45 protein-coding genes (1 of these 45 running past the window's edge) are annotated in these 57671 nt (G+C 66.0%); 27 read left to right on the top strand and 18 right to left on the bottom strand.

The features are described from left to right. Nucleotides 1-679 carry the 5' portion of an NAD(P)/FAD-dependent oxidoreductase gene (locus tag ABIC21_RS16190; protein ID WP_354351470.1) on the bottom strand. It extends 566 nt beyond the left edge of the window, so only the first 679 of its 1245 coding nucleotides appear in the window; the start codon lies at nt 677-679; its stop codon lies off the left edge, out of view. 224 nt (nt 680-903) lie between these two features. Between ABIC21_RS16190 and mnmA the strand changes: the two genes are divergently transcribed. The 7 genes from mnmA to ABIC21_RS16155 all read left to right on the top strand — a co-directional run bounded on the left by mnmA (nt 904) and on the right by ABIC21_RS16155 (nt 9682). Beyond that, on the top strand, nt 904-2031 hold the full coding sequence (gene mnmA, locus ABIC21_RS16185; protein ID WP_502936016.1) for a tRNA 2-thiouridine(34) synthase MnmA: 1128 nt from the start codon (nt 904-906) through the stop codon (nt 2029-2031). Nucleotides 2032-2394: 363 nt separating this feature from the next. Continuing rightward, complete coding sequence (locus tag ABIC21_RS16180; protein ID WP_354351398.1) at nt 2395-4029, top strand: ABC transporter substrate-binding protein; 1635 nt, start codon at nt 2395-2397, stop codon at nt 4027-4029. Between the two features lie 130 nt (nt 4030-4159). Beyond that, entirely contained in the window at nt 4160-5251 is a 1092-nt protein-coding gene (locus tag ABIC21_RS16175) for an ABC transporter permease (RefSeq protein ID WP_354351397.1), read from the top strand. A 1-nt stretch (nt 5252) separates the two neighbouring features. Next, nucleotides 5253-6278, top strand: a complete 1026-nt coding sequence (locus tag ABIC21_RS16170) for an ABC transporter permease (protein ID WP_354351396.1) — start codon at nt 5253-5255, stop codon at nt 6276-6278. Then, entirely contained in the window at nt 6275-7978 is a 1704-nt protein-coding gene (locus ABIC21_RS16165; protein ID WP_354351395.1) for an ABC transporter ATP-binding protein, read from the top strand. Before ABIC21_RS16170 ends, ABIC21_RS16165 begins: the two co-directional genes overlap by 4 nt. A 190-nt stretch (nt 7979-8168) precedes the next feature. After that, nucleotides 8169-8636 carry a chorismate mutase gene (locus ABIC21_RS16160; RefSeq protein WP_354351394.1) on the top strand — a complete coding sequence of 156 codons (468 nt, stop codon included), beginning with the start codon at nt 8169-8171 and terminating at the stop codon, nt 8634-8636. Between the two features lie 2 nt (nt 8637-8638). Beyond that, a complete protein-coding gene (locus tag ABIC21_RS16155) occupies nt 8639-9682 on the top strand; it encodes a uroporphyrinogen decarboxylase/cobalamine-independent methonine synthase family protein (protein WP_354351393.1) in 1044 nt (347 codons plus the stop codon). A 31-nt stretch (nt 9683-9713) separates the two neighbouring features. Here the strand turns inward: ABIC21_RS16155 and ABIC21_RS16150 are convergent, their stop codons facing one another. Then, nucleotides 9714-10427 carry a DUF4166 domain-containing protein gene (locus ABIC21_RS16150; protein WP_354351392.1) on the bottom strand — a complete coding sequence of 238 codons (714 nt, stop codon included), beginning with the start codon at nt 10425-10427 and terminating at the stop codon, nt 9714-9716. Between the two features lie 185 nt (nt 10428-10612). On the opposite strand from ABIC21_RS16150, the gene mtrA reads away from it, so the two are divergent. From mtrA to secA, 7 genes are all read left to right on the top strand, one after another. Continuing rightward, entirely contained in the window at nt 10613-11287 is a 675-nt protein-coding gene (gene mtrA / locus ABIC21_RS16145; protein WP_354351391.1) for an MtrAB system response regulator MtrA, read from the top strand. Between the two features lie 292 nt (nt 11288-11579). Then, a complete protein-coding gene (gene mtrB / locus ABIC21_RS16140; protein ID WP_502936018.1) occupies nt 11580-13376 on the top strand; it encodes an MtrAB system histidine kinase MtrB in 1797 nt (598 codons plus the stop codon). Beyond that, entirely contained in the window at nt 13373-15094 is a 1722-nt protein-coding gene (locus ABIC21_RS16135) for an LpqB family beta-propeller domain-containing protein (RefSeq protein WP_354351390.1), read from the top strand. Before mtrB ends, ABIC21_RS16135 begins: the two co-directional genes overlap by 4 nt. A 93-nt stretch (nt 15095-15187) precedes the next feature. Beyond that, nucleotides 15188-16216, top strand: a complete 1029-nt coding sequence (locus tag ABIC21_RS16130; RefSeq protein ID WP_354351389.1) for a ComF family protein — start codon at nt 15188-15190, stop codon at nt 16214-16216. A gap of 162 nt (nt 16217-16378) precedes the next feature. After that, nucleotides 16379-17104 (top strand): ribosome hibernation-promoting factor, HPF/YfiA family, encoded by a 726-nt coding sequence (gene hpf / locus ABIC21_RS16125; protein WP_354351388.1) that lies wholly within the window; start codon nt 16379-16381, stop codon nt 17102-17104. Nucleotides 17105-17136: 32 nt separating this feature from the next. After that, nucleotides 17137-18405 carry a winged helix-turn-helix domain-containing protein gene (locus ABIC21_RS16120; protein ID WP_354351387.1) on the top strand — a complete coding sequence of 423 codons (1269 nt, stop codon included), beginning with the start codon at nt 17137-17139 and terminating at the stop codon, nt 18403-18405. Between the two features lie 70 nt (nt 18406-18475). Beyond that, entirely contained in the window at nt 18476-21214 is a 2739-nt protein-coding gene (secA, locus tag ABIC21_RS16115) for a preprotein translocase subunit SecA (protein WP_354351386.1), read from the top strand. A 154-nt stretch (nt 21215-21368) separates the two neighbouring features. Here secA and ABIC21_RS16110 read toward each other — a convergent pair whose 3' ends face one another. After that, nucleotides 21369-21863, bottom strand: coding sequence for an Rv3235 family protein (locus tag ABIC21_RS16110; RefSeq protein ID WP_354351385.1), 495 nt, complete (start codon nt 21861-21863; stop codon nt 21369-21371). Between the two features lie 115 nt (nt 21864-21978). Beyond that, nucleotides 21979-22797 (bottom strand): LysM peptidoglycan-binding domain-containing protein, encoded by an 819-nt coding sequence (locus ABIC21_RS16105; protein WP_354351384.1) that lies wholly within the window; start codon nt 22795-22797, stop codon nt 21979-21981. Between the two features lie 131 nt (nt 22798-22928). Here ABIC21_RS16105 and ABIC21_RS16100 point away from each other — a divergent pair, with 131 nt between their 5' ends. Further along, entirely contained in the window at nt 22929-23537 is a 609-nt protein-coding gene (locus ABIC21_RS16100) for a hypothetical protein (RefSeq protein ID WP_354351467.1), read from the top strand. A gap of 36 nt (nt 23538-23573) precedes the next feature. Here the strand turns inward: ABIC21_RS16100 and ABIC21_RS16095 are convergent, their stop codons facing one another. Continuing rightward, a complete protein-coding gene (locus ABIC21_RS16095) occupies nt 23574-23789 on the bottom strand; it encodes a helix-turn-helix domain-containing protein (protein ID WP_056425852.1) in 216 nt (71 codons plus the stop codon). A 149-nt stretch (nt 23790-23938) separates the two neighbouring features. Between ABIC21_RS16095 and ABIC21_RS16090 the strand changes: the two genes are divergently transcribed. Genes ABIC21_RS16090 through ABIC21_RS16075 form a run of 4 tightly spaced genes read left to right on the top strand, consistent with a single transcriptional unit; the run spans nt 23939 to nt 32335 of the window. Next, nucleotides 23939-24583: a CpaB family protein gene (locus ABIC21_RS16090; protein ID WP_354351383.1), complete on the top strand. Its 645-nt coding sequence runs from the start codon at nt 23939-23941 to the stop codon at nt 24581-24583. Continuing rightward, nucleotides 24580-25896, top strand: coding sequence for a CpaE/TadZ family protein (locus tag ABIC21_RS16085; protein WP_354351382.1), 1317 nt, complete (start codon nt 24580-24582; stop codon nt 25894-25896). The genes ABIC21_RS16090 and ABIC21_RS16085 overlap by 4 nt, the downstream gene beginning before the upstream one ends. Nucleotides 25897-25955: 59 nt before the next feature. After that, the gene (locus tag ABIC21_RS16080) at nt 25956-30830 is read left to right on the top strand and encodes an NAD-glutamate dehydrogenase (RefSeq protein ID WP_354351466.1); all 4875 of its coding nucleotides are present in this window, start codon (nt 25956-25958) and stop codon (nt 30828-30830) included. A 35-nt stretch (nt 30831-30865) separates the two neighbouring features. Continuing rightward, nucleotides 30866-32335, top strand: a complete 1470-nt coding sequence (locus tag ABIC21_RS16075; RefSeq protein WP_354351381.1) for a sensor histidine kinase — start codon at nt 30866-30868, stop codon at nt 32333-32335. A gap of 155 nt (nt 32336-32490) precedes the next feature. Here ABIC21_RS16075 and ABIC21_RS16070 read toward each other — a convergent pair whose 3' ends face one another. After that, on the bottom strand, nt 32491-32739 hold the full coding sequence (locus ABIC21_RS16070) for a WhiB family transcriptional regulator (protein ID WP_003804966.1): 249 nt from the start codon (nt 32737-32739) through the stop codon (nt 32491-32493). A gap of 240 nt (nt 32740-32979) precedes the next feature. Here ABIC21_RS16070 and ABIC21_RS16065 point away from each other — a divergent pair, with 240 nt between their 5' ends. Beyond that, on the top strand, nt 32980-33471 hold the full coding sequence (locus tag ABIC21_RS16065) for a hypothetical protein (protein WP_502936015.1): 492 nt from the start codon (nt 32980-32982) through the stop codon (nt 33469-33471). A 7-nt stretch (nt 33472-33478) separates the two neighbouring features. Here the strand turns inward: ABIC21_RS16065 and ABIC21_RS16060 are convergent, their stop codons facing one another. Further along, nucleotides 33479-37453, bottom strand: a complete 3975-nt coding sequence (locus ABIC21_RS16060) for an FtsK/SpoIIIE domain-containing protein (protein WP_354351380.1) — start codon at nt 37451-37453, stop codon at nt 33479-33481. 243 nt (nt 37454-37696) lie between these two features. Here ABIC21_RS16060 and glf point away from each other — a divergent pair, with 243 nt between their 5' ends. Genes glf through ABIC21_RS16040 form a run of 4 tightly spaced genes read left to right on the top strand, consistent with a single transcriptional unit; the run spans nt 37697 to nt 42505 of the window. Further along, nucleotides 37697-38884, top strand: a complete 1188-nt coding sequence (gene glf, locus ABIC21_RS16055) for a UDP-galactopyranose mutase (protein WP_354351379.1) — start codon at nt 37697-37699, stop codon at nt 38882-38884. Next, nucleotides 38881-40872 (top strand): glycosyltransferase, encoded by a 1992-nt coding sequence (locus ABIC21_RS16050; RefSeq protein WP_354351378.1) that lies wholly within the window; start codon nt 38881-38883, stop codon nt 40870-40872. The genes glf and ABIC21_RS16050 overlap by 4 nt, the downstream gene beginning before the upstream one ends. After that, a complete protein-coding gene (locus tag ABIC21_RS16045; protein ID WP_354351377.1) occupies nt 40873-41742 on the top strand; it encodes an ABC transporter permease in 870 nt (289 codons plus the stop codon). A 1-nt stretch (nt 41743) separates the two neighbouring features. Further along, the gene (locus tag ABIC21_RS16040; protein ID WP_354351376.1) at nt 41744-42505 is read left to right on the top strand and encodes an ABC transporter ATP-binding protein; all 762 of its coding nucleotides are present in this window, start codon (nt 41744-41746) and stop codon (nt 42503-42505) included. A gap of 121 nt (nt 42506-42626) precedes the next feature. Here the strand turns inward: ABIC21_RS16040 and ABIC21_RS16035 are convergent, their stop codons facing one another. Further along, nucleotides 42627-44252, bottom strand: a complete 1626-nt coding sequence (locus ABIC21_RS16035; protein WP_354351375.1) for a DUF2142 domain-containing protein — start codon at nt 44250-44252, stop codon at nt 42627-42629. 72 nt (nt 44253-44324) lie between these two features. Then, entirely contained in the window at nt 44325-45377 is a 1053-nt protein-coding gene (locus tag ABIC21_RS16030; protein WP_354351374.1) for a substrate-binding domain-containing protein, read from the bottom strand. Between the two features lie 283 nt (nt 45378-45660). On the opposite strand from ABIC21_RS16030, the gene ABIC21_RS16025 reads away from it, so the two are divergent. Continuing rightward, the gene (locus tag ABIC21_RS16025) at nt 45661-47631 is read left to right on the top strand and encodes a DUF6541 family protein (protein ID WP_354351373.1); all 1971 of its coding nucleotides are present in this window, start codon (nt 45661-45663) and stop codon (nt 47629-47631) included. Here the strand turns inward: ABIC21_RS16025 and ABIC21_RS16020 are convergent. Genes ABIC21_RS16020 through ABIC21_RS16005 form a run of 4 tightly spaced genes read right to left on the bottom strand, consistent with a single transcriptional unit; the run spans nt 47628 to nt 51747 of the window. Continuing rightward, nucleotides 47628-48902: a lipopolysaccharide biosynthesis protein gene (locus ABIC21_RS16020; RefSeq protein ID WP_354351372.1), complete on the bottom strand. Its 1275-nt coding sequence runs from the start codon at nt 48900-48902 to the stop codon at nt 47628-47630. The genes ABIC21_RS16025 and ABIC21_RS16020 overlap by 4 nt on opposite strands. Before the next feature lie 39 nt (nt 48903-48941). After that, the gene (locus tag ABIC21_RS16015; protein ID WP_354351371.1) at nt 48942-49991 is read right to left on the bottom strand and encodes a hypothetical protein; all 1050 of its coding nucleotides are present in this window, start codon (nt 49989-49991) and stop codon (nt 48942-48944) included. 42 nt (nt 49992-50033) lie between these two features. Beyond that, nucleotides 50034-50951 (bottom strand): glycosyltransferase, encoded by a 918-nt coding sequence (locus ABIC21_RS16010; RefSeq protein ID WP_354351370.1) that lies wholly within the window; start codon nt 50949-50951, stop codon nt 50034-50036. A gap of 40 nt (nt 50952-50991) precedes the next feature. Next, the gene (locus ABIC21_RS16005) at nt 50992-51747 is read right to left on the bottom strand and encodes a glycosyltransferase (RefSeq protein WP_354351369.1); all 756 of its coding nucleotides are present in this window, start codon (nt 51745-51747) and stop codon (nt 50992-50994) included. Nucleotides 51748-51967: 220 nt separating this feature from the next. Between ABIC21_RS16005 and ABIC21_RS16000 the strand changes: the two genes are divergently transcribed. Then, nucleotides 51968-52849 carry a glycosyltransferase family 2 protein gene (locus ABIC21_RS16000; RefSeq protein ID WP_354351368.1) on the top strand — a complete coding sequence of 294 codons (882 nt, stop codon included), beginning with the start codon at nt 51968-51970 and terminating at the stop codon, nt 52847-52849. Nucleotides 52850-52922: 73 nt separating this feature from the next. Here the strand turns inward: ABIC21_RS16000 and ABIC21_RS15995 are convergent, their stop codons facing one another. From ABIC21_RS15995 to rfbB, 4 genes are read right to left on the bottom strand one after another with little or no spacing between them, the layout of a single operon-like run. Then, nucleotides 52923-53318: a DUF2304 family protein gene (locus tag ABIC21_RS15995; protein ID WP_354351367.1), complete on the bottom strand. Its 396-nt coding sequence runs from the start codon at nt 53316-53318 to the stop codon at nt 52923-52925. 11 nt (nt 53319-53329) lie between these two features. Continuing rightward, nucleotides 53330-54076, bottom strand: a complete 747-nt coding sequence (locus ABIC21_RS15990) for a glycosyltransferase family 2 protein (protein WP_354351366.1) — start codon at nt 54074-54076, stop codon at nt 53330-53332. After that, nucleotides 54073-55494 carry a sugar nucleotide-binding protein gene (locus ABIC21_RS15985; RefSeq protein WP_354351365.1) on the bottom strand — a complete coding sequence of 474 codons (1422 nt, stop codon included), beginning with the start codon at nt 55492-55494 and terminating at the stop codon, nt 54073-54075. The genes ABIC21_RS15990 and ABIC21_RS15985 overlap by 4 nt, the downstream gene beginning before the upstream one ends. Before the next feature lie 3 nt (nt 55495-55497). Beyond that, nucleotides 55498-56496: a dTDP-glucose 4,6-dehydratase gene (gene rfbB / locus ABIC21_RS15980; protein ID WP_354351364.1), complete on the bottom strand. Its 999-nt coding sequence runs from the start codon at nt 56494-56496 to the stop codon at nt 55498-55500. 55 nt (nt 56497-56551) lie between these two features. Here rfbB and rfbA point away from each other — a divergent pair, with 55 nt between their 5' ends. Then, nucleotides 56552-57421 carry a glucose-1-phosphate thymidylyltransferase RfbA gene (gene rfbA / locus ABIC21_RS15975; RefSeq protein ID WP_354351363.1) on the top strand — a complete coding sequence of 290 codons (870 nt, stop codon included), beginning with the start codon at nt 56552-56554 and terminating at the stop codon, nt 57419-57421. 119 nt (nt 57422-57540) lie between these two features. Here the strand turns inward: rfbA and ABIC21_RS15970 are convergent. Further along, nucleotides 57541-57671: hypothetical protein (locus ABIC21_RS15970; protein WP_354351464.1), on the bottom strand; the 131-nt coding region annotated here is incomplete at its 5' end.

Below are 57671 nucleotides of genomic sequence, written 5' to 3'. Positions count from 1 at the left end.
CCGTGACCACGCCGGTGACCCGGCCCGACTGCCCCCTGATCCCGGCGGCCGAGGCGGGGAGCCGGAACCGGACGCCGTTCGCCTCGTGCAGCGAACGGAAAAATCCGCCCAGCTCGGGCCCGATTGCCGCGCCCAGCGGCACCTCCTCCAGCCCCAGGAGGGTGACGGAGTTTCCATAGGCGCTCGCAGCCGCGGCCACCTCCATCCCGATCCACCCCGAACCGATCATCACCACGTTCCGGCCGCCGCCGGCCAGGCCCGCGCGCAGACGACGGCTGTCGTCCACAGTGCGGAAGGTGCTGACCCCCTCCAAATCGGCGCCCGGCAGCGGAATGCGCCGGGGACGTGCCCCGGTGGCCAGCAGCAGGGCGGCGTAGCCCAGCCTCTGTCCGTCCCGGAGGCTCATGCTGCGGGCGGCCTGATCAATCCCCGTGACGGTGGCGCCCAGCCGCAGATCGACCCCGTTCTCCGCGTACCAGCTGGCCGGAACCACGGGCAGGGCGTCGTCTTCGGCCTTGGCCAGCAGGTATTCCTTGGACAGCGGCGGGCGCAGATAGGGATGGTGCCGCTCCTCCGCCAGCAGGATCACCGGCCCGCCATGGCCTTCCGCGCGGAGGGTCCTGGCGGCGGTGGCGCCGGCGAGGCCGCCGCCCACGATCACGAAGTTCCCGGAGGCCATGATGTGCTCGATTCCTGCGGCCGCCCGCACAACCGGGGCCGCATGTCGCGGGAAATACATCTAAAACCGTTATTTTTGACTTTAGAAGCGCGGCGTCGGGCCGTCAAGGCCTTTTTGGGCTGGGATTCGGCGTGGCGATAGACTGGAGCGTCAGGCATTGTGCTAGTTCTGCGTCCAGCAGCCGCCGGTGCCGGCACCTACCCCGAACCCCAAAGAAAGTCAGTATGCGAGTTCTTGCAGCCATGAGCGGCGGCGTCGATTCCGCCGTTGCCGCAGCCCGCGCCGTCGAGGCGGGACACGACGTCGTCGGCGTCCACCTCGCGCTGTCCCGGATGCCCGGCACCCTGCGCACCGGCAGCCGCGGCTGCTGCACCATCGAGGACTCCCGCGACGCCTGGCGGGCCTGCGACGTGCTGGGAATTCCCTACTACGTCTGGGACTTCTCGGAGCGCTTCAAAGAGGACGTGGTCCAGGACTTCATCGACGAATATGCCGCGGGACGCACCCCCAACCCCTGCATGCGCTGCAACGAACGGATCAAGTTCGCCGCGCTGCTGGAGAAGGCGATCGCCCTGGGGTTCGACGCCGTCTGCACCGGCCACTACGCCAAGGTGATCAACGATGCCGAGGGCAATCCCGAACTGCACCGCGCCGCGGACTGGGCCAAAGACCAGAGCTACGTTCTCGGCGTGCTCACGCATGAACAGCTCAAGCACTCCATGTTCCCGCTCGCGGACACACCGTCCAAGGCCGAGGTCCGCGCCGAAGCGGAACGCCGCGGGCTTTCGGTGGCCAACAAGCCGGACAGCCATGACATCTGCTTCATCCCGGACGGCGACACCGCAGGCTGGCTGGCCGAGAAAATCGAGATGACCACCGGCGACATCGTGGACGAGTCCGGTGCGAAGGTCGGCGAGCACCCCGGCGCCAACGCGTTCACGGTCGGCCAGCGCCGCGGGCTGAAGCTCGGCACCCCGGCCGCCGACGGCAAGCCCCGCTTCGTCCTGGAAATCCGGCCGAAGGAGAACAAGGTTGTTGTCGGTCCGGGGGCGCTCCTGGCTATCGACGAGATCCGCGGCATCAAGGTCTCCTGGGCCGGGCTGCCGATCGCCGAAGTGGCCACCGGCGAGGAATTCGACTGCTACGCCCAGGTCCGCGCCCACGGCGACCCCGTGCCCGCCACGGCGCGGATGGAACGCCGGCCCGCGGAGGGCGGGAGCCTCGTGGTCACCCTCATGGAGCCGCTGCGGGGCGTGGCCCCGGGCCAGACCGTGGTGCTGTACCAGGGCAGCCGTGTGCTGGGCCAGGCCACCATCGACGCGGCGCGTTCGCTGCAGCGGGCCGCGCTCTAGGCCACCGAGGGTATCGGACGACCCCGCCGGGGGCCGTCCCGGCGCCGCCGTAAAGCCGCACACCGCGCCGGTGTGCGGCTTTTTTGCGCCCGGTTTTTCGGGTCCGGCTTCCGCTCCGGCCCGCACCCGGCAACAGCAGCCTGCACCGCACCCTGCACCTGCCGAAGCTCACCGGGAATTCCTGAAGATAATGATGAGATCAGCCCGTTCGTGTAAATTTTGTGTCTCATCTCACAAGATGTAACGATTCACCTGTTGATCGTCTGGTTGAATCAGTGCATCAGGACAGTGTTTTGCCCCCGAGTCGTGACCAACATCCATTCCGGGCAACGCACTAGTACTCATCGAACAGAAAGTTCACAGATGGCAATGAACAAAAAGGCCCTGCAGAGCGCCATCGCGCTCGCCGGGGTATCCGCCTTCGCACTGACTGCCTGCACCGGCCCCTCCGGTGGCGGAACGGCGACCGGCAGCGCGGCCGGCGGAGGCACCATTACGTACGGCACGACCGACAAGGTCGTTACCCTCGACCCGGCCGGCTCCTACGACGCCGGCTCCTTTATGGTGATGAACCAGATTTACCCGTTCCTGCTCAACTCGAAGCCCGGCACCGCAGACTCCACTCCCGACATTGCCGAGTCCGCCTCCTTCACCAGCCCCACCGAGTACACCGTCAAGCTTAAGCCCGGCCTGAAGTTCGCCAACGGCCACGCGCTGACGTCCTCCGACGTGAAGTTCTCCATCGACCGCGTCGTCAGCATCGCGGATGAAAACGGTCCGGCCTCCCTCCTCGGCAACCTCGATTCGGTCACGGTCAAGGACGACACCACCGTGGTCTTCACGCTCAAGGCCGGCAACGACCAGGTCTTCCCGGGCGTCCTCGCCGCCAACTCGGGCCCGATCATCGACGAAGAGGTTTTCCCGGCGGACAAGCTGATGTCCGACGACGAAATCGTCAAGGGCAAACCGTTCGCCGGCCCCTACACGATCGAGAGCTACAAGAAGAACGAACTCGTCGGCCTCAAGGTCAACCCGGACTACCAGGGCCTGCTCGGCAAGCCGGCCAACGGCGGCGCCACGATCAAGTACTACGCCGACTCCAACAACCTCAAGCTGGATGTCCAGCAGGGCAACATCGACGTCGCGGGCCGCAGCCTGACGGCGACCGACGCCGCTGACCTGGAGAAGGATTCCAAGGTCAAGGTCTACAAGGGCCCGGGTGGCGAGCTGCGCTACATCGTCTTCAACTTCGACACCATGCCGTTCGGCGCCAAGGCAGCCGACGCCGATCCCGCGAAGGCGCTTGCCGTCCGCCAGGCCATGGCCAACGTCGTCGACCGCGACGCGATCGCCAGCCAGGTCTACAAGGGCACCTACCTGCCGGCCTACTCCGTCGTTCCCGACGGCTTCGTCGGCGCCATCCAGCCGCTGAAGGAAATGTACGGCGACGGCAGCGGCAAGCCGAGCCTCGACAAGGCTAAGAAGGCCTTCGAAGACGCCGGTGTCACCGCCCCGGTCACTATCAAGCTCCAGTACAACCCGGACCACTACGGCAAGTCCTCGGGCGACGAATACGCCATGATCAAGGAACAGCTCGAGAAGTCCGGCCTGTTCACGGTTGAACTGCAGTCCACCGAGTGGGTCACCTACTCCAAGGACCGCACGGCGGATGCCTACCCCGTCTACCAGCTCGGCTGGTTCCCGGACTACTCAGATGCCGACAACTACCTCACGCCGTTCTTCGTCCCGGGCAACTTCCTGGGTAACCACTACGAGAACCCCACCGTCACGGAGCTGATCGGCAAGCAGCTGACCACGGTTGACAAGGCGGAGCGCGAAAAGGTCATCGGCGAGGCCCAGACGGCCGTCGCCAAGGACCTGTCCACGCTGCCGCTGCTGCAGGGCGCCCAGCTTATGGTCGCCGGCAAGGACGTCAAGGGTGTCGACCAGACCCTGGACGCTTCCTTCAAGACCCGTCTTGGTGTTATCTCCAAGTAGGTCACATTCCCCATCCGGTTCTGACCAGCCAACGAGGCGGGGCGCCCACACGGTGCCCCGCCTTTGGTGCTGATACAGGACAACAGATTCGGCAGCCCACGAGGCTCCCGGAACACACATTTAGGTACCAATGACAACACTTATCGAGGCACCGCCGACCGACGGCGAAGGCCTTCTGCCGATAAAGAAAAAAACGTCCGGCGGGGGACTGGGCCGCTACATCCTGATCAGGTTCTTCCTGATCTTCCCGACGATCCTGATCCTCGTCACCATGGTGTTTTTCCTGATGCGGACAACCGGTGACCCCATTACCGCAGCCCTGGGCGGCCGGCTTCCGCCGGAACAGCTCCAGGAGCGGATCGCCGCAGCCGGCTACGACCGGCCCATCTTTGTGCAGTACTTCGAGTACCTGGCCCAGCTCATCACCGGCAACTTCGGCACCACCCTGTCCGACAACCGCCCGGTCGCGGAGATGCTCGCCACCTACGGCGCAGCCACCCTGGAGCTGACCATCAACGCCCTGCTCGTGGCCCTGGTCGTGGGCATCCCGCTGGGCCTGATCTCCGCGCACCGGCGAGACAAGGGCCCGGACGCCGGACTGCGCATCTTCGCGATCCTCTGCTACGCCACACCGGTCTTCTTTTCCGGGCTGCTCTTCAAGCTGACGTTCTCCGTCTGGCTGGGCTGGCTCCCGGTCGCCGGACGGGCGACGCCCGCCAATGAGCTGGCACTGACCGCGCTCGAGTCGCCGACCGGCATTTACTGGCTCGACGCCATCCGCAGCGGCAATATGACCGCACTCGCCGACGTTATCGCGCACGCCATCCTGCCCGCCTTGGCCCTTGGCCTGCTGACCGCCGGCATCTTCCTGCGCCTGGTCCGGACCAACGTGATCGGCACCCTCGGCAAGGACTATGTCGAAGCCGGCCGCTCACGCGGTGTCAGCGAATACCGCCTCGTCACCAAGCACGCCTACAAGCCGGCCCTCATTCCCATCATCACCGTGATGGGTCTGCAGATCGCCGTGCTGCTGGGCGGCGCGGTCCTGACCGAAACCACGTTCGAATGGAAGGGCCTCGGCTTCCAGCTCGCGACCTACCTGACGGCCCGCGACTTCGTGGCTGTCCAGGGCATCGTGGTCCTCCTCGCAGTGATCGTGGCCGTGACCAACTTCTTCGTGGACATTCTCGCCGCGCTGATCGACCCCCGCGTGAGGTACTGATATGAGCACCACTGCCGTTATTGAACCCATCAAAGACCCGCGGGGACCGTGGTTCCGGCGCCTGCCGGTCATCTCGCACTTCAACAAGAGCGTCGGCCTGCAGCGGGGCATGCTCGTGGCGGGACTCGTCCTCACCACGGTCTTCCTGCTGACGGCGATTTTCGCGCCGCTGATCGCGCCCTTCGGCTTCTCCCAGATTTCCGACGCCGACGGCAACTTCCCGGCGCAGCAGGCACCCGGCGGAAAGCACCTCTGGGGCACCACCGTCGGCAGCTACGATGTCTTCTCCCGCGTTGTCTGGGGGGCGCAGACCGCCGTCCTGGTGATTATTGTGGCCGTGGTCATGTCGATCTTCATCGGCGTGATCCTGGGCCTGGTCAGCGGCTACATTGGCGGCTGGCTCGACCGGACCCTCGTCGTCATTGCCGACGCCATCTACGCCTTCCCGCCGCTGCTTGTGGCCATCGTCATGGCGATCGCCATCAGCGGCGGCAGGTCCAGCCTCTGGGGCGGCATCCTCGCGGCGGCGATTTCGATCACTGTCGTCTTCATCCCGCAGTACTTCCGCGTCATCCGGGCCGAGACCATCCGGCTCAAGGCGGAACCCTTCGTGGAATCCGCCAAGGTGGTGGGCGCCTCCAACCTCCGGATCATGCGCCTCCACGTTTTCAAGAACGCCACCCGCACGCTGCCGCTGATTTTCACGCTCAACGCCTCCGAGGCCATCCTGACCCTCGCCGGCCTGGGCTTCCTGGGCTTCGGCATCGAGCCGACGTCGGCCGCGGAGTGGGGCTTCGACCTCAACAAGGCCCTGGCGGACACCACGTCCGGCATCTGGTGGACAGGCGTGTTCCCGGGCCTCGCGATGGTGCTCACCGTCCTGGGCCTGACGCTGGTCGGCGAGAGCATCAACGACCTCAACGACCCCCGCCTGCGGGGCCGCAAGAAGGCTGCCTCCGGCAAGGGCGGACCGGATTCCACCACCGGCGGCCAGGCTGCACTCGAAGCAGAAGTGAGAAGTTCATGACCATCAACATCGACAAGCCCGGCACGGGCGCCGGCCCGGTCCTCGACATCGACCACCTCAAGGTCACCTTCGCCACCGACGCCGGCGATGTGTACGCCGTCAAGGACGTCAGCCTCCAGGTCAACCCTGGCGAGGTCGTGGCGATCGTGGGCGAATCGGGCTCCGGCAAGACCGTCACCGCGAAGACCATCCTGGGCCTGCTCCCGGAGACCGCCATCAGCTCCGGAGCGGTGCTGATCAACGGCAACAACGTCATCAGCGTCAGCCCGGCGAAGCTGCGCGAGATCCGGGGCCGCGACGTGGCCATGGTCTTCCAGGAACCGTCCACCGCCCTCAACCCCGTCTTTACGGTCGGCTGGCAGATTGCCGAAGGCATCCGCTCCCATGCCGGCCACGGGGGAGGTGCACGGGTCAGCGCCAAGGAAGCCAAAACGCGCGCCATTGAAGCGCTCCGCAAGGTGGGCATCCCGGACCCGGAAACCCGGGTCAACTACTACCCGCACCAGTTCTCCGGCGGACAGAAACAGCGCGTGGTCATCGCCGCCGCGCTGGCCCTGAACCCCGGGCTCATCGTCGCCGACGAGCCCACCACCGCGCTGGACGTCACCGTGCAGGCGGAAATCCTCGAGCTCCTGCGGGACCTCCGGGACCAGTACGGCACCTCGATCGTGCTCATCACCCACAACATGGGGGTGGTGGCTGACCTCGCCGACCGCGTCGTGGTGATGTACCAGGGCGACGTCGTCGAGGAGGCGCCCTCGCGGGTGCTCTTCGCCGAGCCGAAGCAGGACTACACCAGAAAGCTCCTGGCCGCGGTCCCGCACCTGGGCAGGAACTCCGCCTCCGAAGGCATGACCCAGCGGGCGCACCAGGGCGGCAAGGTGCTCGTCGAGGCCAAGAACCTGACCATCGAGTACCCCGGCCGGCTGGGAACCCCCGCCTTCAAGGCGGTGGACGGGGTCAACTTCACCCTGTCCGAGGGCGAGGTCTTCGGCCTGGTGGGGGAGTCCGGGTCCGGCAAGACAACGATCGGGCGGGCCATCGCGGGCCTGAACCGCACCACCGGCGGCAGCCTGAACGTGCTGGGCTACGAAATGCTGAACCTGAAGGAGCGCACCTTCAAACCCCTGCGCAAGGAGATCGGGTTCGTGTTCCAGGATCCGGCCGCATCCTTCAATCCGCAGCTGACCATCGGGGACTGCATCGCCGAACCCCTGATCATCCACACCAAACCGACGCCGGCCCAGGCCAGGCAACGGACCCGGGAGCTGCTGGAAGCCGTGCAGCTGCCGGCCGCCTACGCCGACCGGTTCCCGCATGAGCTCTCCGGCGGCCAGCGGCAGCGTGCCTCCCTGGCCCGGGCGCTGATCCTGAACCCGAAGCTGCTCATCGCCGACGAGCCGACCTCGGCCCTGGACGTGTCGGTGCAGGCCGTGGTGCTGGAACTGTTCAAGGACATCCAGGCCGAATTCGGCTTTGCCGCCCTGTTCATCAGCCACGACCTCGCCGTGGTGGACATCCTGTCCCACTGGGTGGGCGTGCTCTACAAGGGAAAGATGGTGGAGCAGGGGCTGGGGAACCAGGTCATGGGCAATCCGCAGCACGCGTACACAAAGAAGCTGATCGCGTCCCTTCCGGTTCCGGATCCGGACGAGCAGGCCCGGCGCCGGGCGGAATTCCGCGCCGTGCTTCACGGCTAAGCCGCGCCGGCAGCAGCACCATGGGACATGCCCGCCGTTCGCAGTGAACGGCGGGCATGTCCCTTGTGCTTCAACGGCCGGGGCACCCACGGCAGAGGCACCCGACGGCGTACGGGACGCTCGTGCGGCAGGCCCTCCGCCGGCGCTTAACAGCAGAAGTGATTAGCGCCGGTGCCCCTAGACTGGGTCAATGACCGAGCAGAACCAGACTCATCCCGACGCCGAATCCTATGACCCCGGAGCCAGCTCGCTGGCCGGTCAGGTGGATCCTGCGGTGATGGCGGAGCTGTTGTCGATCCGCTCCAGCATCGACAACATCGATGCCACCCTCGTCTACCTTCTGGCCGAGCGTTTCAAGGCCACGCAGAAGGTCGGATTCCTGAAGGCAACCCACAAGCTGCCCGCCGGGGACCCCGGCCGGGAGACGGCGCAGATCGCGCGGCTGCGGCGGCTCGCTGCGGAAGCCCACCTGGATCCGGCGTTCGCCGAAAAGTTCCTGAACTTCATCATCGGCGAGGTCATCCGGCACCACGAGGCCATTGCCGAGGACCACGAGGCTTCGCTGGCCGCCGATGGCCAGGCTGCGGAGGCGGCGCGCTCCGGGTCCGCCCGCCACGTCCCCGGGGCGGCCGGCCCGGCCGTTTCCGCCTCCGCCTAGCCGTGGCCGCAGCATTGTCCGCGGAGCCGGACCAGGTCACCGCCACCGCCCTGGGCACCTGGCCCGGCGAAGACCCGGCCGAGGCCGCGCGGATCATCCGCGGCGAGCTCGGCAGCCCGCACCTGCCCTTCCTGGCCGAGCTTCCTGACCGGGGCGTCGGCTCCGACGCGCTGGGCCGGACAGCCTCCCTGCTGGTGGACCTGTCCGTGGACGTCCAGCCTTACGGCTGGCGGATCGTCGACCGGCCCGGCAAGGACTTCCGGCGGGCGCGGTCCGCCCTGTCCACCGACATCAACATCCTCGCCGACGTGATCGGCGCCGAGGACACCCCGGCGCAGGACATCAAGGTCCAGCTCCGCGGCCCGCTCAGCCTCGCCGCGGGCCTGCACCTGCACAACGGGGAACGGGCTCTTATTGACCACGGGGCCCGGCGGGACCTTGCGGCCTCGCTGGCGGCCGGCGCCGGCGGCTACCTCAGCCGGGTGGCTGCGGCTGCCCCCGGCGCCCGGATCGTCGTCCAGATCGACGAGCCGGAAATCGCGTCGGTGCTGGCCGGGACCATTCCCACCTCCAGCGGCTACCGGACCCTGCGATCCGTGCCGGGCAGGGAAGCGACCGACGCCTGGCAGCTGGTCATCGATGCACTGCGGGCGGCCGGCGCCGCCGAGGTTGTTGTCTGCGTCCCGGAAGTCGAGGCGCCCTTTGACCGGATCCTGGCGGCCGGGGCTGACGGGATTGCCGTGCCGCTGCGGTCCCTGACGTCCCGCCAGTGGGAGCAGCTCGCCGGCGCCGTGGAGGCGGGCAAACGGCTGTGGGCCGGCGCCCTGGACGTCGCCAACCCCGCCGCGGCGCTGCCGCGCGTGGCCGACGTCGTGGAAACCGTCTGGCGGCCGTGGCGCCAGCTGGGCCTGCCGGCGTCGACCCTGGGCAGCCTGCGGGTGACGCCCTCGGACGGGCTGGCCCGGTATTCGCCGTCGTCCGCGACGGCGGTGCTGACGCGGCTGACGCAGGTGGCCGACGGACTCAACCAGCTCGCGCTCGGCTAGCGCCGGGACGCAGGGCCGGCGCGCGGCACCGTCAGCTGCGGCCCTCCCAGCGGTCCGGCCTGGCGTGGTCCGGAAGGTAGCCCGGGGCCGCCACGCCGCCGGGATACGGTTCCAGCCGGTAGTCGAAATGCCCGGCGTAGACCAGGACCAGCCCGAGCTGCGGCTGGATCACCTTCACCTGGATCCGGTGCTTCCCGGCCGGGCCCTCCTCCGGGGCCCACCACTGCTCGGCGTAGGCTTTGGCATCGAGGGCGCCGGGGAGGGGGATCCGCAGCGGTCCGAGGAACAGCCGTGACGCCTCCGAAACCCCGCGCAGCCGGCCTCCGGCGGTGACCCCCAGGTTAAGGTCCGTGACGAGCCGCCGGTACCGCCCGACGTAGTCCACCAGCCCGTGCCGGCTGCCTGAATCATCGAAGCTCGTCGTGTCGTGGAACAGTCGGGTGATGCCGGGGAAAAAGATCTCCCGCCGGGCCGTGAGGCTGGAACGGCCGAACGGGTCCAGATGGGCATGGTTCTCGATCCGGAACCGGATGCCTTCCCCATATTCCGGGAAGAAGGACTCCTCCCCGCTGGCAAGGCGCAGCAGGGGACGGAGCCACCTCTGCCGGCAGCCGACCACCTCGAACACACCCTCGCCGACGCCGTAGTGGCCCGAACCGGGCGCGAGCGAGAAGTACTCCTGCAGCTCCGGCTGCAGCCGGGCAAAGTCAGTACCGAGGGCGCGCTGGTAGATCGGGGTGCTCACAGAATCCTCCTGGGGTTCCTGGCCGGTTGATGTGTTCCTGTCCACAGCATGCGGGACGGACGGGGGTTTGTCACAGCCGGCAAGCCGCTGTGCTGCAGCGTGGATGGGCGGCCCGGGTGCCTGCGGCGCCATGCCGGGGCGCCGCCGAATACGACAAAGCCATTTCAATAGGGGAATATATACATATGAAGGCACGCATTCTGGTAGTGGACGATGACGAGGCGCTGGCCGAGATGATCGGTATTGTGCTGCGCAATGACGGGTTTGAGCCCGTCTTCTGCGCTGACGGCGGGCAGGCGCTGGAAGTTTTCCGCGCCGCCAAACCGGACCTCGTGCTGCTCGACCTCATGCTCCCGGGCATTGACGGGATTGAAGTCTGCCGCCAGATCCGGGCCGAGTCCGACGTGCCGATCGTCATGCTCACCGCCAAGGCGGACACCTCGGACGTGGTCCGCGGACTGGAGTCCGGGGCCGACGACTACGTCCCCAAGCCCTTCAAGCCGGCCGAACTCGTCGCCCGCGTCCGGGCCCGGCTCCGGCCCGGTGACCAGAAGGCGCCCGAAACGCTGCGCATCGCCGACGTCACGATCGACGTCGCGGGGCACCTCGTCAGCCGCGGTACCGAACGCATCTCTCTGACGCCGCTGGAATTCGACCTGCTGGTCGCCCTGGCACGCAAGCCCTGGCAGGTCTTCACCCGGGAACTCCTCCTGGAACAGGTCTGGGGCTACCGTCACGCCGCCGACACGCGGCTGGTCAATGTCCACGTCCAGCGGCTGAGGTCCAAGATTGAACGCGACCCGGAAGCCCCCGAAGTTGTATTGACGGTCCGCGGTGTCGGCTACAAAGCAGGTTCCTGAACCGCAGGACGGCCGCCCCGGAGCCGGTCCGGAGGACGTCGCCCGCACCTCAGTTGACCTCCACGAACCGGGCTTCACGGTGACCTCTTCCGGTGCCACGGACGGCGGTAAGCCCGGAGCCCTTGCATCCGGGCCCGCCGGCGTCGAAAGCGGCGCCGCTGCCATTGGCACAACCGAAACCGGCAGCGCCGGACGCGCCACGGCGCCGGCCGTCCGCCGTCCCGACGGTCTCGCTGCCCGCTGGCACTCTGTGCGCTTCCGCACCAGGCTCTGGGTGAAGCGTGCCCGGATTGTGGGCGTTCGGGTGGCGCGGCTGGTCAGTATCGGCGCTTCGCGCCTGCTTCCGGGCATCCGCTACCTGCTGCGCTCGCTGCACCGCAAGTGGCGGCGGTCGCTGCAGTTCCGGACCGTCCTGACGACCCTCATGCTTGCGATCGCGTCCTTCGCCGTTGTCGGGGCGTACCTGTCCAACCAGATCGCCAACCACCTCTTCCAGGAGCGGCTCGTCCAGGCCGAGTCGGAGACGCGCTACAACGTCAAGCAGGTCCAGGACACGTTCGACGGCGCCCAGGTCACCGACCAGTCCAGCGTCATCACGCTCGTCTATGACACCCTGAACGCCGTCGAGGGCCGCGGCTCCGTGATCCAGCGGCGGTACGTCTTCGAGGCGATGCCCGAACAAACCAAACCCCGCAACCGCTGGGTCGAATCGCGGGCGTCGGACCAGCTCACGATCAGCGTCATTCCGACCGAACTGCGCAAGGCCGTGCAGGATTCAGGCAAGGAGCAGTTCTGGGCCTCCACGGAGTTCCCCGTGGGCACCGAGGACCGCCCCGGAATCGCCGTCGGCAACAAGGTCACCTTCAACGGCACGGTCTACGAGCTGTACCTGATTTACGACCTCAACACGGCCCAAAAGACTCTCGCCGAAATCCAGAACGTCCTCCTGGCCGGCGGCGCGGTGCTCGCGCTCCTCATCGGCGCCGTGGCCTGGTACGTGACCCGCAACGTCGTCAGCCCCGTCAGCCATGCCGCGCTCGTCTCCGAGAAGCTCGCCGCAGGGCAGCTGCAGGAACGCATGGTGGTCAAGGGGGAGGACGAGGTGGCCCGGCTCGGAGCATCCTTCAACCACATGGCCGCCAGCCTCCAGGAGCAGATCACCCAGCTGGCCACGCTGTCCCAGATGCAGCAGCGGTTCGTCTCCGACGTTTCGCACGAACTGCGCACCCCGCTCACAACCGTGCGGATGGCCGCCGAAGTTCTCTACGACGCGCGCGAGGACTTCGACCCCATCAACAAGCGCTCCGCGGAGCTGCTCTACAACCAGGTGGAGCGCTTCCAGTCCCTGCTGGCCGACCTGCTGGAGATCTCCCGATTCGACGCCGGCGTGGCCACGCTCGACGCCGAACCGGGCGACATCGTCCAGCTCGTTTCGCATGTCATGGAGGGCGTGGCCCCCGTGGCGGCCGAGTACGGCTCCGAGGTCACCCTCAACGCTCCCGAAGGCAGCATCATCGTGGAGATGGACGACCGCCGGATCGACCGGATCCTGCGCAACCTGGTCCTGAACGCCCTTGAGCACGGCGAGGGCCGTCCGGTGAACATCTCCGTGGCCGCCAGCGACGACGCTGTGGCCGTCGCTGTCCGGGACCATGGCATCGGCATGACCCCCGCGGAAGCGGCCCGCGTCTTCGACCGGTTCTGGCGTGCCGATCCGGCCAGGGCGCGCACGACGGGGGGCAGCGGGCTCGGGCTGTCCATCGCCGCCGAGGACACGAAACTTCACAACGGCTGGCTCCAGGCATGGGGGCGGAAAGGCGGCGGAGCCAACTTCCGCCTCACGCTCGCGCTGCGCCGGGGCGAGACCATCACCAAGTCGCCTCTGCAGCTGGAGCCGGTCGACGTCGGACTCCAGGGTGCAGGCAGCGAACGGACCATGTTGCTGTTGGACCATTCGCCGGTGCCGCGCGCCGGCAGCGGGAACCAGGCCGCCGGGGGCGGGGCTGGCATCCGGACGCGCGACGGCGCGGCCGGTTCCGGGGCCGCCGTCCCCGGAATTGCCGAAACGGGCAGGACGGACGGATCATGAACGGTTCCCCGCGGAAGGCCACCCGCGCGGCGGCCGCGCTGCTGGCAGTGCTGCTGTTCGTGCTGACGTCGTGCGCCCAGATCCCCCGCTCGGGTCCGGTGGGCAAGAGCACTGACGAGAGCGCCGGAAACCCCAAGAATGCCCCGGTGTTCTTCCCGTCCGCGCCCCGCGGGGGGGCCGGGCCGGAAGCCGTGATCGAGGACTTCTACCTCGCCGGCAGCGGCTACGAGGACGACTACGCGGTGGCACGCCAGTACCTGACCCAGGCCTCGTCGGTGACCTGGAGGCCGGACCAACGGGTCCTCGTCTTCCGCGCAGCGCGGGTTGTGCCGACCGGCGTCGAAAACGTCTTCAACTATGAACTGGACGTGTCCTACGCCGTGGACGCGGACGGGGTGGCGACCCAGCTGCCGGAAGGCACCAAGGAGAACATCCCCGCCACCCTGACCCAGGTGGACGGTGAATGGCGGATTGCGGAACTCCCGGACGGTACCGCGATCCCGGAGGAGACATTTAAGGTCATCTACGGCGCCTACCCGATCTATTTCTATGACCCGACGTTCACATACGCGGTGCCCGATGTCCGGTGGTTCATCAAGAAGAAGACCGTCAAGGCCATGACCAGCGCCCTGCTGGGCGGTCCGGCCCCGTATCTCAAGGGCGCCGTTGTCAGCGCCTTCCCCTCAGGCATCAAGCTGGCCCGCGAGTCGGTGCCGGTTGTTTCCGGCGCCGCCCAGGTGGACCTTACGGCGAAGGACCTCGTGGAGGCGTCCAATGAGGACCGGCTGCGGATGCAGACCCAGCTTGCCCTGACTTTCCGCAGCCAGCCCGACGTCATCAACGTGGAGCTCCGGGCCAACCAGGACTTGGTGCGCGTGGAGGACAACGGTTCGGTCCTCCCGCCGATCCGCGACAAGAACGTCCCGGCCCGTCAGATCGCCGTGAGCAACAACGATCTGGTCCGGTATGAGAACAACCGGATCTCGCCGCTTCCGGACATCCAGCCTGTCTCGGCCCTGGCCCCCCGGGCCCCGGCGGAGTCTCCCGTCTCGCAGTCCGCGGCCTTTCTCAACGCCGGCCGCGGCACGCTGTACTCCATCGTGCCCGGCCAGCCCGCCAGGGCGCTGAGCACCCGCGCCACCCTGACCCGCCCGTCCTTCGACCGGTACGACTGGGTCTGGACGGCGGGGCCAGGGGCCAACGGTGCCACGGAAATGATCGCGCACCGCCCCGTCGGTGTGGCGGAGGGCTCTGCCGTGCCCGCAGTGACGCTCTCTCCGGCCTGGCTCGCGGGACGGTCCGTCAAGGAGTTCCGGGTCTCCCGGGAGGGCACCCGTGCCCTCATCCTCACGGAGCAGAACGGCAAGACCAAAGTCCAGGTCGCGGGCATTGTCCGTGCCGCGGATGGCACGCCCAAAGACCTCACCGTGCCGATGACCCTGCTGGCGACGAACGACCCGGACCAGGGTGTCTGGGTGAATGACACGACAGTGGCCGTGATGAACAGCTCCGCGAGCGAATCCGTTACTCCCGAGCTGCTGTCCCTCACGTCGTCCCAGCCGCAGCAGCTCGCCCCGTGGCCGGGACTGACCGCGCTCAGCGCCGGAAACGGCGGCGAGGAGATCTACGCCCAGTCCGCGGAAGGGATCTTCCAGCGGCTCGGCAACGGCTGGTCGCCGCAACTCAAGGGACCGATCGATCCGTCCTATCCCGGCTAGGAATCCAGGGCCTCCGGGATCAGGCGGGAGACTTTTGCACATGGCGTGCCACGGCCCTGTCGCTACCTGCCGGGCGGGCGGAACCTAGGCTCTGTGAAGACCTCCACAGCAGCTCGTGACCGCGACGGCCAGCCGGGCGCCGTTCCCGCCGCCGCTGCCGGCACCGGAGCGGCGCGTCGAACCCGCTCGGCGGTGGACCCTGATCTGGCTCCGGCGGCAACGGCCGTGGCGAGACACCGCGGTGACTACCGCCAGCCACTGGCGCGGCTGGCGAACGGGGTGGCAGATGCAGCGGCCGAAGTGCTGGCACTCGCGGCGCCGGTGGACTGCGTCTGCTGCGGCGCCGAGGACCTGGCGCTCTGCGGTAGCTGCGAACTGAAGGTCCGGCGGTTGATGCGCAGGCCGTTCCGGGCAGAAGCCCAGGCACCGGCCCTGATGGACGTGGACGGCTCCGTGCTCCTGCCGGTCGTGGCTACCGGCGCGTACCGGGAGGAGTTGGCGCTGGCGGTCCTGTCCTTCAAGAGACACGGCCAGGGACAGCTGGCCGGGGTGCTGTCGAACGGCCTGGCGCGGGCTATCCGGGCCGCTGCCGGAGACGAGCCGGGGCTGCTGCTCGTCCCCGTGCCAACCAGCAGCAGAGCCTATCTGAGACGGGGCTTCAGCCCGGTCCACGTGCTGCTGGGCAGGATACGGCGGACCCGGGCCCTGCGAGGCGAACCGTTCACCGTGTTCATCACGGTGAATGCCCTCCGGAGGACCGGGCTGCCGGGCAAGGTCTCCCGGCTGGGGGCCGCAGCCGCGAACCGCCTCCAGGGACTCCCGGGTGCACCCGGCGGACAAAAGGGCCTGGGCCGCGGGGACCGCGCACAGCGGGTGAAGGGGTCCATGCGGATCCGCCGCGGGCTGTTCGCCCCGGCGGTGACCGGGCGGCCGTGCATCATCGTTGACGACGTGCTCACCACCGGGGCCACCGTGGCCGAGGCGGCCCGGGCCCTGCGTGCGGCCGGTGGCGTGGTGAGGGGCGCCGTCGTCGTAGCTGCGACACGCCCGCCCGGCACCCCCGACTTCGGCGCCGCGGACCCCGCGGCGGCAGGGGAACGGCCGGGTCAAGGAAAAAAATAAACCAAAAAAGGATGAATAAGAGGGGGCTATGAACTAACGTCGAAGATGGGTACCAAGAATAGATGTACCTGTCGATAGCGGCTCGGAAAGGGGCTCGACTGTCAGTCAGATCAGCCCCGGGAAGTGCCGCCGTCGTGTCACCGAAGTCATTTGGAGGGCACCATGGAGTTCATGATCAGCGGACGTAATTTGACGGTCTCCGACCGGTTCCGCGAGTACGCCGACGAGAAGATCTCGAAGATCGCGTCGCTGGGAGACAAGGTCCAGAGGGTGGACGCGAAGGTTTCCAAGGAGACCAAGGCCCGGCAGACCGACGAGATGCTCACGGTTGAGCTGACCGTCCTGGGGCGGGGGCCCGTGATTCGTGCCGAAGCCAGCGCCGCGGACAAGTTTGCCGCGTTCGACCTCGCCTATAACAAGCTTCTTGAACGCCTGCGCCGGGCGAAGGACCGCAAGAAGGTCCACCACGGCAGGCACACCCCCAAGTCCGTCACCGAGGCGACGGCGGCCCTCGCGCCTGCGAGCACCAGCGAGCCCATTTACGTGGAGGCGAACCACTGGCTGGAGCCCAAAGAAGCCCCCGCCGAGAAGTCGCCTTATGAGGTCGAGAACGATATCCCGGCCGGAGACTCGCCCGTGCTGATCCGCCGGAAGGTTTTCCCCGCAGCATCCATCACGCTCGACGATGCGGTCGACAACATGGAACTCGTGGGTCACGACTTCTACCTGTTCGTCGACAAGGAAACCAAGGCGCCCTCGGTCGTATACCGCCGCGATGGGTGGACGTACGGCGTGATCTCCCTCGACCAGACCTGCGAGCCGGGTGAGGCCGCGCTGGAGGAGAAGATCCTCGCGTACCGTTCCGAGGATGAGCCGGCCAGCGCATAAGCTGGTGCTGACCATCCAACGAAGGGACTGACGTGCAGGAATTGCTGAGCCTCCAGCAGGCCCGGCGGATCGCACTGGCAGCCCAGGGATTGGACAAGGTACGGCCCGCCGGACCCGTGACTGCACGGGCGGTGGGCCGTACGTTTGCCCGGCTCCAGCTGGTCCAGATCGACTCCGTCAATGTACTGTCCCGGAGCCATTACCTGCCGTTCTTTTCCCGTCTGGGGAACTACGACCGCGCCATCCTGGATCGGATGGCGGGGCACCACCCGCGCCGCATGATGGAGTACTGGGCCCACGAGGCCAGCTTCATCCGTCCCGACCATTTCCAGGACCTGCGCCTGTGGCAAAGCCGCAAATGGGTGGGAGCGCACTCCATGGATCCCGAGCTGCGGAGCGGTGTCGCCGCCCGGGTGCTTGAGGCGCTCGCCGCCGGCCGGCCGATGACCGCTGCCGAACTCACCGCACGCCTGGGCCACGTGGAGGACCGGCAACAGGACAACTGGGGCTGGAACTGGAACGTCGTGAAGCGGGTACTGGAGCACCTCTTCGAAGCGGGCCTCATCTCGGCCGCCTCCCGCACCGACTCCTTTGAACGGCGCTACACGCTCACCGCCAAGGTCCTGCCGGGCCGGCCGGACCTGGATCCCGACGCCGCAGCAGCCCCGGCCGCCGGGCCGGACCAGGAGGCTGCGCTGGTCCGCCTGATCGATGCCGCCGCCCGGGCCCACGGGATCGGCACGCTGCGGTGCTTTGCTGATTACTTCCGGACGCCCCTGCGTGCGTCCGCCGTCGCCGTCGAACACCTCGCCGGGGCCGGCAGGCTGCTGCCCGTCACAGTGTCCGGTTGGAACAAGCCCGCCTACCGGCACGTCGAGGCGAAACTCCCGCGCACGGCCACCGGGCGGGCGCTGCTGAGCCCTTTCGACTCGCTGGTCTTCGAGCGGCGGCGCCTTGAGGCCCTGTTCGGTTTCCACTACCGCATCGAGATCTACACCCCGGAGCCGAAGCGCCGCTTCGGCTACTACGTGCTGCCGTTCCTGCTGCGCGACGGGATCGTGGCCCGCGTCGACCTCAAAGCCGACCGGGCCAACGGCCTCCTGCTGGCCAGGGCTGCCCACGCGGAGCCCGGCGCTCCCGCCGACACCGCCGTCGAACTCGCCGCGGAACTGCAGCTCATGGCAGAGTGGTTGGAACTGGACAGGGTTGTCGTCTCCCCCCAAGGGGACCTGGCGCCGGCGCTTGCGGACGCTGTGTCCGTGGCAGGAGGCGGTGTATCCGCTCAGAGGGAACAGGCGTAACCGGCCCTGCGTCTCTCCCGTAGACTAAACACGCCAGAATTCGGCAGCTTGAGACTGGGAGCAACTTCACGTGGCATCACTTATCGAAAAACTTCTCCGCACGGGTGACAAAAAAACCCTGAGGCAACTGCGGAACTATGCCGATTCCATTAATGCCCTTGAAAGCTCCTTCCAGACCTTCACCGACGCCGAACTGCGCGAGGAGACCGACCGTCTCCGCGCACGCCACGTCGACGGTGAGAAGCTCGATGACCTCCTGCCGGAGGCGTTCGCCGCCGTGCGCGAAGCTTCCTCCCGCACCCTGGGTATGCGGCACTTCGACGTGCAGCTGATGGGCGGCGCCGCCCTGCACCTGGGCAACATCGCCGAAATGAAGACCGGTGAAGGCAAGACCCTCGTCGCGACCGCCCCGGCCTACCTCAACGCCCTCGCCGGCAACGGTGTGCACGTCATCACCGTGAACGACTACCTGGCCGAATACCAGTCCGACCTCATGGGCCGCGTGTACCGGTTCCTGGGCCTGACCAGCGGCTGCATCCTGTCCAACCAGGACCCCGCTGTGCGCCGCGAGCAATACGCCGCGGATATCACCTACGGCACCAACAACGAATTCGGCTTCGACTACCTGCGCGACAACATGGCGTGGGACAAGTCCGAGCTCGTCCAGCGCGGCCACCACTTCGCCATCGTCGATGAGGTGGACTCCATCCTCATTGACGAGGCACGGACCCCGCTCATCATCTCCGGCCCCGCACAGGGCGACACGAACCGCTGGTACAGCGAGTTCGCCAAGGTCGTCACCCGGCTTAAGCCGGAAGAGGACTATGAGGTGGACGAAAAGAAGCGCACCGTCGGTGTGCTGGAGGGCGGCATCGAAAAGGTCGAGGACTACCTCGGCATCCACAATCTGTACGAGTCCGCCAACACCCCCCTGATCGGTTTCCTTAACAACGCCATCAAGGCCAAGGAACTCTTCAAGCGGGACAAAGACTACGTCATCCTCGACGGCGAGGTGCTGATCGTTGACGAGCACACCGGCCGTATCCTCGCCGGCCGGCGCTATAACGAAGGCATGCACCAGGCGATCGAGGCCAAGGAAGGCGTCGAGATCAAGGCCGAGAACCAGACGCTCGCCACGGTCACGCTGCAGAACTACTTCCGCATGTACGACAAGCTCGCTGGCATGACCGGTACCGCCGAGACAGAAGCCGCCGAGTTTATGAGCACCTACAAGCTCGGCGTCGTCGCGATCCCCACCAACCGGGACATGACGCGCATCGACCAGGCCGACCTCGTGTACAAAAACGAGGCCGTGAAGTTCGACGCCGTCGTCAAGGACATCGTCGAACGGCACGCCAAGGGCCAGCCGGTCCTCGTGGGCACCACCAGCGTCGAAAAGAGCGAATACCTCTCCAGGCTGCTGGCCAAGGAAGGCGTCCGGCACGAGGTCCTCAACGCGAAGAACCACGCCCGTGAAGCCGCCATTGTGGCCCAGGCCGGCCGCAAGGGCGCCGTGACCGTGGCGACCAACATGGCCGGCCGCGGTACCGACATCATGCTCGGCGGGAACGCCGAGTTCACCGCCGTCGCCGAACTCGCCAAGCGCGGCCTGGACCCGGAGGAAAACTCCGAAGAGTACGAAGCCGCCTGGCCTGCAGCCTTCGAGGCGGCCAAGCAGTCGGTCAAGGAGGAGCACGAGGACGTCCTCAGCCTCGGCGGACTCTATGTGCTGGGCACCGAACGGCACGAATCACGCCGCATCGACAACCAGCTCCGCGGCCGTTCCGGACGCCAGGGCGACCCCGGTGAGTCCCGGTTCTACCTGTCACTCACCGACGACCTGATGCGCCTGTTCAACTCCGGCGCGGCGGAACGGCTGATGAACAGCTCGGTGCCCGACGACGTCGCGCTCGAATCCAAGCTCGTCTCGCGCGCCATCGCCTCGGCCCAGGGCCAGGTCGAAGGCCGCAACGCCGAACAGCGGAAGAACGTCCTGAAGTACGACGACGTCCTGAACCGCCAGCGCGAGGCCATCTACGGCGACCGCCGCCGCATCCTCGAGGGCGATGACCTCCACGAAAAGGTCCAGTTCTTCCTGGAAGACACGATCAACTCGTTCATCGAGGCAGCCACCGCGGAGGGTACCGGCGACGACTGGGACTTCAACCTGCTGTGGTCCAACCTCAAGACCCTCTATCCCGTGAGCGTCACCCCGCGCGACCTCATCGACGAGGCCGGCGGAAAGTCGCGGATCACCGTGGACTTCCTCCGGGAGGAGATCCTCTCCGATGCGCGCCTGGTCTACCAGGCACGCGAGGAAGCCATCGGCCATGAGAGCATGCGCGAGCTCGAACGCCGCGTCGTCCTGTCGGTGATCGGCCGCAAATGGCAGGAACACCTTTACGAGATGGACTACCTGAAAGAAGGCATCGGCCTGCGCGCGATGGCCCAGCGCGATCCCCTGGTGGAATACCAGCGCGAGGGCTTCATCATGTTCCAGGCCATGATGGAGGCCATCCGGGAGGAGAGCGTCGGCTTCCTGTTCAACCTTGAGGTCGAGGTGACCCCCGCCGAGGACGTCGTCGTGGCGGACGCCGCGGGCCAGCACACCGAACACCACGAGCCGCAGATCCGGGCTGCCGGGCTGGAAGCTCCCGAAAAGCCGGCCCAGCTGCAGTACACGGCACCCGGCGAGGACGGTTCGGCCCAGACGCGCGTCGAGGCCAAAGCCTCCGGGCGCTCCGGCAACCCGGCCAAGGCCGCGGCGCAGGAGTCACCGCGCCGCGCGAACAAGAAGAAGCGGCGCTAACCCGGTACCAGGCTGACCCGCAGGAGCCGCCGAACGGCGAAGCGACGAATGAGGACCGGAGCACGCTCCGGTCCTCATTCGTCGCTTCGCCCTCCTTTCGTCGGTTCCGCAGGTCAGACCCCGGCGGGTTTCCACAGACAACGTGCGATGGCTGTCAACCGATTTCCAGCACGGTGACCCGCCACGCCAGCCTGCTCCGTTCAAGCCTTAAGGCGACCGCACGGACTCGCAGTTCCTCGACCACGACGGCGCTGGCTTCATAGACGTCTGCCGAGACCCGGCACGCCCGGACCGATCGGACGGACGGGTTGCGATGCAGACGCCCGGCCGTCGGCGACGCTCCGCACGGCACCCTGCGGGTTAGCGCGGCCCGGTGCTGCAAGGCCGCCAAGCAGCGTTCGTCGAGCCGCCGGGCGAGCTGCTGCACCGGCCGGGTGCCGGCCAGCACCTCGATGGCTGCCTGAACCGTGCTCCGGGAGATTGCGCAGATCTCCCGGTCCTCGTTGGCCACTTGCAGCGGCGGCGCCGGAACGGAAGGACCGGATGCGAGGGTGTCCGCGGTGGCGCCTCCCGCGACCAGACGCAGCGGCGTGGGCGTGGATGCGGGGATTTTACGGGCTTCCGTGGCGGGGCGGGGCATGGTGCTCATCATGCTTCCTTTGCTGTTGGACTGGCGGTTTAACGACTGTTGTGCGGTCTCTTTGCGTTGCTTGTTGGTTCGGGGGAGCCGTGGGCGGCGCGGGGCCGCGGCGTTGGTGCCGGATTCAGTGCCCTTGAGGAAGCCGGAGCACCTGGCCCGGCCGCAAGAAGTTGGGGTTCTCGCCGATAACGTCCCTGTTCGCCTGGTAGATCCGGGGCCAGTCGAGGGCGATGTCGACGTCGGAGGCGAAGGGCCCCAGGCGGGCCGCCGACAGGCTCCACAGTGAGTCTCCGGAGCGGACTGTCACCTCCGTGGATTGGTCTCCGGGCTGCGGGAGACGCAGCTGGCGCCCCGCCAGCGGGCCAGGTTCGATGGCCGGGCTGAGTGGCCGCCACTGGGGATGGGTGACGGCCGGAGCGCCGGGCTGCGGCGCCGGTTCGGGGGCCGGCATGACGGAGGGCGGCGCAGTTCCGGGCCCGCCCGGGACCGCCGTCGGCATCCACGCGGCGGATGCTGCCGGCGCACCACCGCCGGAGGAAGCAGGGAACGCGGGCAGGGGAGAAGCTGTGGCCAGCGGTGCGGTGACCAGCTGGAATCCGACCACGGCCAAGGCAAGCCGGCGCATAAAGGCGGGGGCGAACTTTCCGGCTGCCGAGGCGGCGCGGGAGTTCCCGTGACCATCGAGGAGTGCGGCCGCGACGGCAATGGCAAAGGACATGGCCCACCAGACGATCACTATAAGGCCGGCTGTGTTGGCCGCAACGCCAAGCTGGTCCTCGAACCCGAGGGATGGGTGGCCTGCCGGGGAGGACCGCCACCGCTGGACGACGCTGCCGCCGCTTGCGGCGAGGAAGAATCCGAGTAGCAGAATGACGGCGGCCATGGCCGCGTCGGCGGGGAACACACGCCGCTGCCTGGACTGTGGGATTTCTGATGCACTCATGGTCTGCCCGCCTTACCTGGGAGTTTTTGTGAATTGATATCCTTTGGTGCTGTTTGATGTATTTAGATACAGTTTGATCCTCTAGGGTCCTGTTTGTCTAGATTTGATTCAAGAAGGCGTTGTTGACCGTTATGCCCGGGCACGCCTACGCTGACGCCATGCGATGGGATGCCCTCTTTGACGATCTCGAGACACAAATGGCTGCCAGCGAGCGGCTGGAGCTCGACGCGGAAATCGCGGAGCGGACCCGATCGGAGTCGGCAGCGGTGGAACTCGCGGACCGCCTTCGCGGCTCGCTGGGGCTACTGATTGTGGTCGAGCTGGCGTCTGGCTCGACGTTTGAAGGGTTCTTGAGCCACGCCGGAAGCCAGGCGCTAGTGCTGGATGAACCACGGCACCAGGTGCTGATTCCCTATGCCTCGGCGGTCCGCTACCTCGGGCTCTCGCGGCACGCCGTATCCGAGCCGTCCCGGGTCCGGCAAAGACTCGGCCTGGCCAGCGCCCTGCGCGGGCTGGCACGGGACCGCACCGGCCTCGCCGTGCTGACGTCCGGCGGCTCAGCGGGAGAAACTATGCTTCACGGGGTGATTGACAGGGTTGGCCGTGACTACCTTGACTTGGCGGTCACCGGGGAAGGCGAGGACCGCCGGGCGGCCAATGTCCGGCAGGTGGCGACTATCCCTCTTGCCGCGCTGGCCGGAATCAGGTCGGCGCGGACTCCAGGTTACGAGGCACTATGAAGGTGCATACACTGCTGCACACGACGGACGCCAGGCTCAGCGGGTCTTGGACTTGGCCTCTTCGATCATCCGGCTGGCCTCCGCGTACCGCTCCTCGATGTACTGCTCGAGCATCTTCTCCTCGACGCGCCACTGGCCCCTTCCGCCCACCTGAATGGCTTTGAGCTCACCGCTGCGCACTAGCGCGTAGGCAGCCGGGGCGTTGATCTGGAGCTGCTCTGCGACGTCGGCAAGGGTCAGGAATCGGGGCATGACTCCATTTTGCCACCGATGGCTTCGTCTGAGGCCGATATCCACAGTTTGCACTTCTTTGTGCCGGCGTCTTCCCGTCAGGGCGCGAAGGCGCAACAATGATGGTGCCCGGGCCAGCGCCGGGCGGCGACTACAGGGGGAGCGGGCGCATGAGCGGGAGCACGGTGGCCGGCGGGGCGCGGCTGAAGAAACCATCATGGAAGGATCCCAGGCTCCTCATCGGCATTTTGCTTGTCCTTGCCTCCGTCGCAGGAGTCATCTCCCTGGTGGGCGCCGCGGACCGGACGGCCGAGGCCTACACCGCGCGGGAGGCGATCGCCGTGGGTGAAATGCTGACCGCGGATAAGCTGAACCGCGTCAAGGTGCGACTGGGCGATGTCGAGCAGCAGTATCTGACGCCGGCAGCCGGCGTGCCGGACGGGCTCATCGCCGTTCAGAGGATCGGCAAGGACCAACTGTTGCCGCGCGAGAGCTTCGGGCCGGTCGATGGCCTGGACCGGAAGCCCGTAGCGGTCACCGTCGATGAGGCCCTGCCGCCACAGGCTGTTGCCGGGTCGCGCGTGGACGTCTGGGTTGCCCTGCCCGACGCCCGGAACGGGTTCGCTCAGCCGACCCTGCTCCTGCCGGGCGCTGAAATCGCCCAGGTCACACCGGGCACTACGGCGTTGGGGTCCGCCAGATCCACCATCGTGATGGTGCTGGTGACGGACGACCAGATGCCCTATCTGCTGGGAGCACAGGCCAATAAGGCTAAGATCTCCGTGGTCTGGAACCCCGCGGGCACGGGCCGATGAGCATCCCGGTGGTCACGGTCGGAGACTCGCGCGAGGACCTGGTCGGCAGGCTGGAACGTCTGCATGGGCCCGTGTCTGTCGTCAGGCGGTGCAGCGAACTGGCGGAATTGCTGGCGGCGTGCCAGGGCGGCCTGGCCCGGGCCGCGGTCGTGGCGCAGGGCAGCGAGGAGCTGACTGCGTCGCTGGTCGACCGGCTGTCGGCCGTCGGTGTGGCCGTCCTGGCCCTGACGGACAGTCCGGAGGAAAGGGCCCGGCTGCAAGGGATCGGCGTCGACGCCGAAACCACCGGGGTCGACGCCGCCGCCCTCGCGGGACGTATCACGGGGGCTGTGGCACTCCTGGCCGCAGCGGACCCGCGGCCCCGGAGAGGAACCGGTCCCGGAATGGCCGACGCCGACGCCGGCCCGGCGCCCGGTCCCGCCGGCGGCGCCGCGGTGGGACCGGAGGGATCCGGCGCCGGGCAGATCATTGCGGTGTGGGGCCCGGCCGGGTCGCCGGGCCGGACCCTGCTGGCGGCCAACATGGCGGCAGAGCTGGCAGCTGAGGGAAAGTCGGTGTTGCTGGTGGACGCCGACAGTTACGGTGCCAGCGTCGCGGCCATGCTGGGACTCCTGGACGAGGCGGCAGGTCTCGCGCAGGCCTGCCGCCTGGCGGATCAGGGCCTGCTCGACGCCAAAGCTCTCCTGCGGATTGCGGCCCCCGTGGTGACCAGGGCGGGAACCTTCCGTGTGCTGACCGGAATCACCCGGGCGGACCGCTGGACCGAACTTCGCGCCGCCGCGCTGTCCCTGGTAATGGCCCAGGCCCGGCAGGTCGTGGACGTGGCCGTCATTGATACGGGTTTCTGCCTGGAGAGCGACGAAGAACTGAGTTTCGACACGATGGCGCCGCGCCGGAACGCCGCGACGCTGAGGAGCCTGGAACTGGCGGACACGGTGTTCGCTGTCGGTGCAGCTGACTCGATCGGTGTCCCGCGGCTGGTCCGGGGCCTGGCCGACCTTGAATCGGCCGTCCCGCATGCGTCCCCGCGCGTGGTTCTGAATAAGGTCCGCCAGTCCGCGGTGGGACGATCCCCGGAGCGGCAACTCCGCGACGCGTGGGAGCGGTTCGGCCCGACGGCCCCGTTGTCGGCGTTCCTCCCGGCCGACCCGGTCGCGAGCGATGCGGCCCTGCTCTCGGGGTCGCTGCTGCTGGAGGCGGCGCCTGACTCCCCGCTCCGGAAAGGCATCGCCGCCCTGGTTTGTGCACCTGTCCAGCGAAACCGCGGATCCTCTGTATTTTCTTCCACAGCGAAGCGTCGGCTAAAGGGCTAGGCTCGCCATGAGGGCCGCAACGAAGCGGCCATGAACTTTCTTGATGGAGGCGTTTGTCGATGTCGTCTGGGTCCAGCGTGGAGGATCAACCCGTTTCGATCGGTGCCGGAGAAGGCTACCTGCGGGACTACTATGAGCACCTCGCCGGGGAGGACGCCCGGGCGTATCCCGGGGAGTTGCTCGCGGCGCGGGCCCAGATGCACCGGCAAACGGCGGCGCACCGGTTCCCGGGCAACGCCAACATCACGATCTCCGACGAAGCTGACCGCAGCGTCGTCTACATCGTCACCGACGATATGCCTTTCCTCGTTGACTCGGTCAACGCCGAGCTGGTCCGGCAGCACGCCCCCATCCGCCTTGTGATGCATCCGCTGTTCGTCGTGACCCGCAACCGGGAGAGCGGTGAACTTGTCCGGGTCGCACGCGTCCCCTCGCACCTGGGCATCTCCAGCGGCGACACGGCAGCGATGCCCAACCTGTCGCACCTGATCGCCCAGGGCGACAACGCCTCCCACATGGAGTCCTGGATCGCCGTCGAAATCGACCCCGTCGATGACGCGAAGCGCGCGGCGCTGATTGAGGGCATCGGCCGCGTGCTCGCCGACGTGCGTGCGGCCGTCGAGGACTGGCCGAAGATGCGGCACCGGGCCATCCAGATTGCCGAGGACCTGGACAAGCTCGCCAACCCGGCGCAGATCGCCGAACTCCGCCAGGCCCAGGAACTGCTGCGCTGGCTGGACGACGGGAACTTCACCTTCCTCGGCTACCGCGAATACGACCTCAGGAACGAATCCGGCGAGGACGTCCTGGAACCCCGGGAGGAGAGCGGGCTGGGACTGCTGCGCGGCAGTGCAGACACACCTCACCAGATCCAGCACCTCACGGAGACCGGCCGCAAGAAGGCACGCGAAAAGCGCGCGCTGGTCATCACCAAGGCCAACTCACGCTCCACCGTGCACCGCTCGGCCTATCTGGACTACATCGGCGTCAAGAGCTTCGATGCCGCCGGCAACGTCAACGGCGAACGACGCTTTATCGGACTCTTCGCCACCACCGCCTACGCCGGATCCGTGCGTGACATCCCGGTGGTCAGGGAGAAGGTCGCCGCGGTCCTGCGGGACGCCGGCTTCCCGCCCGATTCGCACTCCGGCAAGGACCTGCTGGGCATCCTCGAAACCTACCCCCGCGACGAGCTCTTCCAGATCGAAATCCCCGACCTGGCCGCCATTGCCACCGGCATCCAGCGGCTCCAGGAACGCCGCCGGACCCGGCTGTTCCTGCGGCCGGACATCTACGGCCGCTTTATGTCCGCCCTCGTCTACCTGCCGCGTGACCGGTACACCACCAACGTGCGCCTGCGCATCGAGCAGGAACTGCGCGAGACCTTCGACGCCGTGTCCATCGACTACGAGGCGCGGATGACCGAATCCGCCCTGGCGCGGCTCTTCTTCCGGATCCGGCTTCCGAAGAACGCCGACGTCGGAAACGTCAACACCGATGATCTCGAAAAGCGGCTGGTCCGCGCGGCGCGCTCGTGGAGCGAGGGCATCGCCGAGGTCCTGCATGCACGCGCCGACGGCGCCGGCGGCATCAAGGAAAACCGCGCCAAGGAGCTCGCCTCCGTCTGGGCCGAGGCCTTCCCGGCGAGCTACCGCGTCGACTACGAGGTGGAGGATGCCCTTGAGGACATCGCCCGCTTCGAGAAGTACGGTGCCGTCGCCGCCCGGGCCGGGGAAGCCGTCAAGGAACTTCCCGGGGTCCACGTCTACCTCCCCGACGGCGCCGGCGCGACGCTTGAAGAGGACGCCCGCGTCAAGCTCTACATGCTTGAGCCCAAGAGCCTGAGCCAGATCCTGCCCTACTTCCACAACCTGGGCCTGGAAGTCCTGGACGAGCGCCCGTTCGAGATCGAAACCGCCGACCACCGGGACTTCTTCCTCTACGACCTCGGCCTGAAATACCCGTCCGGGGTGGACCCGCTCAAGACCGGGCAGCTACTCGCGGACTCCTTCGGGGCCGCGGTGTCCGGTGCGGTGGAATCGGACAGCTTCGACCGGCTGGTGCTGCGCGAGGGAATGCACTGGCGCCAGGTCGTCGTGCTGCGCGCCTATGCCAAGTACATGCGGCAGATGGGCAACACCAACTCCTACGGCTTCCTGGCCGACACCCTGCTGGCCAACCCCGATGTCAACCGAGGGCTCAGTGCCCTGTTCGAAGCCCGCTTCGATCCCTCGCTGGACGGGGAAGCGCGCCGGATCAGGCAGGAAGACGTCCTCACCGGACTGGACGCCGCGATCGAACAGGTCGCGACCCTCGACGCCGACCGGGTGCTGCGGACCTTCAAGAACCTGATCCTGGCGACGCTGCGGACCAACTACTACCAGAACAAACCGCACCTGAGTTTCAAGCTGAATCCGTCCGCCATGGAGGGCCTGCCGTTCCCGAGGCCCATGTTCGAGATCTGGGTCTACTCGCCCCGGGTCGAGGGGGTGCACCTGCGCTTCGGCAAGGTCGCCCGCGGCGGGCTTCGCTGGTCGGACCGGCGCGAGGACTTCCGCACGGAGATCCTCGGCCTGGTCAAGGCCCAGACGGTCAAGAACGCCGTGATCGTGCCCACCGGGGCCAAGGGCGGGTTCTACGCCAAGCAGCTCCCGGACCCGGCGGCAGACCGCAGCGCATGGATGGCGGAGGGCGTCGAAAGCTACAAAACTTTCATCCGCGGACTCCTGGACGTCACCGACAACCTCGTCACAACGCCGGAGGGCGAGCAGCTCGTGCCGCCGGCCGACGTCGTACGGCACGACGACGCCGATTCCTACCTCGTCGTCGCGGCCGACAAGGGAACGGCTTCGTTCTCCGACGTCGCCAACGGCCTCGCCGCGGAATACGGGTTCTGGCTCGGCGACGCCTTCGCCTCCGGCGGCTCCGTCGGCTACGACCACAAGGCCATGGGCATCACCGCCCGCGGTGCCTGGGAATCCGTCAAGCGCCACTTCAGCGAGCTCGACCTGGACACGCAGTCCGAGCCGTTCACGGTCGTCGGCGTCGGGGACATGTCGGGTGACGTGTTCGGCAACGGCATGCTGCTGTCCAAGCACATCCGGCTGCTCGCGGCCTTTGACCACCGGCACATCTTCCTCGATCCCACCCCGGACGAAACCGTTTCCTTCGCCGAGCGCCAGCGGCTCTTCGAGCTGCCCCGTTCCTCCTGGGACGACTACAATAAGTCACTGATCAGCGAGGGCGGCGGGGTATTCGCCCGCCAGGCCAAGTCCATCCCGGTCTCGGACCAGGTCAGGTCCGCGCTCGGACTGCCCGACGGGACCACCCAGCTCAGCCCGCCCGAACTGCTGCGCGCGATCCTGCTCGCCCCGGCCGACCTGCTGTACAACGGCGGCATCGGCACCTACGTCAAGGCCAGCACCGAATCCAACGCCGAGGTCGGTGACAAGGCCAATGACTCCATCCGCGTCGACGGCCGCGACCTGCGCGTGAAAGTGGTCGGTGAAGGCGGAAACCTGGGCATGACGCAGCGCGGCCGTATTGAGGCGGCCCTCCAGGGCGTCATCCTGAACACCGATGCGATCGACAATTCCGCCGGCGTGGACTGCTCCGACCATGAGGTGAACATCAAGATCTTCGTGGACCGGATGGTTGCCGCGGGGAAACTGGATCCTGCGGAGCGTTCGGAGTTCCTGGCATCAATGACCGACGAGGTCGGCCGCCTCGTGCTGGAGGACAACATCGACCAGAACATCCTGCTGCTCAATGACCGGATGCGGGTCTCCGAATGGAGTCCCAGCTACGAGCGCCTGATGGACTGGCTGGAGAAGCGCGCCGATCTGAAGCGCGACCTGGAGGCACTGCCGACCACCGAGACACTGCGCGAGCGGCTGGAACAGGGCCAGGGCCTGACCTCGCCCGAGCTGTCGGTGCTCGCGGCCTACGCCAAGATCGAGCTTGCCTCGGCACTCCGGGACAGTGACCTGGCCGAGGACCCGTGGTTCCGGCAGACCCTGCGGGCCTACTTCCCGCAGCAGCTGCGCGACAGGTTCGACGCCGAGCTCGACACCCATCCACTGCGGCGTGAAATCATCGCGACGGTGGTGGCGAACGACATGATCAACATGGGCGGCATCACCTTCGTGTTCCGCGCCATGGAAGAGACCTCGGCCACCGAGGCCGCCGTCGCGAAGGCCTTCGTGGCGCTCCGTGAAGTCTATGAACTGAACATCATGGTCGGGGAGCTCAACGAGCTGCCCGCGTCCTTCCCCACGGAGCACTGGAGCACCGTGCACCTGGACATCCGCCGGCTCCTGGACCGCGCCGTGCGGTGGGTCCTGAGCCAGGGCAACGCCTCCCGGCCCATTGCCGAGATCGTTGGCGAGTTCAAGCCGCTGATGGATCCAATGCGGGCCCGCCTGCTGGACTACCTGCGTGGCGACGACCGTGCCCGGGTGGCCGAATGGCTCGAGAAGGCGCGCGGCTGGGAACTGCCCGAGGACCTGGCTCACCGTTGGGCGGAACTGTTCGAGAGCTTCGTCCTGCTCGACATCGCCAAGATCGTCCACGTCAGCCCGGAACCCGTCGAGAACATCGCCCATGTGTACTACACGGTGTTCAACCGGTTCCACGCCGACTCGCTGCTCGAACGCATCACGAAGCTGCCACGGAAGGACCGCTGGCAGGCTCTGGCCCGGGCGGCGCTCCGTGACGATCTCTACTCCACCGTTTCGGATATGACGACGGCGGTGCTGGAGTCCACGTCTCCGGAACAGCCGGCGGAGGAACGGCTTGCAGCCTGGGAGAGCCAGAACGTTGAGCAGCTGGACCGGGCGAAGAGCATGTTTGACGAGGTGAACGCCCTCGAGGCCGATGACATGGCCTCGCTGTCGGTAGCATTGAGGCTCTTGAGGTCAATCGTTCGACGCTAGGCAGCTGGGCTGCCGGCGTCGCAAATGGAGGTGCTGTGGCAATCTTTACGGACCCTATCAGGGAGCATGCTGATTTCGGGCCGGGGGATGCCGAGTGGCTGCACCTCCTCGTCGGCGACTGGCAGATGGTCGCGGACCTGGCGTTCGCGGACCTGGCGCTGTGGTTTCCGCACCCTGAGTTCGGCTACGTGGCGCTGGCCCACGTCCGCCCCTCCACCACGCATACGGTGTTCCACGCCGACTTCGTGGGGGAGGGGATCAGGTCGGACCTGCAGCCCCTGGTCGACAAGGCGTGGGAGAGCCGCACCATCGAGCGCTCCAACGAGACCAACTGGAGCAGCGACATGGCTTTGCGGGTCGAGGCCGTGCCGATGGTCCGCAACGGCCGGACGCTGGCGATCGTCACGACCCACATGGACCTTTCCAGCTCCCGGATGCCGTCACGGCTGGAGCTCACCTACCGGCAGTGCGCCTATGACCTGCTGCGGATGGGGACTCTGGGGCTGTGGCCGGACTTCGCCTCGCCCACGGGGTCGCGCCGCGGCGCGCCCCGCGTCGGTGATGGCCTGATCAGGCTCGACGCCGAGGGCATCGTGCAGTACGCGAGCCCCAACGGGGTCTCGGCGTTCCGCCGGCTCGGCGACGGCGAGTCCCTCGAAGGCCGGAGCCTGGCCGAAGTGACCGCGGGCCTGCTGAGGGACCGCCGCATGGTGGACGAGACCCTGCCGCTGGTTGTCACGGGACGCATGCCGTGGCGCAGTGAAATCGAGTCCCGCGGGGTCAGCCTGTCGCTGCGGGCAATTCCCCTGCGTGACGAGCAGCAGCGGTTTGGCGCCCTGGTGCTCTGCCGCGACGTCTCGGAGCTGCGGCGGCGGGAAATGGAACTCGTCACGAAGGACGCCACGATCCGCGAGATCCACCACCGGGTGAAGAACAACCTGCAGACCGTGGCTGCCCTGCTGCGGATGCAGTCGCGGCGGATGGTCAGCGACGAGGCCAAGCAGGGGCTCGAACAGGCGATGCGCCGCGTGGCCACCATTGCGTTGGTGCATGAGACCCTGTCGCAGGGCCTGACCCAGAGCGTCGACTTCGATGAGCTCATTGGCCGCCAGTTCCGGCTCTCGGCCGAGGTGGCTTCCCCGTCGCAGCAAGTGAAAACGGCGCGTTCCGGTCTTTTCGGCGAGCTGCCGAGCGACTTTGCCACGCCGCTGGCCCTGGTGATCAACGAGCTGGTGACGAACGCCGTCGAACACGGCCTGGAGGGCCGGACCGGCACCGTCTGGCTGATCGCGGACCGTTCCGAAAGCGAGGACGGCGACGAGCTGCTCACCGTGACGGTGGCGGACGACGGGGTTGGCATCCCGGCCACCCCCTATGTGGAGGGTCTTGGCCTGCAGATCGTGCGGACCCTGGTGACGAGCGAATTGGGCGGCAGTATCCAATGGAAGGCCCGGGAGGGCGGCGGAACGGCTGTCCAGATTGTCTTGAGCCTGGCGAAACGGTAGCGCGCGGCCAGCGACGGCGGCCGAGTCCTTCGGCCCGCCCGGCCGCCGGTCAGATCGGTTGCTTAACGGGCAATGGCCGCAGACGGAGGTCTGCGGCCATTGCCCTCCTGCCGCTGAACGCGGGTCGCCGGCGGGCCGGCGTCAGGAAACAGGTGTCAGGAGGCGCGGCGGGCGCGGGCAGCGCGGCGCTTCAGGGCGCGGCGCTCGTCTTCGCTCATGCCGCCCCAGACTCCGGCGTCCTGCCCGGACTCAAGTGCCCACTGCAGGCAGGTGTCGACGACAGGGCATCGACGGCAAACACTTTTGGCTTCCTCGATCTGAAGGAGGGCAGGACCGGTGTTTCCTACGGGGAAGAATAGCTCCGGGTCCTTGTCAAGGCACGCTGCGCGGTTACGCCAATCCATGCTGATCAGTCACTCCATTTCCTGGGCACACATTAAATGCCTTTGTGAAATTATTCACTAGAGGCTTCATAAGAAAGGGGCCCTCTGGGGCCCCCTCGGTCATCTGGATTAAGCGTGTCATGTTAACGCTGCGTAAACAAGGGGTACTTGGCTGCAAAATACCGCGGGATCGTGAGCGATGCATCACATTGGCTGGCGGGGCCCTCACATCTAGTCGACTATGTCCGGTACTGTGCCAGAGTGTCAAGAGCCCCTGAAGACCCCTCCGAACCTGCCGATAACCGCGACGCCGACCCCGCAGGGACCCCGGCAGGCGGCGGCGGGACCGGCGCTTCCGCCCGGCCCGCGGGAATCCTGGTGATTGCGGTTATCGTGGCCCTGGAGGCGACCGCGCTGCTGGTGGCAGCCATCTGGTACGGAAGCCAACTGCTCACGGGCGCCCCGGTGCTCTCCTTCTGGGGGGCCGTGTTCACGCTGGGCCTGCTCCTGGCTTTCTCTGCCTGGCTCTATGCGGTGTCGACCTTCCTGTTCCGCGGCTACAGGTGGCCCCGCGCCGGCGCCCTGGTGGCGCAGCTCTTCACGCTGACCATCGGCTTTCCCACAATGTCGGGCGGATACCCGCTGGCCGGCCTGGCCATGCTGGTTCCGGCGGTTCTTGGCATCATTCTGCTGTTTGACAAGCGTGTCATCGCGTTCGCTTCACGCGCCGGCGGGGCACCGCCCGCCCTGTAGCAGGTCCTCACGGTCCGCTGCCGTCTAGCGGTACAGCAGGATCGAACGCCAGCTGCACCGCACGGGCCCGCCCGTCCGAAATCAGGACGGCACGGCCCGGGGGAGGGCTTTGCTCGCACTCAAACCGTACTCCGAACAAGTCTCCGTCCATCGGGGCCCGCGGGGCGATCAGCACGCCCCGTCCCAGGCCCACCGCATGCTGCACCAGCGGCACGCGAATCCGAAGGCCCGGGCTGAAGCCGGCCGTCAGGACCACCCGCCAGCCGAGAGTGTTGAGCCGGAGCAGCCGGTTGTTTGTTTCGGGCGACTGCAGGTCGAGGTCGTCCACCAGGAGAATCGCTGCAGGGTCCAGTGCTCCTGCGATCGCGGCGTCATGTGTCCCGGTCCACCAACGCTCCGAATCCGTTGCCGCGGGGCCCCGGAGCCAGCTTGCGCCGGGATTGAGGCCCGGCAGCGCCGTCAGCAGCGTGGTTTTCCCTGAGCCGTGGCCGCCGAGGACGGCCAGGGCAGTGCCCGGAGGCAACAGGACGTGCGCGGGAAGAAGTTCATCGCCTTCGAGACCGAGGCACAAGTGCCCGGACGGCGGAGCCGGCCCAGACAGGGAACCGGTGCAGGACAAAGGGACGCCTCCCCTGTCGGCGCTGCCGTGGCCGGTGCGGGACCGGACTTCAGCGACCGTTACCTGCACGGGAAGGGGCTCGACGCGAAACGGCCGGGTCCGGACGGCCGGGCCGGGCTCCCCCCGGACGGCGGGGGAGCAGGGCTCGAAAAGCTGTCCCACGTGACCGGTCGGAGAGGAAGCGGGGGACACCGGCCCAAAAACCACCGCCCGGCCGGCAACCGGCTCGATGGCGGGTAGCCGGGGCCAGGCGATCAGCCCCTCCTCCGACGCGCCCGCAGGCAGGAAGATCCGGTTTGGAACGGCGGCAAAGAACCGTGAGGTGACAAGCTCCCGTTCCCCCGCCACCACCACGGTGATCCCCGCCCGTGCACCGTCGCGGACAATGTCATGGACCATGTCTTCGGCCCATGCCAGCGGTCCGGCTCGAAACGCCGACACCCAGGATCCCCAGCCGCACAGTGCAAGGACGAGGGCGGGCCTGCCGGCCGCGCGGGCGGTGCCCAGCCTCAGGGTCATTTCTTCAGAGACGCGCTCCAACACCCGCGCGGACCGCCGAAGGTCCTGCAGTCCCACGACTGCCCCAACCCTGGGGTGGGCGACCGCTGCGCTGAAGGAGCCGGCGGCATCCAGGAGGTACACATGGGACTCGTCATCGCAGCCGAGGAGCTGATCCACGATCAGCCCCAATGCGGCGTCGGCTCCACCGGGGAGTCCCGAGACCAGTCCAAGGTGGCCGTGTGCGCCGGGAGCCCAGCCGAACTCGGCCACGCGTTGTTCCTCGGGAAGGTCCAGCAAGCCCAGCCTGATCAGGTTGCGGTTCCCGTCTGCGGGGAACGGCACCTGCCGGGGAAGGGGCTCTGCGACCGGACGACGCGGGTTCGGGCCGCCGGCCGCCGCCCAGGCTGCCGACACCGCTTCCGCCAACCGGGCCACCGCCGAGTCCTCTGGCGGGGCGCCCCCGCCCGCCAACGGGGACCCGGCAGCGGGGCGGTTGAGGAGTTCCATCGCCTCCGTCACGGTCGGGCTGCGGACCGTCTCCGGAACGGGTGACGTCAGTGTGGCCGTTTGGAACTCCTCCGGCGCCTGGTTTCCGCGGACAAGGTAGGCGCGTCCCGGCCTCGTGACCGGGATGGCGGCCGCCAGGCGGGAACTGATGATGTCGAGAGATTCCGGCTCGGATTGAACCCGCAAGGCGATGCAGCTGGTCACGTTCGCGCGGATGTCCGGGGACACGGCGCCCTGGGGACGCTGGGTCGCCATGATGAGGTGGATCCCCAGGGAGCGGCCGATGGCAGCAATCCGCATGAGCTCCGCCAGCGCTGCAGGCGCCTCGTCAACCAGCATCCTGAATTCATCAATGATCAGGACCAGGTGCGGCAGCGGCGGCCCGTGCGGATTACGTGCCCCGTAGGCCGTGAGGTCGGCGGCCTTGTGCGAGGCGAGGAGCATTTCCCGGCGGCGGACTTCGGCCGCGAGGGAAACGAGGGTGCGCGCCATCTCAGCGAGGTCGAGATCCGTGAGCAGTCCCACGCAGTGGGCGAGCCCGGAGAGCGGCCGCAGACCGGATCCGCCCTTGAAATCGACGAACAGCAGATTAATCCGGTCAGGGGGATGCGCGGCCGCCAACGCCGCCGTGAGGGTCCGCAGGAATTCCGATTTCCCGGAGCCGGTGGTGCCCGCCACCAGGAAATGGGGGCCGTCGGCCTGGAGATCCAGCCGCAGGGGGCCGGAACTTCCCATGCCGACCAGGACGGGAAGGCCGCGAGTGGCTGCGGACTCGGCCCAACGCGCGGATACGTCCTCAGCGGAGATGGGAAGCAGCCCGCCAAGGGAACAAGCTTCGGGGATGCCCGTCCCGGGATCTGACGCAGGGGCCTTTCCCCCCAACCTGCGGCAGCAGCGGTCGAAGACACGGGAGGGAACAAGGTCCGGAGTGAACTCCACCGTCGAGCCGCCTGATGAAAGCCGGGCCGTGCGCTCGGTGAGAACCAGGGCTGCGCCGGGAGCCGGAGCCGGATCGCCGGCGCAATCAATCACCTGCCAGCCGCGGCTGACTGCCACGGACCGCAGTCCGGCCGTCCGGAAGGCAGCGACGATGACCAGCACACCGCGCTCATAGTCCCGGCCCGGGCCGGAGGCCAGGGCTTCCAGCGTGGACGCTTCATTCGCGGAGAGGATTGCGGCCGGCAGGAAGCGGGCGGCAAGAAGCGGAGGGGTCGGACCGTGGATGAGGATCCTGGTCCGCTGCGCCGCGGGGTAGCCGGCAAGCTGCAACACGAAGGATCTGACCAGCCCGGCCACGGCGGGTTCCGGGCCACGAAGTGTCGTCACCGCCGTCGCGGGATCGAGCGTCACCGGCATCCAGCCGAGCAGCGGTGGCCGGATGCCGGGATCTGGCGGGTCCAGCCGGATATTCGCGTTTTGCTGTGCCTGTCCGAGACGCATCCAGACCGGAGCGGTATTGGCGGAAACCTTCACAGGGCCCGGTTCCGCGGACGAAGCTCCCAGGGTCAGTTCACCGGCGGATGGTGCGGCCCGCCGTCGTCGTTCCCTGTCCTCACGCGCTGCCGCGGTGACGGCGACCCTTAGTTCGCGGCGCTGCCTCCTGCCCGCGGCGACGGGGACCAAAACCGAAATGGCGGAGACGACCGTGAATGCCAGGAAAATCCACATTCCGGTCAGGATGGCCAGGCCGACACCAATGGCCAGCGGCAGGAACGCGGCCAGCAGCAGCGCCGCCCGGTTGCTGTGCGTGGCGGGGTTGCTGACCAATAACGGTGCCGTGACGTCGGACCCGGCAGCGGCCTGGCGGCCGGGGTCCCGGGTGCCGCCGAAGACAAGGGACATCGACGAGCCGCCGCAGTGGATCAAGGAGTCCGTGGAGACGACAGCCGTACGGATCTTCTTTTCGTCGACCCGGACCCCGTTGGCACTCCCGAGATCGAGGAGGGTGACGGCGGAATCAGTCACGTCCAGCCGTGCATGCTGGCGGGACAAATCGGCGTCCGGAATGACGATCTCGGTGCCGCTGCGGCCGATCCGGAACCGTCCGCGCCGCAGCGGAAAAACCAGGCCGGCGCCCGGGCCGCTGTGCACAACCAGTGCGAGCGATGCCATGTTCCGGGCGGCCGGGGCCGCGCCATCCACCAGGACGGCACCCTGAACGAGAGGGCCCTCGCCGACATTCAGGGCAGCCACCGGCACTTGGTCCACTGACAATCTCCCGGTCCCGTACCGCCGGGAGATTGCCGCCTGTAGCTCCGCGCCCGAGCACCCGGCGGGCAGTTCGATGGCCAGCTCCACCGGTGTGGAGCGGAGGGCGGACCCCGGAGCTGCAACCAGGGTGCAATGCAGCATCATCGAGGAAGAATCCTTTCGCGCGGCGTCGTTTGGATCCCACGGTAGGCGGGGTTCGGGCGACCCGGGGCAGGGAAATCCTGCTATGTGGAAAAGGGCTCTGGCCTGGGGAAACGGTCGAAGGACCACGCTGGCGGCGGGCCCTCCAGCGGGCTGTGATTCGCTGGTTCCCGCCCTGTCTCGGGTAGGCTAGAGCAGCAGACAATGCACAACGTTGCGCTGCCCACATTCGAACCAGGAGATTTTGTGACCGCTGACCTCGTTATCGTAGGGTCTGGCTTCTTTGGCCTGACAATCGCAGAACAGGCCGCCACTGAGCTGGGCTTGAAGGTCGTTGTCCTCGACCGCCGCCACCACATCGGCGGCAATGCCTACAGCGAAAAAGAAGAGCAGACCGGCATTGAGGTCCACCGCTACGGAGCGCACCTCTTCCATACTTCGAACGAGCGCGTCTGGGAGTACGTGAACCGTTTCACAACGTTCACGAACTATGTGCACAAGGTCTACGGCGTCCACAAGGGCGAGGTTTATTCCCTGCCGATCAACCTGGCCACGATCAACCAGTTCTTCCGGGCGAACCTGACGCCCGGACAGGCGCAGGACCTGATCCAGGAACAGGCTGGGGAACTCGCCGGGACCGATCCGCAGAACCTCAACGACAAGGGCATCCAGCTTATCGGGCGGCCGCTGTACGAGGCGTTCATCAAGCACTACACGGGCAAGCAGTGGCAGACGGATCCCAAGGACCTGCCCGCAGGAATCATTTCGCGGCTCCCGGTGCGTTATAACTACGACAACCGGTATTTCAATGACAAATACGAGGGTCTTCCGACGAACGGCTACACGGCCTGGATCGAAAAGATGGCGGAGCACCCGAACATTGAAGTCCGCCTCAACACCGATTTCTTCGACGAGTCGCACGAGTACAGCAAGAACAAGGTCGTCGGCAGCATTCCTGTCATCTATACCGGACCTGTGGACCGTTACTTCGATTTCGCCGAGGGCGACCTCTCCTGGCGCACCATTGACTTCGAGGAAGAAGTGCTCGACGTCGGCGATTTCCAGGGGACGTCAGTGGTCAATTACAACGACGCCGATGTGGCCTACACGCGCATCATCGAGCCGCGCCATTTCCATCCCGAGCGCGAATACCAGACTGAAAAGACCGTCATTATGCGCGAGTTCTCCCGCGCCGCGGAGAAGGGCGACGAGCCCTACTACCCGATCAACACCGCGGCCGACCGTGAGCGCCTGCTCAAGTACCGCGACCTTGCTGCGGCCGAAAAGGATGTCCTGTTCGGCGGACGCCTTGGCACGTACAAGTACCTCGACATGCACATGGCCATCGGATCAGCCCTGACCATGTTCGACAATAAGATCCGCCCGCATTTTGAAGCGGGCACGAAGATTGAAAGCGGGGGAGTAGACGCATGATGACCACTGAAGAGGGGTCCGGATGGAGCGCTCTTCAGCGGGTGATCCTTCCGTCGCCGGATCAGGCGGACACTGTCCCGCTGTATGCGGATGCCGGCAGCGCCAGCGGGATCCGGCTGCGGGAGAACGACGAGTTGGCGCGAACGCCGAAGCTGCCCGAAGAGAAGCTGCAGATGTTCAGCTCGGGGGGGCGTGAAGCACACTTCGAAGACCTCGTGTCCCGGCATTCCATGCGTGTCCGTTCTGGGGAACAGCTTTCCTTCGGCACCTACTTCAATGCCTTCCCCGCCAGCTACTGGCGCCGCTGGACGTCAGTCAGCGACATCAGGCTTGTTGTCCGGACCAGCGGAACTGGCACCGTGACGGTCTACAAGTCGAATGCCCGGGGGTCCGTCCAGCGGGTCGACGGCATACATGTCGACGGCGACACCACCTCGGTGTTCGAGCTGTCCCTGAAGCCGTTTGGCGACGGCGGATGGTATTGGTTCGACCTCGCGGCCAGTTCGCAGGAGCTCACCCTGCAGAACGCCCAGTGGGAAGCGCCGGAGGCAGGCACATCCAGCGGCCAGGTGACCCTGCAAATCACGACGATGAACAAGCCTGATTTCTGCCTCAACAATGCCCGCATCCTGGCGGAGAACCCCGACGTGCTGAGCAACGTCAAGGAGATCCTCATTGTGGACCAGGGCACCCAAAAAGTTGAGGACCAAGAGGGCTTTGCGGAGGTCAAGGCATCACTCGGGGGCAAGCTCCGCGTCATCAACCAGACCAACCTTGGCGGGTCCGGAGGCTTCGCCCGGGGCATGTATGAGGCCGTCGAAAACGGCAGCGACTACGTGCTGCTGCTCGATGACGACATCGTTGTCGAACCCGAAAGCATTCTGCGCCTGCTCACTTTCGCGGACCGCTGCCGCAAACCGACGATTGTCGGCGGACACATGTTCGACCTTTACAACCGCAGCGTCCTTCACACGTTCGGCGAGGTCGTCGATCCGTTCCGGTTTGTGCCCGCGCTGCCCCACGCGGACATGGACGTGCGTCATGACTTCAGCATCGCCAACCTCCGGCAAACTGCGTGGCTGCACCGGCGTGTGGACGTGGACTACAACGGCTGGTGGATGTGCCTGATCCCTACCAAAGTGATCCGGGAGATCGGGCTCTCGCTGCCGTTCTTCATTAAATGGGACGATGCCGAATACGGCCTTCGAGCGCGTGAGGCAGGATTTGCGACGGTATCGCTCCCCGGCGCCGCGGTCTGGCATGTTTCCTGGATCGACAAGGATGACCTGGTCGGCTGGCAGGCCTACTTCCACGAACGCAACCGCCTCATCACCACCTTGATCCACAGCCCCTACCCCAAGGGCGGGCGGTTCCTGCGTGAGTCCGTGCAATCTGACGTCAAGCACCTTGTGTCGATGCAGTACTTCACCGAACATGGACGCATCGAGGCCCTGAAGGACATCTTCAAGGGCCCGGAGGATCTCCACAGGGTCTTGGGGACAAAGTTGCCCGAAATCAACGCGATCAAGTCCGAGTACCCCGATGCGCAGTTAAAGGACAACGTTGACGACTTTCCGGCTCCCAAACTGGGCCGGGGACCCATGGGCGGGACCGTCGTCGGGATGCCCAGCAAGAAGGACATCATTCCTTGGGGCATCAAGACAGTGGCTCGCCAGCTGATCAAAGCGCCGGGACCGGAAAGCGCCGAAAGGCCGCAGGGTTTCCTGGCGCACCGGGACAACCGCTGGTTCAGGGTCGCCCACTACGACAGCGTGGTGGTGTCCAATGCCGAAGGTACTGGCGCGTCCTGGTACCAGCGGGACCCGAAGAAGCTGAAATCGATGCTTACCGAGGCAACGCGGCTGCATCTCAAACTGTTCCGCGAGTGGGACCGGCTCGCCGAGGAATACCGGAGCGCTGTGTCTGACATCAGTTCGATGGACGCGTGGAAGAAGACTTTCGAAGCTGAATCCAAGGACGGCAGCTAGGTGGCCGGCCAGATTGACGAGCTCGTCAAACCGGGCAACGGTCGAGGGCTCTTGGACGTTTACGGTGACCGGTTTCTCCTCAAACTGTTGGTGCGGAAGGAAATCAAGGTCCGCTACCGGGGGTCGGTCCTTGGACTGCTGTGGTCGTACGTTAAACCCCTCGTGCAGTTCCTTATCTTCTTTGTGGCGCTGGGCATTTTCCTGGATCTGCAACGGGGTACCCCCAATTACGCGATCTACCTTTTCTCCGGCATCGTCCTGGTGAACTTCTTCACTGAGTCGCTCTCGAACGCCACCCGTTCCATCGTGGACAACCGGGACCTCATCCGGAAGATCTACCTGCCCCGGGAGCTTTTTCCGGTGGCGACCGTCTGGGTCTCGGCGGCACATTTCCTGCCGCAGCTTGTGGTGTTGATCGGAGCGTGCCTCATCGTCGGATGGGCGCCCTCGATCGTGCAGCTGGCAGCCTTTGTCCTGGTCTTCGTGATGGTTGCGGTGCTGGGGACTGGGTTGGGGCTCATGTTCGGCGCGATCAATGTGTACTTCCGGGATTCCGAAAACATCGTGGACATGATCGTCATGGTGGTCACCTGGGCGTCACCTGTCCTGTACGTCTGGTCCATGGTGCAAGACGCCATGGGCCCGTGGTTCTGGATCTACCAGTTGAACCCGATGACGGTCGCCGTCGAGCTGTTCCACTGGGTCTTCTGGGAACCGACCCTGAAACCCGATCAGGTGGGCATGTCTGCCCTGCCGCCGGACCTGCTGACGCTTTGGCTTCCGATCGCCATGCTGACGATCATTGCCGTCCTGTTTCTGGGACAGCTGACGTTCCGCAGACTCGCCGTCCACTTCGCCCAGGAGCTTTGACATGAATCCGGTTGGCCATGTTGCCATCAGTTGCATCGATTTGCGGAAACAGTTTGTCCTCCGCCACACGAGGTCGCTGAAGGAAGCCCTAGTATGGCTTGTGAAGGGCCGAAAAGGCGATTTATCGAAGAAATTCTTGGCGCTGAAGGACGTCTCGCTTGAGGTCAAGCAGGGCGAGACCGTGGCCCTCCTGGGCCTCAACGGGTCCGGCAAGTCAACACTGCTGAAGCTCATTTCCGGAGTGCTGCAACCCGACGGCGGAACGGTGCGCACGCGCGGCCGTGTGGCCGGGCTGATCGAGGTCGGGGCGGGTTTCCACCACGACCTGAGCGGGCGGGACAACGTTTACCTCAATGGGGCCATCCTTGGCATGACCGAGGAACAGATCGACGAGAAATTCGACTCGATCGTGGAGTTCTCGGAAATCGGGGAGTTCATTGATACCGAGGTGAAGTTCTACTCGTCGGGCATGTACCTGCGGCTGGCCTTTTCGATCGCCGTGCACACGGATCCGGAAGTCTTCCTCATCGACGAGATTCTGGCCGTCGGCGACGAACCTTTCCAGCGTAAGTGCATAGCCAAGATCAAGGAATTGGCGGCCAAGGGCAAGACGCTCTTCGTGGTAAGCCATGACCTGGACCTCGTGGCCACAGTTTGCGAGCGGGGTGTGCTCCTGGAACACGGCGAAATCGTCATGGACGGAGAAGTCCACGAGGTCGTGACGGAACTGCGGCGCCGCGCTGCGCCCGCAGAGGCCCCCTGACCGACTGCCCTCCGGCCGTGACGGTTCAGCCGGCGTGCCCCAGCAGCAGTCCATTTGCCGCCGGCGGCAAGTTCGATTTCGGCGGGCTCCCGGCAGGAGAACGGCCTAGCCTCACAGGCGTCTATCCAGCTTTTTCGGGCGATCCGCTGCCAGATGCCGTCAGAGTGGCTTCCGCCGGTACCACCGTGCCGGCAGTTGTTTTCCGGCTCCGTGGGACTGACGGGATGTGGACAAGGGCTGAGCCCGGAAAAAGGAACCTGAACAGGCTGTTGGCGGACGCAACCATGACCGTCAGGTAGGCCAACGTGAGCAGGGCCCAGCCGAGGGGAGGCTGCCACAGCACACCGTTGATCATGGCGAGCCAGTTGCCTCCGCCGAACGTTCCCACGGCGTAACGCCGGAGGACAAAAACAAAAGCCAGGACGTGGCAGAACACGCCGGCCCACAGCAGGACACGGGCCACCCGGGGGGCCTCAGCGGTCCTGGGGATACGAAGGCTTCGCGCCGTCATTCCGACGGCGATGAGGAAGACCACCACCAGCGGCAGGTTGTACCGTCCCTGCCAGATGAATCCCATCGATTTCCAGATGGAGGCCTGAAGGACCGCGGGGACAATGATGAGCAACGCCAGGGCGGCCCATGCTCCGCGCGTCATCTTGAGGGGCCGCAGTGTCAGGGGCAGAAGAATCGCGAAGACGAGCCACATGCTCCAGAACATGACCACCACCATGGGCACCGGCGAGTCCAGCCAGCCCATGACGCCGATATATTGGGGTACAAACTCGGAGGCCCGTTCCACCATGGTGAGGAAGGCCCGGAAAATCGACATGCCGGGGTCGGGGCTGGCAATGCCTTCAGGTGCGGCGCCCGAATTCGCCGGGGCATGCAACATCAGGTAGATCCAGTAAAGCCCCAGGGCGACGCCGGGAACTGCTACCGCAACTCCCGTCAGGACCAGCCGGTTCCGGAACGCCGCCTTGATCTCGGAGGCGCGGAACAGCAACAGACCGGTAATCAGGGCGCAAAGCAGCCAGACAAGGGAGACTTGCCGGGTGTTGGCCAGCACAATTGTCGAGGCAACCACCGTCACCACCGCAGGGGCGACATGGCGGATGCGGTGGGCGTTGTCGAGGGTGACGACAAACCCGCAAAACGCCGCCATCGTGGCCGCCACTTCCAGCGAATTGGGGTTGATCCCGGCCGCGAGGTACACCACCATCGGTGTCAACGCGACGGCGGCCATGATCACCGGGATCCGGGGTTGGCGCAACTGGGCGAGAGCGGTGAAGCCCGCCGCGTAGAACGCTGCCGAGAGCAACGCGCTGAGAATGCGCATGGCGAACAGGGCCGGCTGGCCCGTCATGAGCAGGCTGGGCAGTCCGATGATCCAGTAGTACATCGGGTTGTAGGAGCCGGCGGAAGTCACGCCGATGGCTTCCTCATTGGCATCCGAGGGGATTGGCAGGGCGCAGTCCGCTGCGGCGTCCGGGCGGAACTTAAAACAGTCCTGGGCATGCAAATTTGCGATATAGGCGGGCACCCGAACATGCACACCGTGTCCGAAGGACGTGCCTTCTTCGATGGTGATCTGTCCGCGGACCACGGCTGCGGCCTTGATGGTGTGGGCCGGTTCATCGGGAAACGCCATCAGAGGGGTAGCCAGGGACCACAGGACTATGCCGGCGGAGAAAAGCAGGAACAACTTGGAGAACAGCGCCCACGGGGTGAAGCCCGCCGGTTTGCTCACGGACGGGGTTTGTCCACGGTCGGCCACCAATGTGTCTTCCTTAGTATGTGTCTGCGCCATGTCCATGTTCCGCTACTCCTTCTCGGCTGAGATGGAACGGATCAGATTCAGGGCGGCTGCCGTCGACTTTTCACTCGGGGGCAACGAACTGGAGAAGACCACGGCGTCCTTCTGGCCCTGCCTGCTCAGAACAGCCTCGCCCCACGACCGAACCAGGTCCGCGGTGGCTTCGTTCCGGTAGCGAGCGCAGAAATACTGGTTGACGACGACGCCCAGGGCATAGCCCTGGCTTCCGTCGAGTCGCTGCTCCACGACCCGGGGGGCCAACTCTACCGTCGCGCCAGCGGAGATGGCCGCCTCGGCGGATCCGTTGCCAAATGCCTGGAACGTCTCACCGAACTTCATCCGTGCTGCGGAAAACCGGGACCCAATGGCTGCTGAGTCCAGAAACGATATCGCGCCCTTGGTCTTTTCGACCTTCTCTGCCAAGTCCGTAGCGCCGCCCTCGCCGGCGCCGGGGGATGCGTTGCCCTCGGCAGGCTCGACCGTACTGCTGGGCCATTCGCTTCCGCCGGACTCCGGCCACTGCCCTGGTGCCTCGGTGGCAAGGTACTTGTTGACGGCGTGCGTTACGTCCGACGGGCGCTCGTCGAGGATGGGCACAATGTCAATCGAGGGGAGCGAAGCCTCCGGATTGGCCGCCGCCAGCTGTGGATCGTCCCACTCGGTGATCCTCCCCTGGAGAATCCCGGCCAGGAGTGACGCATCAAGCCGCAGGTCCCGGACTTCCTCCAGATTGAACACCACTCCGACCGGAAGAACGGACACGGGGATGGACATCAGCCCGTCAGGACCACAGGCGGACCCATCCATGGTCGCGGTCTGCTGGTCCAGGGGGGAGTCTCCCGCCGCGAAGTGGGACAGCCCGTTGGTGACTGCCTTTTGTCCGACCTCAGCACCGTCCGGTGAGTAAGCGATGGAAACTCCGGGATGCTGGTCCTTCCAGTCCTTGGCCCAGGCGGCGACGGCACCCTGCTGGGAGGCAGTTCCGATCCCGACCAGGGCACCCTGGACTGTTCCAGGCGGGGTTTCAACAGTGCACCCGGACAGCACGACGGCAATCATGCCTGCCACAGTTGGTGCCCAGAAACGGGACGCCCGGCGGGGCAAAAAAGGGAGGCTACGGGTATTTCGCACGGTTATAGCCTACTTGCCCTTGCCCCGACGTCCTCATTCAGGCGCGTCAGGGGCTGGTACCGACGGCCGAAGCCGTTGCAGAGCCATCCACCTCGTGGGTGGCTTGCGTACCGTCTAGTAGAATTTTTCCCAGACCGGAAGGAACAACGCGCTTGGTACACCGATGCCCACATCCTCAGCTTGAGCTGCTGGCCGCTCCCGGAAGGTTTTAATGTCCTGGTGGTCTTTGGTCCCGGAATTCATGACGGCAGCAGCCATCATTTTCGTCCCGGGCCTTTTGTTGGGCGTCGCCGCAGGGGCCCGCGGTTTCGCATTGGCGGCCCTCGCTCCCGGCTTTTCCGTAACCGCCGTCTCCGTGTCGGCCGTGCTGGCATCCTTCGCCGGAGTTCCGTGGTCGATCGTGCCAGTGGCAGTCTGCACGGTGCTGGCCATCGCGGTTGTCTTCGCGGTCAGTCGCCGGGGCACGAGGCCAGGACCAGCGCCAGTGCAAGCCCGGTCCGGCGCCCGCCGGGCGGCGACTCTTTCGGTGACCGCCGCCGTCGTCGTGGCAGCTGTCACGGTTGGTTCCCGGCTGATCGGGGTGTTCGGTGAGCCCGAGGCGTTTTCGCAGACTTTCGACAACGTGTTCCATCTCAACGCTGTCCGCTACATCCTGGACTCCGGTTCCGGCTCTTCGCTCACCGTCGGGTCCATGACTGGCGGGGGGTTCTACCCCACGGCCTGGCACGATCTGGTGTCCCTGACGGTCCAACTGGCGGATGTGCCGATCCCAGTGGCCGTCAACGTCGTGAACGTCTGCATCGGTGCGCTCGTGTGGCCGTTATCGTGTATTTTCCTTGCCCGGGTCATCGTGGGTCCGACTCTGGCCGCCACGTGGGCCGCGGCCCTGCTTTCCGCTGCGTTCGGCGCGTTCCCGCTCCTGATGGTGGAATTTGGCGTGCTGTACCCGAACTTCCTCGGTATCAGTATCCTGCCGGCAGCTTTGGCGTTGGGATTGCAGGTTCTGGGCCTGGGCGCAGTCGGGGGCCCGGGGCGCGCGCTGTCCCTGGCCGCGCTGGTCCTGACGCTTCCGGGACTGTCACTGGCCCACCCCAGTTCCATCATGGCCCTCCTCGCGTTTCTCGCCCCGGCAGCGTTGTTCCGATGGGCGCTGTCGGTCCGCCAGAGCGTCCGCAGGCATGGGGCCACCTTCCGCGCGGTGGGCATCCACTGCGTAGTCCTTCTTGGCGCCGGAGTTACCGCTCTCGTGCTGTGGATGACAGTCCGCCCGCCCAGGGAAGCCGCGTTCTGGCCCCCCATTGAGTCTCCGTACCGCGCGGTTGTGGAAGTGATCACCAGTTCTGCCATCGACCGTCCCGTCTCCTGGGCCGTCATGATTCTTTTTTTGGTGGGAGCGGCGATTCTGCTGCGCCGGCCGGGCATGTTCTGGCTGCTGGGCGTCTATGCCGTCGCGGCGCTGCTGTTTGTGGTGGCTGCGTCGTTCAGTCCGGGACGGATCAGGGATTTCTTTACGGGTGTCTGGTACAACGATCCGCCGCGGCTGGCGGCCCTCTTGCCCGTGGCGATCCTGCCGGTCGCTGTCGTGGGGGCTGTTGAACTCTGGAAGTTGCTCAAGGAGCGAAGCGCGAAGAGCGTCGAGGACTGGTCGCCGCGCGGCCAGAGTCTAGTGCGCTACGGCGGGACTGCCGCCGTCGTGTCCTTGCTCTTGGTGGCGACGCAGCAGGGAAACGTTGACGCCGCAGCAACCGCGGCCGAACGGAAGTACCGGGTGGGGGCCTCAGCGCCGCTGCTCAACTCGGACGAGCTGGCGCTGCTGGAGAGACTGGACCAGCATGTGCCGCCTGACGCCGTCATTATCGGGAATCCGTGGAACGGCAGCTCACTTTCCTACGCCCTGGCTGACAGAAAGTCCGTGCAGCCGCACATCCTTGGTGCCATCCCGCACAGCACGCAGCTGCTCTACGACCACCTGCGGGACGCCGCATCGGACCCAGCCGTATGCGATGCAGTCAGGGAACTGGAGGTGGGCTACGTCCTGGACTTCGGGCATCAGGAGGTCAACTTCGACGACGAACGCCGGGATGTCTTCACGGGCCTGGACGATCTCGCGGCCAGCGGCACCGCCCAGGTGATCGATTCCCAAGGCGCTGCCCGGCTGTTGCGGATCACGGCCTGCGGCTAGCCCACCGTGTTGGTCGCCGTTGAACCGTCCGTGGCTGGACCGGCGGGATTCCGCCGGTCCCTGCGCACCAGACCCAGTAGGGCAATGGCCTGAACGGCGCAGACGACAAACTCCCCGATGGCCAGGCCGAGGGCCCCGCCGGCTCCCTGCAACGAGATACTGAGGGCCAGCATGGCGGGCAGGCCGACCGCCGCGCCCGCGACGGTGCTCCAGAAAACGGCCCGGATGCGTCCCATCGGCACGAGCCAGTGCGAGCCCGTGGAGGTGTTGACGGAGATGAAGAGGAACGCCAGGCCAAACCAGAAGCAGGTTGCGAAGTCTGCTGCCAGGGCGGTGCCGAACAAAATCTGGGTGACAAACGGACCCAACAAGGCGAAGCCGGCCAGCCCCGCGAGGCCGAGCACGGTGTGGCACAGCAGGGAGAACTTGCGCCGCTTGACGTGATCGCTGTCGATTTCCGCCACCCAGCCCTGAAGGCTGCTACCCAGCGCGCCTACAGCCATCAGCCCCACGCGGAAAAGCTTCTCGGCTGAAACGAACACCGCCAGGCCCGACGGCAGGGCCGCCGCTGCCACGACAAGGATCGGGGTGGCCGAGTATGCGGCGGCGGCCATGGTGGTTCCGGACGCAGCCCGGAGGGCCCAGATCTCCCTGAGGACCGGGGCAGCGTGCAGGCCGGCGTAATCCTGGCGCCTGCTATGGCGGCGCGTGAAGAAATACGTTCCCAGCAGGCCGCCGACCAGGATGGCAGCCGGGTACAGGATGATCAGGCCGGTGGCCAGAAGCACCGGGACACACACAATGGTGCCGACGATCCGGGGCACCACGTCGTACCGGGCGATCAGGCCGGCGTTTCCGATGGCGATGCAGTACCAGGCCGGTGACAGTCCCGCCGCGGCTTGCGCCGCAGCCATGACGAACGTTTCCCAGAAGTGCCCGCCGTCGCCGTAGAGGGCGGCCACGCCCGCCAGCACCGGGATGCAGACGGCAAACGCTGCGAGACGGGTCAGCAGGCTCATGGCGTACAGGCGCCGGCGGAGCCGGGGGTCGCTCGTTCCGGCCACACGCGCGGGCCCCGACAGGGTCCAGCCCAGGGCGACCAGGATGGCTGCGAGCGAGCCGATGGCCTGACCGACTGCGAGGGCGTTCCAGGTGCCCTCGCCTCCGACCCGGGCGATGTAGGGCAGGAGCAGGAAGGGCGCGAGCGACGACAGGAGCGGCAGGCCAGCAAACGCGGCGATCCTCTTCACCATGGCTCGGGAGTTGCTCAAGGAAAAACTCACCGTCCCTGGGGTGCCGGGGCTGACATCCTAGACGCCCACGTAGTCGGCGGCATCCTTGCCGAACCGCTGTTCGACGAAGATGTCCGACACTTCGCGTTTGAAGCGGTCCTTCTCGCTCAAGATGGCGGCGCGGTAGGAATCCTGTTTGGCGATTTCCGCAGGCAGATCCGCCATCAGCTGCGGGAGCAGGGCGGCGGCGGCTGACACTTCGGTTGGTCCGGGGGTGATCTTGTGCTCCCAGGGCACCGGCACGTCCGAGTAGAAAGCGCCCGAGCCCCGGCGGCCAACCACAGTCAGGGCGCCCGACAAGGCAGCCTCCCTGGGCATCCGGTCCTTGCCCGGGTGAAAACCCAGGTCCAAATAGATACCGCATTCTCCCAGCGTCGACGTGACTTCGGTCCGGGTCATGCCCTGAATGGGACGCCATTCGATGGACGGGTCGCAGACGCTCATGACCTCGCGGATAATGTCCCCTCCCTTGACCGGGTTGAAAGTCACCAGGCGGTGGTTCCTGGAACCGTCCTCGCCGCGGGAGAGAAATTCGGCGCTCGGTGTGTAGTCAGAGAGCAGGGACGGCACGACGTTCAGTTGGGAGAAGAGGAACGCCCAGGCGTACGAGGACTGGACGGCGTGCACAATGCGGCTTTTCGCGATGCTGCGGGGATCCACGTGGTTCTTGATGGCGCTCAGCCTCGGAATCAGTGTTTCCCGCAGCGAAGCGAGAGGTCCCGCAGCAGATCTGAGGGCGGTGCGTCCGGCAACGAAAGTCGGCGAGTAGTCGATGCTGAGCCACCAGCAAACCGGCGTCGCACGCTTGTAGGAATGCAGCTCGGATATGTATACCTCCGGGACAACCACCACATTGCCTTCGGCGTCGACGGCGGCCGGCGCCTCCGGAGCGTTGTAGATCCCGAACTGCTCCGCGCGGGCCGCCGATGCCGTGGCGGGGTGCGGCACCAGGTAGGCGTCCTGGCCGAGTCCACGGAGCATGTCGACAAGCTGGTGGAGGGCCTCAGGCCCACCCGTCCGCAGCCCGCGGGGGTAGAGGACATAGATCTTGCGTGAATTCTCAGACATCAACTGAACTTTCCTGTAGGTCCGGACGGGCCGTGCGGGTGCCTAGCGCAGCCGGGCGGCGAGCTTATCGTCAATCTTCCCCATGCGGCCGCGCAAGGCATCGCGGATGCCGGTAACGGTGGCCAGGGCGTGTTTGCGCCGGTTGGGGCCGTAGACGAGTCGTACTGCCATGCTCTGAAATTCCATGGTCATGCGGCGCAGCACCCAGCGGGGCTGCTGCCGGAAGTACCTGCGGCCCATGACCAACGAGTTTCGCGTGATGTAGTAAACGCGGAAGGGCGCGTGGTAGTGGACGAAGAGGCGTTTCTGGCCGAGGCGGGCATGCCAGCCGAGCACCCGGAGCGGGCGGGCGTCCCCCAATGAATGCTCCAGATTGCAGCCCTGCCCGGCGATGGCCCGGAGCCCGGCGCTGCGGGCACGGGCGTTGAACTCGGAATCGACGCAGTCAATGAAAAGGGACTCATCGAGGTATCCCAGCCGGTCAAGGGCGGTGACGCGGATCAGCGTCCCGGACTGCATTGGGTCGAAGACCTCCGCTTCCGGTTCGCCGTCCAGAACCGGCAGCGGAACGCCGTTGTGCAGCTGCGCGCAGATCATGGCGATGGTCTCGCGGGACTGCGAACCTTCTTCCGACTCCAGCGCCTGTCGAATGTAATCCCCGGTGAACCGTGAATCCTGGTCCATGGTGACCACCCACTCCGGCGACCAGCGCTCCCGGGCGGCCTTGATTCCTGTGTTCAGGGCCGTCGCGATGCCTGAATTGACCTCAAGGGAAAGAACCTCGGCGCCCAGCTCTTCGATCTGGGCGAGCACCGTCTCCACCGCAGCAGTGGAGCCGTCATTCACCACGACGACGTGGGGAACATAGCGCAGCAGCCAGCGGATGTTCGACACGGCGTCTGTCGTGGGATTGAACACGGAGACCACGGCGGCCACAGTACTGAACTGGGTGGGATTCATTCGGACTTTCGTGATGGGTGTGTCTGCGCTCAAAGGGACCTCAGCTGACACCCGCAAAGCGGGCGCGGCGCCAGGCCACCGCAATGTTCCTGATGAAAGCCAACCTGGCCTTCAGGATCTTGGTCAGTCCCCGCATGCCGGCGGGCGTCAGATTTTGTCCGTGCAGGCGGTGCAGGATTGTGTCGGCCTCGAGGTAGGTGATGGACCGGTTCATGTTACCAACAAGGGCGATCCATTGGTCGTGGGACTCGGTCATGTGCGCCGGGAACGGAAGGATCTGGCCCAGGAGTTCCCGACGGAACGCCATCGCGCAGCCCCAGTGCAGCCGATAGCCCACAAGAATGCCGACGATGTTTCGAACCCGGCGCGGGGAGTCCTCGGCACGGAGGCGGATTTCATGGAATCGTCCCAGCGGTCCCTCGATGTGCCGGCAGTTGCTGGCGACCATCCGCTGGTGCTCCAGTGCACTGACCATGAGTTCAACGCGGCCGGGAATCCAGATGTCGTCCTGGTCCGAAAGGAAGACGTACTTGCCGCGGGCTTGTGTGAGGGCGCGTTCAAACGTGCGGACGTAGCCTGCGTTGGTGGCGGCCTCGATCAAGCGGATGCGGGGGTCACCGATCGCCCTGACAATGTCCGACGTCGCGTCGGTGGATGCGTCGTTGACAACAACAAGTTCATCGTGGGAACCCAGTTCGGCAAGGATGGACCGGACTTGCTCTTCAATGTGGAGGGCGCCGTTGTAGGCGGCCATGCAGACACTGACGCGCGGCACAGGGGAGGAGGGGGCATCCATACGGTGAAACGTCGCTTTCTGATTGCCTTGCCGACGTGACGGGCGGGCTCGGACCAAACATCCACCAGTCTAACAAGCGCCCGCGGCAGCACGGTCGGCCGGTGTCCTTCCCATATAATCGGATGACCGCCGTCGGACCTGCATCTGTATCCGCGCGCATATCTGTGAAGCAGCCCATTCGATACCAGCGGCTGAACCCACCGGAAGGAACCGAAGGTCCATGACCGTTGATGTAATGTTGCCCTACTACGGGGACGTAGACCAGATGAAACTGGCGGCCCAAAGCGTCATGAGCCAGCAGTATCAGGACTGGCGACTGTTGGTCATCGATGACGGCTATCCGGATCCCGAGCCAGCGCGATGGTTCTCCACCATTGAGGACTCCCGGGTCAGCTATCAGCGCAACGAACAGAATCTAGGCGCCAACGGCAATTACCGGAAGGCACTTGGGCTCGTGGAGTCCGAGTACGTGGTGATCATGGGCGCGGACGATGTCATGCTTCCCAACTACCTGGATGTGGTCGTCGGCGCATTCGAGGCATATCCCGCCGCCGACGTCGTCCAGCCGGGCGTGCAGGTCATCGACGAAAAGGGCATTGCATGCAGCACGCTCGTGGACACGGTGAAGAAGATCTACGCTCCCAAGACACGCGAACGCATCGAGCTCAAGGGCGAGGCGATGGCCACGAGCCTCGTGCGCGCGGACTGGGCCTATTTCCCCTCACTGGCATGGCGCGCCGAAACCATCACCCGCATCGGCTTCACCGAAGGCCTGGACGTTGTGCAGGATTTGGCGCTGCTCCTGGATATCGCGGCCGAAGACGGCTCGATGATCGTGGACCCGGTTTTAGCTTTCCTCTACCGTCGCCACTCCGCGTCGGATTCGTCCGTCCGGGCACTCGACGGCCGCCGCTTTGACGAGGAGCGCCGTTTCTTTGAGCTCCAGGCAGATCGGTTCGGCACACTCGGCTGGAAGCATGCAGCGCGTGCCGCCCGGTTCCATACGACGTCGCGGCTGAACGCGGCATCGGTGGTGCTCAAGTCGGTGTCCAAGGGCAGGGTCGACTCCCTGCCGCGGCTGATGAAGCACATCGTCCGGTAGGTTGGACGGATCCCCGCGGCAGACGAAAGTGGCCGGCACGCAGCAGCGTGCCGGCCACTTTTCTTGTGCGGGCCTACTTATCGGCGCTGGGGGCGGGGTCAGCCGCCGGGCGCGGGGGGCGTGCTGCCCCCAGGCCCCGGAGGTCCTGGAGGTCTGACCGGAGGATGGCGACTTCCTCGGCAAGGATGCGCACCTCGTCTTCTGCCTGGGACTGTTCGTGTGAGAGATGGAGGCAGACTCCCACCAGCAGAATCAGAGTCATGATGAAGAGGAGGTTGGCCGGAACCTGGATTCCGAGGAGACTGCTTGCCCGGTCCAGGAGCTGGGGGAAGACGCACAGGATCAGGGTGCCGATTCCGATGATGATCCACAGAATGGCGTACTTTTCCCTCAGCTTCTGGGTGCGGAGCATCTCAAAAACGTAGATGAGGATCGCCACGACGACGATGAGGCCCATGATGAGTGCCATTTTGAGAATCCCTAGTTGGTTGAGGGTGTTGACCTTTTTCGGGTCAACGCGAAGAGCAGCGCCAGCCCTGAGCGGCCGAGGTACAGAGCAGCTTTGACCGGGTCGTGGCTGGGTTGGCCGCCCTGGCGTTCGCGCATGGAAACCGGGACCTGGCGGACGGTGCAGCCGGATCGGACGGCAACGACAAGGGAATCAATGGTATCGCCAAGGTATTCGGCCGGGTAATGGTCTACATACTGCCGGATCGCCTTTTCGTTGGCAGCGCGGAAACCTGACGTGACATCCGTCAGTCGCGTGCCGGCAATGCGGGAAAGGCTCCACGCCAACACACTCATCGCCCATTTCCTGGGTCCACGCACGGAGTAAGTGCCCTTGTCCGCAAAGCGGGCGCCGATAGCGATGTCGGCCTCCCGCAGCCCGTCCAGTACGGCCTTGATGTCCCGGGGGTCATGCTGGCCGTCGGCGTCCACCTGGATAACCTGGGTGTAACCATGGGATTTTGCGTATTTGAAGCCGGTCCGCATCGCCCCGCCGACACCCATGTTGAAAGGGAGCCGCAGGACGCGGGCACCGGCAGCGCTGGCCAGCGCCGCGGTGCTGTCGCGGGAGCCGTCGTCGATGACGAGGACGTCGCACGCCGGCCCATACTCAAAGACTTCCCTCACCGTTGTGCCGATGACCTCGGCCTCGTTCCACGCAGGCATGATAACGAGGGTCTTGTGTCGGGCGACACTGCTGGCTTCAGAAGCCTGGGTCATGGCTTTGTCCGCTGGTTGAGGTAGTCGGAGAGTCGCTCCGCCGCCGGCGCAGGTGTGAAACCGGAGTCGCGAAGTTTGTCCAGCGCCAGTGTGCTGGTCGCCGGCCGGGGGGCCGCGACCTTGTCCTTGAAGTATTCCTCGGCGCTCACGCCGGTGACGGCGTCGCGGGATCCGGTGACGAGTTCGTAAACATCACCGGCGACGTCCGCCCAGGATTGTGGTTCGCCCTCATTGCTCAGGTTGTAGGTCCCAAAGGGCGCACCGCTTTCGAGCAGGTGCCGGATCCCCGCAGCGATGTCCTGGGTGAAGCTGAGCCTGCCGATTTGGTCGTTGACGACTGACGGCTCGATGCCACGGTCCGCGAGGGACGCCATGGTCCGGACGAAGTTGCTCCCGTCGCCGATGACCCAGCTGGTACGCACGATGTAGTGGCGCGGCACAACGCTGACGACGGCGTCTCCCGCGGCCTTTGTTTGGCCGTAGACCCCCAGCGGGCTGAGTGGTTCGTCCTCGGCGTGGATGTCCCTGGTGCCGTCGAAGACGTAGTCCGAGGAAATGTGGACCAGGACCAGATCATGCTCGACGGCGGTGCGCGCGAGCCTGGCCGCCGCTGTGACGTTGACAGCCCAGGCGGATGTGCGGCCCTCAGCGCTTTCCGCAGTATCAACGGCGGTGTAGGCCGCTGCGTTGATGATCGTTGAGTAGTTCTTCCAGTTCTTCGAGGTGAAGGCGGCCTCACTGCCCAGGTCGAAACCGGACCGACCGGCGAACTCGACGGAATTGTCGCCGTCGTAGATCTTCCGCAGCGCCTTGCCGAGCTGGCCGTCGGCTCCGACGACAAGGATCTTCTTCGGCGGCATCGGCACCACGTCGGCGAGGCGGGGATGGGCCTTGTCCTTGTCCGACAGTTCAGCCCGGTCCAGGGGGACGGGCCAGGCGATCGCGGCGCTTTCATCGGCGAGGTTCAGGAACGTGTACTGGCCCTGCGCGTCCGCGGACCAGTGGTCGTTGACGAGGTAGGTGTACGCCGTGTTGTCCTCGAGGGTCTGGAACGCGTTGCCGACGCCCCGGGGAATGAAAATGGCCTGGCTGGGATCCAGTTCGGCGCTGAAGACAGTGCCGAACGACGGTCCCTCGCGCAGGTCGACCCACGCGCCAAAGATCCGGCCGGTGGCAACCGAGATGAATTTGTCCCACGGTTCCGCGTGGATTCCGCGGGTCGTGCCCGCCTTCTCGTTGAAAGAGATGTTGTTCTGCACGGGACGAAAATCCGGCAGCCCGAGCGCAACCATCTTATCCCGCTGCCAGTTCTCCTTGAACCAGCCGCGGTTGTCGCCGTGCACCGGCAGGTCATAGAGCACAACACCGGGAATGGGGGTTTCGTGGGCAGTGAGCTTCTTGGAAAACTCGAAGGACATCGTCTACTGGCCCTGTTCCTGGTACTTGGCTTCCGTGGCTGCCTTCTGCGGACGCCACCAGTCCTCGTGGTCCCGGTACCAGGAGATGGTGTCCTCGATGCCGGCGTCGAAGTTGGAGAACCGCGGTTCCCACCCGAGCTCCTTGCGGAGCTTCGAGGAATCGATGGCGTACCGCAGGTCGTGGCCCGGGCGGTCCACGACGTGGTCGTAGGCATCCGGGGACTGGCCCATGTGCTTAAGGATCAGTTCCACGACGTCCTTGTTGTTCTTTTCGCCGTCGGCGCCAATCAGGTAGGTCTCGCCAATCCGGCCCTTGGCGATGATGGCCAGGACAGCGGAGGAGTGGTCATTGGCGTGGATCCAGTCGCGCACGTTTTCGCCCTTGCCGTAGAGCTTGGGGCGGATCCCGTCGATGACATTCGTGATCTGGCGCGGGATGAACTTCTCCACGTGCTGGTAGGGGCCGTAGTTGTTCGAGCAGTTGCTGATTGTCGCCTGCAGTCCGAACGACCGCACCCAGGCGCGTACCAGCAGGTCCGAACCCGCCTTGGTCGAGGAGTACGGGCTGGAGGGGTTGTACGGGGTGTTCTCCGTGAACCGCTCGGGGTCGTCGAGTTCGAGGTCGCCGTAGACCTCGTCCGTGGAGATGTGGTGGAAACGTTTCTGGTGTTTCCGGGCCGCCTCGATCAGCGTGTAGGTGCCGATGATGTTCGTATCCAGGAAAGGGCGGGGATCGTGCAGCGAATTGTCGTTGTGCGACTCCGCCGCGTAGTGGACCACGACGTCACTGCCGGCAACGAGCCCGTCCACAAGGGCTGCGTCGCAGATGTCACCCTGCACAAACCGGAAGCGCGACTCCGGGAGACCGGACAGGGACTCCACGTGGCCGGCGTAGGTGAGCTTGTCCAGCACAGTGACGTGATCTTCAGTGTTCTCAAGCACATAGTGGACAAAGTTCGAACCGATGAAGCCGGCGCCGCCGGTTACTAGAAGTCGCTGCATAGTCCCCTACGTTACCGGATTTGCTGAGCCACACAGTGAAGGGAATGATAGAGGGATGCGCGGAATAATACTTGCCGGCGGTACCGGCTCCCGACTTCACCCCATCACCCTGGGTGTAAGCAAGCAGCTCGTCCCGGTCTACGACAAGCCGATGATCTACTACCCGCTGTCAACGCTCATTCTGGCCGGGATCCGCGACATTCTGATCATCACCACCCCTCACGATGCGGAGCAGTTCCAGCGGCTGCTTGGCGATGGCTCGCAATTTGGCGTCAGCCTCAGCTACGTCCAGCAGCCTGAGCCTGACGGGCTCGCCCAGGCGTTTGTCTTGGGCGCCGAGCACATTGGCAACGAGCCGGTGGCGCTGGTTCTGGGCGACAACATCTTCTACGGACCCGGGATGGGCACGCAGCTGCGGCGTTTCGAGAATATCGACGGCGGAGCCGTGTTCGGGTACTGGGTTGCGGATCCCAAAGCCTACGGCGTTGTCGAATTCGACGACTCGGGCAAGGCCATCTCCCTGGAAGAGAAACCGCTGAAGCCCAAGAGCCATTACGCCGTTCCGGGTCTGTACTTCTACGACAACGACGTCGTTGACATCGCCAAGAACCTCAAGCCGTCGCCGCGAGGAGAGCTTGAGATCACGGACGTGAACAGGACCTACCTGGAACGGGGCAAGCTCCAGGTAGAAATCCTTCCCCGGGGCACTGCATGGCTCGACACGGGAACCTTCAGCGACCTCAACGACGCGTCGAATTTTGTGCGCACCACGGAGAACCGCCAGGGCCTGAAGATCGGCGCGCCGGAAGAAATCGCCTGGCGGTTGGGCTTCCTCACCGACGATGAACTGCGCCAGCGGGCCGAGCCGCTCATCAAGAGCGGCTACGGCAGCTACCTCATCAGGCTCCTGGAGCAGGGCGCCTGACGGAACAGCATGCAACAGAGAAAAGGTACGGGGGCCATCGCGGCCCCCGTACCTTTCTTATGTCCTCAATGGATGCCGATGGTCCGGCCCGGCCGGACCTGCCTGTCCGGACCCAACACCTAACTGGGCTGGATCCTGGCCCCCAGCGCTGCCGACCAGGTGATTTTTCCGCCGGTGAAGGTTTGGGTGCAGGTGGTGTTGGTGGTGGTGCAGTTTTGGGCGCTGGTGGGGTAGCCGAGGGGGCCGTTTT

Source organism: Pseudarthrobacter sp. PvP090 (assembly GCF_040547365.1).
Classification (GTDB): Bacteria; Actinomycetota; Actinomycetes; order Actinomycetales; family Micrococcaceae; genus Arthrobacter.
The sequence above is the reverse complement of the archived record's forward strand: the minus strand, read 5'-3'. Positions and strand labels throughout refer to the sequence as shown.

What these genes read in the sequence shown, in the direction of transcription:
- ABIC21_RS16105 (WP_354351384.1), bottom strand. Translation starts at nt 22,797, where the DNA reads ATGAGTGCATCAGAAATCCCACAGTCCAGGCAGCGGCGTGTGTTCCCC.
- ABIC21_RS16110 (WP_354351385.1), bottom strand. Translation starts at nt 21,863, where the DNA reads ATGAGCACCATGCCCCGCCCCGCCACGGAAGCCCGTAAAATCCCCGCA.
- rfbB (WP_354351364.1), bottom strand. Translation starts at nt 56,496, where the DNA reads ATGCAGCGACTTCTAGTAACCGGCGGCGCCGGCTTCATCGGTTCGAAC.
- ABIC21_RS16135 (WP_354351390.1), top strand. Translation starts at nt 13,373, where the DNA reads ATGAACGGTTCCCCGCGGAAGGCCACCCGCGCGGCGGCCGCGCTGCTG.
- ABIC21_RS16025 (WP_354351373.1), top strand. Translation starts at nt 45,661, where the DNA reads ATGTCCTGGTGGTCTTTGGTCCCGGAATTCATGACGGCAGCAGCCATC.
- ABIC21_RS16090 (WP_354351383.1), top strand. Translation starts at nt 23,939, where the DNA reads ATGAGCGGGAGCACGGTGGCCGGCGGGGCGCGGCTGAAGAAACCATCA.
- ABIC21_RS16000 (WP_354351368.1), top strand. Translation starts at nt 51,968, where the DNA reads ATGACCGTTGATGTAATGTTGCCCTACTACGGGGACGTAGACCAGATG.
- ABIC21_RS16040 (WP_354351376.1), top strand. Translation starts at nt 41,744, where the DNA reads ATGAATCCGGTTGGCCATGTTGCCATCAGTTGCATCGATTTGCGGAAA.
- mnmA (WP_502936016.1), top strand. Translation starts at nt 904, where the DNA reads ATGCGAGTTCTTGCAGCCATGAGCGGCGGCGTCGATTCCGCCGTTGCC.
- ABIC21_RS16010 (WP_354351370.1), bottom strand. Translation starts at nt 50,951, where the DNA reads ATGAATCCCACCCAGTTCAGTACTGTGGCCGCCGTGGTCTCCGTGTTC.
- mtrA (WP_354351391.1), top strand. Translation starts at nt 10,613, where the DNA reads ATGAAGGCACGCATTCTGGTAGTGGACGATGACGAGGCGCTGGCCGAG.
- ABIC21_RS16170 (WP_354351396.1), top strand. Translation starts at nt 5,253, where the DNA reads ATGAGCACCACTGCCGTTATTGAACCCATCAAAGACCCGCGGGGACCG.
- ABIC21_RS16160 (WP_354351394.1), top strand. Translation starts at nt 8,169, where the DNA reads ATGACCGAGCAGAACCAGACTCATCCCGACGCCGAATCCTATGACCCC.
- ABIC21_RS15995 (WP_354351367.1), bottom strand. Translation starts at nt 53,318, where the DNA reads ATGGCACTCATCATGGGCCTCATCGTCGTCGTGGCGATCCTCATCTAC.
- ABIC21_RS16015 (WP_354351371.1), bottom strand. Translation starts at nt 49,991, where the DNA reads ATGTCTGAGAATTCACGCAAGATCTATGTCCTCTACCCCCGCGGGCTG.
- rfbA (WP_354351363.1), top strand. Translation starts at nt 56,552, where the DNA reads ATGCGCGGAATAATACTTGCCGGCGGTACCGGCTCCCGACTTCACCCC.
- ABIC21_RS16180 (WP_354351398.1), top strand. Translation starts at nt 2,395, where the DNA reads ATGGCAATGAACAAAAAGGCCCTGCAGAGCGCCATCGCGCTCGCCGGG.
- ABIC21_RS16175 (WP_354351397.1), top strand. Translation starts at nt 4,160, where the DNA reads ATGACAACACTTATCGAGGCACCGCCGACCGACGGCGAAGGCCTTCTG.
- ABIC21_RS15990 (WP_354351366.1), bottom strand. Translation starts at nt 54,076, where the DNA reads ATGACCCAGGCTTCTGAAGCCAGCAGTGTCGCCCGACACAAGACCCTC.
- ABIC21_RS15985 (WP_354351365.1), bottom strand. Translation starts at nt 55,494, where the DNA reads ATGTCCTTCGAGTTTTCCAAGAAGCTCACTGCCCACGAAACCCCCATT.
- ABIC21_RS16060 (WP_354351380.1), bottom strand. Translation starts at nt 37,453, where the DNA reads ATGATGCTGCATTGCACCCTGGTTGCAGCTCCGGGGTCCGCCCTCCGC.
- ABIC21_RS16030 (WP_354351374.1), bottom strand. Translation starts at nt 45,377, where the DNA reads ATGATTGCCGTCGTGCTGTCCGGGTGCACTGTTGAAACCCCGCCTGGA.
- ABIC21_RS16165 (WP_354351395.1), top strand. Translation starts at nt 6,275, where the DNA reads ATGACCATCAACATCGACAAGCCCGGCACGGGCGCCGGCCCGGTCCTC.
- ABIC21_RS16050 (WP_354351378.1), top strand. Translation starts at nt 38,881, where the DNA reads ATGATGACCACTGAAGAGGGGTCCGGATGGAGCGCTCTTCAGCGGGTG.
- ABIC21_RS16070 (WP_003804966.1), bottom strand. Translation starts at nt 32,739, where the DNA reads ATGGATTGGCGTAACCGCGCAGCGTGCCTTGACAAGGACCCGGAGCTA.
- ABIC21_RS16095 (WP_056425852.1), bottom strand. Translation starts at nt 23,789, where the DNA reads ATGCCCCGATTCCTGACCCTTGCCGACGTCGCAGAGCAGCTCCAGATC.
- ABIC21_RS16100 (WP_354351467.1), top strand. Translation starts at nt 22,929, where the DNA reads ATGCCCGGGCACGCCTACGCTGACGCCATGCGATGGGATGCCCTCTTT.
- ABIC21_RS16080 (WP_354351466.1), top strand. Translation starts at nt 25,956, where the DNA reads ATGTCGTCTGGGTCCAGCGTGGAGGATCAACCCGTTTCGATCGGTGCC.
- hpf (WP_354351388.1), top strand. Translation starts at nt 16,379, where the DNA reads ATGGAGTTCATGATCAGCGGACGTAATTTGACGGTCTCCGACCGGTTC.
- ABIC21_RS16085 (WP_354351382.1), top strand. Translation starts at nt 24,580, where the DNA reads ATGAGCATCCCGGTGGTCACGGTCGGAGACTCGCGCGAGGACCTGGTC.
- ABIC21_RS16005 (WP_354351369.1), bottom strand. Translation starts at nt 51,747, where the DNA reads ATGGATGCCCCCTCCTCCCCTGTGCCGCGCGTCAGTGTCTGCATGGCC.